The organism is Bittarella massiliensis (ex Durand et al. 2017), from assembly GCF_017566145.1.
In the GTDB taxonomy this organism is placed as follows: domain Bacteria; phylum Bacillota; class Clostridia; order Oscillospirales; family Ruminococcaceae; genus Bittarella; species Bittarella massiliensis_A.
This window is the reverse complement of record NZ_JABFCL010000002.1, coordinates 340,385-398,055: the sequence shown is the minus strand read 5'-3', so window position 1 is coordinate 398,055 and position 57,671 is coordinate 340,385. Positions and strand designations below refer to the sequence as shown.

The 57,671-nt window shown below is 59.6% G+C and carries 43 protein-coding genes, 3 tRNA genes and 1 pseudogene (2 of these 47 running past the window's edge); 6 read left to right on the top strand and 41 right to left on the bottom strand.

Annotated features, from left to right (window positions below; genetic code table 11):
- The 4 genes from HJY11_RS04180 to HJY11_RS04165 all read right to left on the bottom strand — a co-directional run.
- Positions 1-1,135, bottom strand: the 5' portion of a protein-coding gene (locus HJY11_RS04180; protein WP_208074729.1) for an amidohydrolase family protein. The gene continues 212 nt to the left of window position 1, outside the view; 1,135 of the gene's 1,347 nt are visible here — the first part of the coding sequence; its start codon is at positions 1,133-1,135; the stop codon falls past the left edge of the window.
- Between the two features lie 295 nt (positions 1,136-1,430).
- Positions 1,431-4,346 (bottom strand): competence/damage-inducible protein A, encoded by a 2,916-nt coding sequence (locus HJY11_RS04175; RefSeq protein ID WP_208074728.1) that lies wholly within the window; start codon positions 4,344-4,346, stop codon positions 1,431-1,433.
- 32 nt (positions 4,347-4,378) lie between these two features.
- Positions 4,379-5,551, bottom strand: coding sequence for a tRNA uracil 4-sulfurtransferase ThiI (gene thiI, locus HJY11_RS04170; RefSeq protein WP_208074727.1), 1,173 nt, complete (start codon positions 5,549-5,551; stop codon positions 4,379-4,381).
- Between the two features lie 3 nt (positions 5,552-5,554).
- Positions 5,555-6,700, bottom strand: coding sequence for a cysteine desulfurase family protein (locus HJY11_RS04165; protein ID WP_368041535.1), 1,146 nt, complete (start codon positions 6,698-6,700; stop codon positions 5,555-5,557).
- Between the two features lie 341 nt (positions 6,701-7,041).
- Between HJY11_RS04165 and HJY11_RS04160 the strand changes: the two genes are divergently transcribed.
- Entirely contained in the window at positions 7,042-7,362 is a 321-nt protein-coding gene (locus HJY11_RS04160) for a DUF2127 domain-containing protein (protein ID WP_208074725.1), read from the top strand.
- A 435-nt stretch (positions 7,363-7,797) separates the two neighbouring features.
- On the top strand, positions 7,798-8,259 hold the full coding sequence (locus tag HJY11_RS04155) for a GNAT family N-acetyltransferase (protein ID WP_368041534.1): 462 nt from the start codon (positions 7,798-7,800) through the stop codon (positions 8,257-8,259).
- Between the two features lie 313 nt (positions 8,260-8,572).
- Here the strand turns inward: HJY11_RS04155 and hflX are convergent, their stop codons facing one another.
- From hflX to HJY11_RS04080, 15 genes are all read right to left on the bottom strand, one after another.
- Entirely contained in the window at positions 8,573-9,838 is a 1,266-nt protein-coding gene (hflX, locus tag HJY11_RS04150; protein WP_208074723.1) for a GTPase HflX, read from the bottom strand.
- A 28-nt stretch (positions 9,839-9,866) separates the two neighbouring features.
- On the bottom strand, positions 9,867-11,060 hold the full coding sequence (locus HJY11_RS04145; RefSeq protein WP_208074722.1) for a M20 metallopeptidase family protein: 1,194 nt from the start codon (positions 11,058-11,060) through the stop codon (positions 9,867-9,869).
- Positions 11,061-11,112: 52 nt separating this feature from the next.
- A complete protein-coding gene (gene alr, locus HJY11_RS04140; protein WP_208074721.1) occupies positions 11,113-12,273 on the bottom strand; it encodes an alanine racemase in 1,161 nt (386 codons plus the stop codon).
- A gap of 163 nt (positions 12,274-12,436) precedes the next feature.
- The gene (locus HJY11_RS04135) at positions 12,437-13,084 is read right to left on the bottom strand and encodes a hypothetical protein (protein WP_208074720.1); all 648 of its coding nucleotides are present in this window, start codon (positions 13,082-13,084) and stop codon (positions 12,437-12,439) included.
- 155 nt (positions 13,085-13,239) lie between these two features.
- A complete protein-coding gene (locus HJY11_RS04130; protein WP_208074719.1) occupies positions 13,240-13,968 on the bottom strand; it encodes a helix-turn-helix domain-containing protein in 729 nt (242 codons plus the stop codon).
- Positions 13,969-14,124: 156 nt separating this feature from the next.
- Positions 14,125-14,925: an RnfABCDGE type electron transport complex subunit B gene (locus HJY11_RS04125; RefSeq protein ID WP_208074718.1), complete on the bottom strand. Its 801-nt coding sequence runs from the start codon at positions 14,923-14,925 to the stop codon at positions 14,125-14,127.
- Positions 14,926-14,939: 14 nt separating this feature from the next.
- Entirely contained in the window at positions 14,940-15,530 is a 591-nt protein-coding gene (gene rsxA, locus HJY11_RS04120) for an electron transport complex subunit RsxA (RefSeq protein ID WP_208074717.1), read from the bottom strand.
- Positions 15,527-16,243: an electron transport complex subunit RsxE gene (rsxE, locus tag HJY11_RS04115; RefSeq protein WP_208074716.1), complete on the bottom strand. Its 717-nt coding sequence runs from the start codon at positions 16,241-16,243 to the stop codon at positions 15,527-15,529. The genes rsxA and rsxE overlap by 4 nt, the downstream gene beginning before the upstream one ends.
- On the bottom strand, positions 16,243-16,785 hold the full coding sequence (locus HJY11_RS04110) for an FMN-binding protein (protein ID WP_208074715.1): 543 nt from the start codon (positions 16,783-16,785) through the stop codon (positions 16,243-16,245). The genes rsxE and HJY11_RS04110 overlap by 1 nt, the downstream gene beginning before the upstream one ends.
- Before the next feature lie 2 nt (positions 16,786-16,787).
- On the bottom strand, positions 16,788-17,753 hold the full coding sequence (locus HJY11_RS04105) for an RnfABCDGE type electron transport complex subunit D (protein WP_279571018.1): 966 nt from the start codon (positions 17,751-17,753) through the stop codon (positions 16,788-16,790).
- 17 nt (positions 17,754-17,770) lie between these two features.
- Positions 17,771-19,105, bottom strand: coding sequence for an electron transport complex subunit RsxC (gene rsxC, locus HJY11_RS04100; protein WP_208074714.1), 1,335 nt, complete (start codon positions 19,103-19,105; stop codon positions 17,771-17,773).
- 390 nt (positions 19,106-19,495) lie between these two features.
- Positions 19,496-20,959 (bottom strand): amidohydrolase, encoded by a 1,464-nt coding sequence (locus HJY11_RS04095; protein ID WP_208074713.1) that lies wholly within the window; start codon positions 20,957-20,959, stop codon positions 19,496-19,498.
- A gap of 258 nt (positions 20,960-21,217) precedes the next feature.
- Positions 21,218-23,440 (bottom strand): bifunctional metallophosphatase/5'-nucleotidase, encoded by a 2,223-nt coding sequence (locus tag HJY11_RS04090; protein ID WP_208074712.1) that lies wholly within the window; start codon positions 23,438-23,440, stop codon positions 21,218-21,220.
- On the bottom strand, positions 23,437-23,652 hold the full coding sequence (locus tag HJY11_RS04085; RefSeq protein ID WP_208074711.1) for a hypothetical protein: 216 nt from the start codon (positions 23,650-23,652) through the stop codon (positions 23,437-23,439). The genes HJY11_RS04090 and HJY11_RS04085 overlap by 4 nt, the downstream gene beginning before the upstream one ends.
- A 207-nt stretch (positions 23,653-23,859) precedes the next feature.
- Positions 23,860-25,239: a glycine--tRNA ligase gene (locus HJY11_RS04080; protein WP_208074710.1), complete on the bottom strand. Its 1,380-nt coding sequence runs from the start codon at positions 25,237-25,239 to the stop codon at positions 23,860-23,862.
- A gap of 268 nt (positions 25,240-25,507) precedes the next feature.
- Here HJY11_RS04080 and HJY11_RS04075 point away from each other — a divergent pair, with 268 nt between their 5' ends.
- Positions 25,508-26,878 (top strand): hypothetical protein, encoded by a 1,371-nt coding sequence (locus HJY11_RS04075; protein WP_208074709.1) that lies wholly within the window; start codon positions 25,508-25,510, stop codon positions 26,876-26,878.
- Positions 26,879-26,998: 120 nt separating this feature from the next.
- Here the strand turns inward: HJY11_RS04075 and HJY11_RS04070 are convergent, their stop codons facing one another.
- From HJY11_RS04070 to HJY11_RS03990, 17 genes and pseudogenes are all read right to left on the bottom strand, one after another.
- On the bottom strand, positions 26,999-27,772 hold the full coding sequence (locus HJY11_RS04070; protein WP_208074708.1) for a LytR/AlgR family response regulator transcription factor: 774 nt from the start codon (positions 27,770-27,772) through the stop codon (positions 26,999-27,001).
- Between the two features lie 86 nt (positions 27,773-27,858).
- Positions 27,859-29,151, bottom strand: a complete 1,293-nt coding sequence (locus HJY11_RS15625) for an ATP-binding protein (RefSeq protein ID WP_208074707.1) — start codon at positions 29,149-29,151, stop codon at positions 27,859-27,861.
- A gap of 373 nt (positions 29,152-29,524) precedes the next feature.
- Positions 29,525-31,270, bottom strand: a complete 1,746-nt coding sequence (locus HJY11_RS04060; RefSeq protein ID WP_208074706.1) for a hypothetical protein — start codon at positions 31,268-31,270, stop codon at positions 29,525-29,527.
- A 352-nt stretch (positions 31,271-31,622) separates the two neighbouring features.
- Entirely contained in the window at positions 31,623-32,447 is an 825-nt protein-coding gene (locus tag HJY11_RS04055; protein ID WP_208074705.1) for a tyrosine-type recombinase/integrase, read from the bottom strand.
- Positions 32,448-33,038: 591 nt separating this feature from the next.
- Positions 33,039-34,259, bottom strand: coding sequence for a hypothetical protein (locus tag HJY11_RS04050; RefSeq protein ID WP_208074704.1), 1,221 nt, complete (start codon positions 34,257-34,259; stop codon positions 33,039-33,041).
- Between the two features lie 134 nt (positions 34,260-34,393).
- Positions 34,394-34,732 carry a hypothetical protein gene (locus HJY11_RS04045; protein WP_208074703.1) on the bottom strand — a complete coding sequence of 113 codons (339 nt, stop codon included), beginning with the start codon at positions 34,730-34,732 and terminating at the stop codon, positions 34,394-34,396.
- Positions 34,733-34,797: 65 nt separating this feature from the next.
- Entirely contained in the window at positions 34,798-35,178 is a 381-nt protein-coding gene (locus tag HJY11_RS04040) for a hypothetical protein (protein ID WP_208074702.1), read from the bottom strand.
- Positions 35,179-35,800: 622 nt separating this feature from the next.
- Positions 35,801-37,459, bottom strand: coding sequence for a hypothetical protein (locus tag HJY11_RS04035; protein ID WP_208074701.1), 1,659 nt, complete (start codon positions 37,457-37,459; stop codon positions 35,801-35,803).
- An 857-nt stretch (positions 37,460-38,316) separates the two neighbouring features.
- Complete coding sequence (locus tag HJY11_RS04030) at positions 38,317-39,612, bottom strand: anti-sigma-I factor RsgI family protein (RefSeq protein WP_208074700.1); 1,296 nt, start codon at positions 39,610-39,612, stop codon at positions 38,317-38,319.
- 5 nt (positions 39,613-39,617) lie between these two features.
- On the bottom strand, positions 39,618-40,181 hold the full coding sequence (locus HJY11_RS04025) for an RNA polymerase sigma factor (protein ID WP_208074699.1): 564 nt from the start codon (positions 40,179-40,181) through the stop codon (positions 39,618-39,620).
- Between the two features lie 284 nt (positions 40,182-40,465).
- Entirely contained in the window at positions 40,466-41,872 is a 1,407-nt protein-coding gene (cls, locus tag HJY11_RS04020; protein WP_208074698.1) for a cardiolipin synthase, read from the bottom strand.
- A gap of 37 nt (positions 41,873-41,909) precedes the next feature.
- Positions 41,910-42,476, bottom strand: coding sequence for a CDP-alcohol phosphatidyltransferase family protein (locus HJY11_RS04015; RefSeq protein WP_208074697.1), 567 nt, complete (start codon positions 42,474-42,476; stop codon positions 41,910-41,912).
- A 299-nt stretch (positions 42,477-42,775) separates the two neighbouring features.
- A complete protein-coding gene (locus tag HJY11_RS04010; RefSeq protein ID WP_208074696.1) occupies positions 42,776-45,394 on the bottom strand; it encodes a cation-translocating P-type ATPase in 2,619 nt (872 codons plus the stop codon).
- Between the two features lie 150 nt (positions 45,395-45,544).
- Positions 45,545-45,769: pseudogene (locus tag HJY11_RS04005) on the bottom strand (plasmid segregation actin-type ATPase ParM); the annotation flags it as partial.
- A 486-nt stretch (positions 45,770-46,255) separates the two neighbouring features.
- Positions 46,256-46,340 (bottom strand) — tRNA-Tyr (locus HJY11_RS04000).
- Between the two features lie 40 nt (positions 46,341-46,380).
- Positions 46,381-46,456: transfer RNA gene (locus HJY11_RS03995), tRNA-Thr, on the bottom strand.
- Positions 46,457-46,513: 57 nt separating this feature from the next.
- Positions 46,514-46,590, bottom strand: a tRNA-Pro gene (locus tag HJY11_RS03990).
- Between the two features lie 285 nt (positions 46,591-46,875).
- Here HJY11_RS03990 and HJY11_RS03985 point away from each other — a divergent pair.
- The 3 genes from HJY11_RS03985 to HJY11_RS03975 are packed head-to-tail and all read left to right on the top strand — an operon-like array spanning position 46,876 to position 51,778.
- Positions 46,876-47,841, top strand: coding sequence for an AAA family ATPase (locus HJY11_RS03985; protein WP_208074695.1), 966 nt, complete (start codon positions 46,876-46,878; stop codon positions 47,839-47,841).
- A 24-nt stretch (positions 47,842-47,865) separates the two neighbouring features.
- The gene (locus HJY11_RS15620; RefSeq protein ID WP_208074694.1) at positions 47,866-49,056 is read left to right on the top strand and encodes a DUF58 domain-containing protein; all 1,191 of its coding nucleotides are present in this window, start codon (positions 47,866-47,868) and stop codon (positions 49,054-49,056) included.
- Between the two features lie 16 nt (positions 49,057-49,072).
- On the top strand, positions 49,073-51,778 hold the full coding sequence (locus HJY11_RS03975; RefSeq protein WP_208074693.1) for a transglutaminase-like domain-containing protein: 2,706 nt from the start codon (positions 49,073-49,075) through the stop codon (positions 51,776-51,778).
- A 489-nt stretch (positions 51,779-52,267) separates the two neighbouring features.
- On the opposite strand, the gene HJY11_RS03970 is transcribed toward HJY11_RS03975, so the two are convergent.
- The 5 genes from HJY11_RS03970 to HJY11_RS03950 form a co-directional block, all read right to left on the bottom strand.
- Positions 52,268-53,488 (bottom strand): hypothetical protein, encoded by a 1,221-nt coding sequence (locus HJY11_RS03970; RefSeq protein ID WP_208074692.1) that lies wholly within the window; start codon positions 53,486-53,488, stop codon positions 52,268-52,270.
- Between the two features lie 37 nt (positions 53,489-53,525).
- Positions 53,526-54,659, bottom strand: a complete 1,134-nt coding sequence (locus HJY11_RS03965) for a nucleoside hydrolase (protein WP_208074691.1) — start codon at positions 54,657-54,659, stop codon at positions 53,526-53,528.
- A 26-nt stretch (positions 54,660-54,685) separates the two neighbouring features.
- Positions 54,686-55,975 carry a nucleoside hydrolase gene (locus HJY11_RS03960; protein WP_208074690.1) on the bottom strand — a complete coding sequence of 430 codons (1,290 nt, stop codon included), beginning with the start codon at positions 55,973-55,975 and terminating at the stop codon, positions 54,686-54,688.
- A 24-nt stretch (positions 55,976-55,999) separates the two neighbouring features.
- The gene (locus HJY11_RS03955) at positions 56,000-57,226 is read right to left on the bottom strand and encodes a nucleoside hydrolase (protein WP_208074689.1); all 1,227 of its coding nucleotides are present in this window, start codon (positions 57,224-57,226) and stop codon (positions 56,000-56,002) included.
- Positions 57,227-57,302: 76 nt separating this feature from the next.
- On the bottom strand, positions 57,303-57,671 hold the 3' portion of the coding sequence (locus HJY11_RS03950) for a hypothetical protein (protein ID WP_208074688.1). Its footprint extends 192 nt past the window's final position; the window shows 369 of its 561 coding nt (coding positions 193-561); the start codon falls outside the window, past its right edge; the stop codon is at positions 57,303-57,305.

Sequence of the window (57,671 nt, the reverse complement as noted above, 5' to 3'; positions counted from 1 at the left end):
GGTTGGGGCTCTGCAGGTCGACGAGGATGACGTCTGCCTGTTTGCCCGCCTCCAGCGAACCGATCTTGTCGCCCAGGCCCAGGGCCTCTGCCGGCTCGATGGTGGATTTGCGCAGCGCCTTTTTGGCGTTCATGTCGTGCACCGTACAGCCGGCCATCCGGTCCATGGAGATGGCGGCGCGCATGTTGGTCCAGCAGTCCTGGGTGACCCAGTCGGTGCCCAGAATCAGGCGGACGCCCTCGTCAAACATCCGCTTAACCGGGGGCACATGGCCCCGCTTGCCCAGCATCTCGGCGCAGTGGAGCATGGGGGTGCGGCTCTCGGCCAGCATCTTCACATCGTCGTCGTCAATGTAGATGCAGTGGGCGCCCATCAGGTGCTCGCCCAGCAGGCCGCTCTCCTTGAGGTAGCCCAGGCAGCTGAAGCCATAGGTCTCCTGCACGTACTTTGCCTCGCGGGGGGACTGGGAGATGTGGGTGTGAAAGCCCACCCCGTACTTCTCGCCCAACTCGACGATCTGCTTGGCCAGTTCCAGCGAGACGGTGTCGGTGGCGTGGGGGCCGAAGCGGCAGGTGATGCGGCCGTCGTCCTTGCCGTTCCAGTCCTCGATCAGGCGGATGTTCTGCTCCACAAAATCCTGCCCCATCTTGGGGTAGCGGGTGTAGTCGTCGTAGCGCAGGGCGGCAATGTCCACGTCGACGATGTTCTGGCTGACCACCGCCCGCATGCCGATGTCATAAAAGGCCTGGGTGACCCGATCCATGTAGTGGTAGATGTCGTTGGTGCAGGTGATGCCCGCCTTCATCTGCTCCACCGCCCCCAGCAGGGAGAGATGGTAGGTGGTCTCGGGCGTCAGCTGGCCCTCCATGGGGAGGGAGAGGCCGTAAAAGCCGTTTTCCGGGTCCTCGGTGAGGGCTTTGAAGAGGCTGCCCGCCACGTGGGAGTGGGCGTCCACAATGCCGGGGAGAACGGCCTTGCCGGCCGCGTCCACCACGCAGTCGGCCTCGCCCTGGTAGTCCCCTGCGCCGATCTCGGCGATCTTGTTGCCCTCGATGACCAGGTAGCCCCTGTCCAACACCCGGTCATCCCCGTCCACGGTGATGATCATGCCGTTTTTGATGAGTGTTTTGCTCACGATAGAAATCCCCCTTCTGGTGTTCATTCTGACAAATCCTGTTTTAGTATAGCATAAAACGCGCCCCCTGACAAGAGCGGGGGGCGCGTTTTGACAACTGCGACAAAAGGGCAGATTTGTTTATGGACAGAGCGCCCAAAAGGGACTCTAGGGAAAGCGTTGGCACTGGACAAACGCGGCAAAACCGCCGGGGTCTCCCTGGCGAAAGCCGCTCGCCCCAATCGGCGTTCTTCCTTTTTGCATCAGGCGGGGCCGGGCTTTCTGCCCGGTCCCGCCGCACAATTTCTATGCTGTTTTAGTACTGCAGCGCCCGCTGGTAGTGGCTGTTGAGTTTGGAGGCATAACTCCGGTCGGCCGCCCAGGTGCCGGCCAGGTTTTCCCACAGGGGAGCTTTTCCCTTGGGGGAGATGTACTTGTACCGCGGGTCGACGCAGGCCTGATTGAGGGGGGCGGTGGAGCCATACCCCTTCAGGTGCTGAATGTTGGCCCGCGCCCCGATGCGGGGGCTGTCGAAGGAGAGACCCGGCTCGCCGCCCCCGGTGGCCCCCAGGCCGCCGTAGTTGTTTTGGGTCCACTTCACATCGCCGGTGAAGCGAAAGAATCCCGTCTCGTGAATGGCCTGGCAGAAGGCGATGTCCCCCCGCACCCCCTCAGCCCTCCCCTCGCTCAAAAAGTAGCTGGCCAACTCTTTGACCGAACAGTTGAGCTGGGGGGAGGGGTTGTTTGCCAGCACATAGGCCGCCAGCTGATCGGCGGTGAGGGCGCTCTCGCCCATGATGCTCAGGCCGTAGATGCTCTGGGGAATCTGCTGCTCCGGCTCCTCCTCGGGCTGGGAACTGCCGGCGGAGGAAGAGCTGCCGCCCCCGGAAGGGGCGCTGGAGGAGGACGAGCTGCCCCCCGACGAGGCATTGGAAGAGGCGCTGGAAGAACTGCCGTCCGCCGGGACAGCGGGTTCGGCGGAGGCGCTCCCCTGCCCGCCGGAGTGGGCGGGGGCGCTGGAACTGCCGCCGGGGGTGGGCTTGCTCACCTGGGTCTGGGTCAGGTGGGAGAGGTCGGTGTTCAAATCCACCGAGGCCAGGTCCCCATTTTGATAGAGTTTGGGCTGCACCGGGCTGGGGTTTTTCTGGGCCTGTTCCACATCCACTGCGGCGTCCTCCCCCTCCCTGACCTTGCGGCCCACCAGCACCAACCGCTGGCCGTCGTAGTCGTAGAGGCAGGTAGAGAGGGTGACCAGGGTGTCGCCGTACTGGGCATCCACCGGGGTCTCGATCAGGGAGCGGCTGGTGATCTGGTCCACAAACTCGTCAAACCCCTCCTCGGTGAGGAAGCTCAAGGAGTTGTAGTAGTCAAACACCTCGCCCTGGCTGGGCTCGGTGTTGGCGGTGAAGATGGCCAGCACCTTGTACTGGGACTTTTCGTAGACGGTGTCCATCTCAAAGACCGGATTGGCCTTGTAAAACTCCAAATCCCGAAATTTGGTCAGGTCGCCGAACATCTGGCTGTCCTTCATATTGTGGCCGTAGATGACCAGGTTTTCGGCGGGGTTTTTCAGGTCGTTGCGGTAATCGAAAAAGAGGGTGCCGTATTTGGAGTACTCCTTGAAAAAGTCGTTTTTCAAATAGAAGCTGTTGTCGGTGGTCTGGACGATGGGGTAGTCGATCTGGGTGTTGGGCACCTTGATCCAGCCCGCCACCTCCCTGTTTTTCAGGTAGAGGGCCTTGTAGTCGTCGAGATAGCCCTCGGGCAGTTCCACCTCCACGTCGGCGCCGGAGGTATAGAGGCTGGTGAGCTCGCTGTTTTTGCTTTTGTTCTGCCACCCCTCGTAGAGGTACTGCCCCACCAGGGTCAAAGAGCCGATAAAGACACAGAGGGCCAGGTAGAAGGCCAGCACCCGCACCCCGTCCAGGGCCCGCACCGCCCGGTCGCCCCGGGTGTAGCTGGCGATCTTGTAGGTGGTGTAGGCCGACAGGTCCAGCCCCAGGGCCAGACGGCGCACCAGGTCGAGGGCGTGCATGCAGGCCAGGTGGCGAATCTTCTCGCGGGAGGTATTGCCGTTTTTCAGTTCCAGCTTGCGCGCGTAGAGCTGTTTGCCAAAGGCGGCGGCTATGTATACGGTGCCCACCGGGTTGCCCCGGTCATCGCTGTCGGGGCCGGCCACCCCGGTGATCCCCACCCCGATGTCGCTGTGTCCCCGCCGGCGGGCCCCCAGGGCCATGCGGCAGGCCACCTGTTCGCTGACCGCGCCGTACTTTTTGAAGTAGCTGCGGCGGATGCCCAGGGTGTTTTGCTTGGCAAAATCGGCATAGGTGGCGGCGCCAAAGCCGAACACTTCCGAGGCGCCGGGGACCTGGGTGATCCGCTGGCTCATGAGGCCACCGGTGCAGGACTCGGCGGTGGCCAGGGTGAGTTTTTTCTCCTTGAGGGCGGCCACCACCGCCTCCTGCAGGCTCTCCACATCCTGGCCGTAGACCGCGTCGCCCAGGCGGGTCTTCATCTCCTCCGCCACTCCGGCGCAGAGGGACTTCGCCTCCTCTTCACTGGCGGCCTTGGCGGTGATGCGCATCTCCACCTCGCCCTCCTTGGCGTAGACGGCGGCGGTGGGGTTTTGCCCCTGCAGCAGGTCGTCGATCTTGGTCTCCAAAAGGGACTCGCCGATGCCGAACTCCCGCAGGGTGGTGGACCAGATGGTACAGCCGGTGACCGACTGCAGGTAGGGGACCACCCACTCGTCCACCATCGGCTCAAATTCCGAGGGGGGGCCGGGCAGCATCACAATGTACTGGTTCCCCTTGTGGATGGCGCAGCCCGGGGCCGAGCCGTGGTGGTTTTCAAAGACCTCCGCCCCCTTGGGGACCAAGGCCTGTTTGACGTTGTTCTCGGTCATCTGGGCGCAGAGGTGGGCGTAATACTCCTTGATCTTGTCCAGGGAGGGCTGGTGAATCTCCATCTCCAGCCCCAGGGCGCCGCAGACAGTCTCCTTGGTGAGGTCGTCCTTGGTGGGCCCCAGCCCGCCGATGAAGAGGATCAGCTCGCTGCGGGAGAGGGCCTGTTTGAGCGCCTCCAACAGCCGGGCGCTGTTGTCCCCCACCACGCTCTGGTAGTACATGTCAATGCCCAGCTTGGCCAGCTGGCGGGAGAGGTAGCGGGCGTTGGTGTTGACGATGTCGCCCAGCAGCAGCTCGGTGCCGACGCAGATGATTTCTGCTTTCACGTGTGGTTTCCCCCTTTTTCTCTCTCGGTGTCCTACCGCAGGATGGCCACCAGTTTTTCGGTGCCGGAGACGGCCTCTTCGATGAGGGGCTCCAAATCCAGCTTCTCCTCTTCCCGGACGATCTGTTCCAGCACCGGCCGGGTCTTGGGGTGCCGGGGGGTAAAGACGGTGCAGCAGTCCTCATAGGGGAGGATGGAGGTCTCGAAGGTGTCGATTTTGCGGGCGATGTCCACGATCTCCAACTTGTCCATCCCGATGAGGGGGCGCAAAACCGGCAGCTCGCTGGCCGCGTCGGTGCAGCCGATGGCCTGCATGGTCTGGCTGGCCACCTGGGCCAGGCTCTCCCCGGTGATGATGGCCCCGCAGCCCCGGGCCTTTGCCACCCGGTTGGCCACCATCATCATCACCCGCCGCATGATGACGGTGAAGTACTCCTCCTTGCAGCTGCGCTTGATCTCCTCCTGAATGCGGGTGAAGGGGACCACGTGCACCTCGAAGGTGTTGCAGTACTCGGTCATCTTGTCGGCCAGAGTCAGCACCTTCAGCTTGGCCCGCTCGCTGGTGTAGGGAGGGCTCTCGAAGTGGATGCAGCACAGCTGTACCCCCCGCTTGGCCATCATGTAGCCGGCCACCGGGGAGTCGATGCCGCCCGAGAGCATCAGCATCCCCATCCCCGAGGAGCCCACCGGCATCCCCCCGGCGGCTTTGTGGGCCACCCCGTGGACGTAGGCGCCAAAGTCGCGCACCTCCACCACCACCCGGTACTCGGGGTCGTGCAGATCCACCGACAGGTTGTCAAATCGCTCCAGCAGCAGGCCGCCGATCTCCTCGCAGATCTGGGGGGTCTTGAGGGGGAAGGTCTTGTCCGAGCGCTTGGCCTCCACCTTGAAGGTGGAGACCAGGGGCAGGCTGTCGGCCAGGTATTCCAGCGCCACCCGGGCGATGTCCCCCATCTCCTTTTGGGCGACGGCGGCCCGGGTGATGGTGGAGATGCCGAAGACGTGGCTCAACCGCTCCTCCACCAGGTCCAGGTCGCACTCCTCCAGCGGCTCCACCACAATGGTGGATTGGGCGGCCCGGGTCTCAAAGCGCCCCAGCAGCCGCAGCCGGTGGCGGACGTTTTTCAGGAGGACCGACTCAAAGCTCTGCTTGTTGAGGCCCTTGAGGGCGATCTCCCCGTACTTTAACAAAATGATCTCTTTCAAACTCTATTTTCTCCCAACCAGGCTCTGCCGGGCCGCTTCGATCCCGGCGCAGAGCGCGTCGATGTCCTCTTCTGTATTCCCCGCGTCCATGCTCACCCGCAGGGCGCTGTCCCCCCGGGGACCCGAGAGGCCGATGCTCGCCAGCACGTGGCTGGGGCCGCCCTTGGCGCAGGCCGACCCGCTGGAGACATAGACCCCCCGCTCGGCCAGAAAGTGCAGCAACGTCTCGCTGCGAAAGCCCGGCACCGAGAGGTTGACGATGTAGGGCAGGGCGTCCTGGGGGGAGTTGATCTGCACCCCGCCGTCCGCCGCGGCCCAGGCCAGCAGCCGGTCGCGCAGGGCGGTGACCCGCTCCATATTCCGGGCGCGGTCCCTGGCGCAGCGCTTTGCCGCCAGGGCCAGGGCGGCGGCGTAGGCCACGTTCTCGGTCCCCGGGCGCAGCCCCCGCTGCTGTTTGCCGCCCCGAACCAAGGGGGGCAGGTGCACCCCCTTTTTGATGTAGAGGGCGCCCACCCCCTTGGGGGCGTGAATCTTGTGGCCGGTGAAGGTGAAGAGGTCCACCCCCCAGGCCTTTAGGTTGATGGGCAGCTTGCCAAAGGCCTGCACCCCGTCGCAGTGGACCAGGGCCTTGGGGGCCTTCTTTTTGATGGCGGCAGTCAAGGCCTGGATGGGCAGAACGGTGCCGATCTCGTTGTTGACCGCCATCAAGCTGACCAAGGCGGTGTTTTCATCCACCTGTTCCAGCACGTCGGCCGGGCGGATATGCCCCTCGCTGTCGGGGGTGACAAAGACCGCCTGGGCCCCCTGGCGCTCGGCCAGGTACTGCACCGGCTCCAGCACCGAGGAGTGCTCAAAGGCGGTGGTGATGACCCCCGTCGCCCGCCGCCGGCGGCTCTCGTACCCCGAGAGGATAGCCCAGTTGTTGGCCTCGGTGCCACCGGAAGTGAAGTAGAGCTCCTCCGGCGCACAGTTTAAAATGCGGGCCAGGTCGGCGGCCGCCGCCTTCATGAGCAGTTCCGCCTCCAGCCCCTTGGAGTGGAGGGAGGAGGGGTTCCCGTACCGCTCCACCAGCACCTCCCGCACCAGGTCGCCCACCTCGGGCCAAACCTGGGTGGTGGCGCTGTTGTCCAAATAGTGTTCTCTCGGCACAGTCGCATCGCCCTCCTCATGCATCTCTCCTGCCGCCTGTCATCAACAGCCGTCAGATGGTTTTAGTATACTCTATTTTTGCCGGTTTCGCAAACCCCGGCGGGCGGCGCCCCCCTCTGCCAGCAGCTATCGAAAAACGCCGTCCAGCCCGCCAGGCTACCTTGCGGGAAACACTCTTTATATGGTAGTATAAAAACAAGGCGTTTGTGTGACTCCAGTGCAAATGGGGTGCGGGAAAATGCCTATCAGGAGGGGAAAGAAACCCTCTGAAAAAATATAGATTGCATCGCTTTTAATGCTGATCCACTGGTTTTTATGGAAATCGGGGGGGATGTCTCTCCTTGATTCCCATTTTTGTTTTGGGAAATGATCAATTTGATGTCAGTCAACCGTTCTCGTTTGTTGTCCCGCATTTTGAAGACAATATGCATTTGATGCTCGTCATGGGGGCGCTTTACGGGGTGGTGAGGGTCATTGGCACAGTCGGCTTGTGGAAAAGCCGACTGTGGGGACTGATCTTGTCAATCATAAACCGTGCTGTCACAATGGCTTTCATGATGTTTATGTTGCCGGCGGGGATACTGGGCGGAATCCTCTCCTGCAGCGCTTTGCCCTTGATGTTGACACAGTATTTTGGAGACAAAAAAGTGATTGAAGAATAGGCTTTCCGCCCTGTCAGGCCGCCATTCCTTCCTGGCAGAGGACATTTTGCCCCCATCAGGAGGGAGCGCACTGCCGACAAGTGTGTCCCCTGTTGACATCCTTTGGCGAGGAGGCAAAATAAGCTCCCAACGACGGTTATCCGAAAGGGGATCGTTCTTTTCCCCAGAGCATGCAGCCATCTTGCAGAAACAGTCCGGCTGCGATGCCGTCTCCCCCACAGAAAAGAGAGGGAAAGCGGCGCAATTTCCCATTTCGCCGCTGGAAAACGCTCTGCGGGGGACGGCGGAGAAAATAGAAACAGCGAGTTCGGGTGTTCAAGGCGAAAAGCGGGCACCGATTACTTTGAGTGTGCGAGGACAGATGCCATGTGCGCGTTGATGTTGGTCAGACCGTCTGAACAGTATGCAGAACAAGTCATATGTTATAAAGAGGAAATGGAAAAAAGCGGCGACAGCTTTGACGGCTGCGCAGGGCTTGAAGACGTCCATTCCTTTGGAGAGTGGATCGACTTTGAGACAAGGCTAAAGGCAAAATACAAGGGCGAATACGTCCCATCGGAGATATTTTTGGCTGTTCGGCAAAGAGACGACCGGGTTGTCGGGATGATTGATTTTCGCCACCCCTTATCCGGCTTCCTTTTCCAATTCGGCGGAAACATCGGGTATAGTGTCCGCCCATCAGAACGCCGGAAAGGCTATGCCTCTGAAATGCTCAGATTGATTTTGCCGATCTGCCGCGCGTTTGGAGAGAGCAGCGTTTTACTCACCTGTGATAAAAACAATGTGGCGTCGCAGCGAACGATCATCAAAAATGGAGGTGTTTTGGAAAAAGAGATCGCCGACACAGTGGGACTGAGCGAAAGCGGCATCATTCTGCGATACTGGATTTCTGTATAGTGTCTTTCACCCGCTTCAAGTTGCGGAGCCGATGAAACTGGCCCCCCGGCACTGGGCGTTTTCAATCGCTCAGGGGGGCAAGAGCGCCTTGGCAAGAAAAAGTGCGCCCTTCCGCCTGCCCCCTCCCATAATCAGCGGCCAAAACGGCCTTTACGCCTTACAGCGCGTCCGTTTATAGGGGTGTTTCCTCTTCTGCCGGACAGCGCCCCCTGGATGTCAGGGCCGCAGGCCCCACCAATGAATGAAAGGAGAGGGCCCGGCGCAGAGAAAATTCTCTGCGCCGGGCCCTCCTTTTTTTGCACACAGGCAGTCGCTATTCCCCCGTCCCTCCGCACTGATAGGGCGCAAAGAGGTAGAAAATCTCCTGCGGGCAGCTGCCCACCAGGTGGATGCCGTCGGGGGTGTACTCGCTCTGGCGAAGCTGTCCCTTTTCCCGCAGGGTGTTTTCCAGCACCGCCTGGGAGAAGGGGAGCAGGCAGTCCACCGGCAGGTAGTCGGCCAGCAGCAGCTCGGCGATCTTTTGCAGCAACCCGTCCAGGTTGTAGCCGGTTCTGGCGCTGACAAAGACCGCCCCTTCCCGGCTGACTCCGGCCGGGAGAGATTCCATACATTTTGTATTATCACACTTATTAAATACTGTAAGGATTGGTGTTTCGCCGATTTCCAAGTTCTCCAGCGTCTCGCGGGTGGTGGCCAACTGCAATTCCAGGTTGTCCGCCTGCAGGTCGCAGACTTGCAAAATCAAGTCGGCGTAGGTGCTCTCCTTTAAGGTGGAGCGGAAGGCCTGCACCAGGTGGTGGGGCAGCCGGGAGACAAAGCCCACCGTGTCCACCAGCAGGGCGGTGGTCCCGTCGGGGAGGGGCAGTTTGCGGGCGGTGGGGTCCAGGGTGGCAAAGAGCTTGTCTTCCACCAGCACCTGGGCGCCGGTGAGGGCGCCCAGAAGGGTGGACTTGCCCACATTGGTGTATCCCACCAGGGCCACCGTCTTGATCCCGCTCTTCTGGCGGGTGCGGTGGGTGGTCTGGCGCTGGGCCTCGATCTGGCGCAGGTCCTGCTGCAGGTACTTGATCCGCCGCATGATGTGGCGGCGGTCGGTCTCCAGTTTGCTCTCGCCGGGGCCGCGGGTGCCGATGCCGGCCCCCAGCCGGCTCATGGCGGCGCCGGCCCCCGCCAGCCGGGGCAACCGGTAGCGCTGCTGGGCCAGCTCGACCTGCACCGCCCCCTCCCGGGTGCGGGCATTTCGGGCGAAGATGTCCAAAATCAGCATGGTGCGGTCCACCGGGGCCAACCCCACCACCTGTTCGATGTTGCGAATTTGCATGGGGGAGAGCTCGTCGTCAAAGAGGAGGACGTCGATCTCCTCGTCCTGACAGAGCTGGGCGATCTCCCGCAGCTTGCCGGGACCCACAAAGGTGGCGTTGTCGGGGCTGTCCTTCTTCTGCACCGCGGTGCAGGCCACCTCGATGCCGGCGGTGTCGGCCAGCTGGGTCAGTTCATAGAGGGAGGCCTCTGCGTCGTAAGCACCGGTGTCCAGGGCCACGGCCAGGGCGCGGGGGCGGGTTTCTTCGGTCTCGTACATATATTCTCCTCACTGTGGCAGTCGCCGCCTAGCCCCGCAGAAAGTCGAGGGCGTAGCGGCTGGTGGCCTCGACCCCCATGAGCAGGCAGTCGGGGTCCACCTCAAAGCGGGGGTGGTGGTGGTCGGCGGTGTAGCCGGCCTCCTCGTTTTTGCAGCCCAAAAAGGCAAATACCCCGGGGCAGTGGCGGGTGTAGACGGCAAAGGTCTCCGAGGCGTACCAGGGGTCGGTGTCCTGCAGGGCCTCGGCCCCCAGCTGATCGCTCAAGGCCCTGGTCGCCAGGGCCGAACAGGCGGGGTCGGTCTCGGCGATGTTCTCGCCGAAGATGTAGCCAAAGCGCTCCACCTCGCAGCCAAAGACCTTGGCGGTGTCCTCGGTGACCTGCTTGATGATCTCCTGGCAGCGGCGGCCGGTCTCCACCTCAAAGTAGCGGATGCTGCCCCAGAACTCGCAGGTCTCGGGGATGATGTTGGGCTTGGTGCCCGACTGGATGATGCCGATGGACAGGGGCACCACCTTGGTCACATCCCGCATGTTGACCCAGGCGCTCTGCAGATTTTGCAGGATGGCGGAGGTGACGAAGATGGGATTTTTGCAGAGGTCGGGGCGGGAGCTGTGGCCCCCTTTTCCGTGCACCTTGAAGGCGAACTGGCCGAAGCCCGCCATCCGCTGACCGGGGGTGACGCTGATCTTGCCGGTCTCCAGCTTGGCGTAGACGTGGATGGCCCAGGCCCCGTCCAGGTGGATGTCGGCGAAGTAGGCCTCCATCTCATCGCAGACCCCGCCGTTCTCCTCCGCCTCTTCAAAGACAATATAGAGTTTGCCCGACAGCTCCTCCTCCATTCCCTTGAGGACCCGGCAGGCCCCCAACAGCATGGCGGTGTGGGCGTCGTGGCCGCAGGCGTGGCAGACGCCGGGATTCTCCGACACCGCCGCCTTGGGGCGGCGGTCGTTCTGGGGCTCCTCGTCCAGGGGCAGGGCGTCCATGTCGGCCCGCAGCAGCAGGGTCTTTCCCGGGCGACCGGTATCCCAAAAGGCGATGATGGAATGGGTTCCCACCCGCTCCCAGGCAAAGCCCAGCCGCTCCAGTTCAGCCTGGACAAAGCGAGAGGTGCGCTCGGTCTTCATGCTCAACTCCGGGTGGCGGTGCAGGTCCAAAAAGGTCTCTTTGACAAAGGGAAGGGTTTCCTCGGCCAGGGTTTTAACGGCGGTTTTCAGTTCCATGAGTGGCCTCCTTCTATACGATCCGTTATATATAAACTTATTTATACCATTTTTAGCAGATGTAGTCCAACACGTCGACCACCCGGCCCCCCCGCAGGTAGATGCGCTGCACCCGGCGGCCCAGAATGCAGGTCAGCTCGTAGGGGATGGTGCCACAGGTCTCGGCCAGCTGGGCGGCGGTGAGGCCGTCTTCCTCGGCGCCAAACAAGATGGCCTCGTCCCCCCGGCAGACATCGGGGATGTGGGAGACATCGACCATCATCTGGTCCATGCAGACCCGGCCCAACACCGGCGCAACCTGGCCGCGAAGGATCACCGCCCCCTTGGAGGAGAGGGCCCGCTGGTAGCCGTCGGCATATCCCACCGCCAGGGTGGCGACCCGAGTGGGACGCTGGGTCTCATAGGTGTTCCCGTAGCTGACAAACTCCCCCGGGGCCACCGTCTTCACCAGGGTCACCACCGTTTTCAGGCGCATGGCCGGACGCAGAGAGATGCGCTCGTTTTTGCAGGGGGCGATGCCGTAGAGGATGATCCCCGGGCGCACCATATCCAGGTGAAACTCCGGCCAGTTGAGGGTGCCCGCCGAGTTGCAGCAGTGGCGCAGAGGAAAGGTGATCCCCCGCCTCTCCAGGGCCTCGACCACCCCCATAAAGCGGCGGTACTGCAGCCGGGTGTGCTCTTCCGGGGCCGTCCCCTCCTCGTCGGCCACCGAGAAGTGGGTGAAGATCCCCTCCGCCCGCAGGTGGGGCAGGGCGGTCACCTGGGCGATCTCCTCCACCGCCTGGGGGCCAAAAAAGCCCAGGCGGCTCATCCCCGAATCCACCTTGATATGAATGTCCAGCCGCTCCTCCCCGCCGGCCAGGGCCTGCTCCAACTCCCTGGCGTAGTCCAGGGAGAAGACCGTCTGGGCGATGTGGTGGCGCACCAGGTCGCCAGCGCACTCCACCGGGGTGAACCCCAGAATCAGGATGGGGCGGTCGATTCCCCCCTCCCGCAGGGAGATGGCCTCGGTCAGGGTGGAGACGGCAAACCAATCGGCCCCTTGATCCTGCAGGGCGGCGGCTGTCTCCGCGTCGCCGTGGCCGTATGCATCGGCCTTGACCACCGCCATCAGCTTGGTCTGGGGTCCCAACAGGGACCGGATGGCGCGATAGTTTTCCTCGATGGCATCCAGGTCAATTTCGGCCCAGGTGCGCTTGATCTGTCTCTTCACAGCATCTTCTCCCAATCACACAGCGCTCTTACAGGCAAAATGCCCTGCAAGTCGCTTTCATTATATCCCCTTTGCCCCCGTTCGTAAAGGCGAAAAAGCGCGGCAAAAAGGGCCGCCCAGTCCCCGCTGTCACAGGGGCCGGGCGGCCGGAGAAAAGGCGGCGTTATCCCTCCAGCGCGCCTGAGAGGGTGCGGGGATAGATGTCGGGCGAGCCGTCGTAGTAGTGCAGCCCCGCCAGTTCCAGCGGCAGCTGCCGCCGGAAGGCGTGGGCGTTTCGCCCCAGCCCCAGCTGCTCGGCCGCCGCGTCCCGGGCGTCGCGCTGGGCCCGGGTGGAGGATTTTTTGCTGGGGTAGCCGTAGTCCACCTCAACTTGCAATTCGTAAAAGAGCTGCAATCTGCCATTCTTGTTCCAAAAATTAACTATTAAGCCCCCCGTCTCCTCAAAGCGCAACTGCCCCGACAGACGATAGGCGGGCTTTTCCTCGGTCTCAACGAAGTGGTCGCCTGACTGGCAGGAGTGAACCAATACCGGGATCTCCATCTCCACTGCCAGGTAGGTGGGGTCAGCCACATCCCGGGCGGCGATCACCTTCCAGAGAAAGATCCCCTCCTCCTTGCAGGTGGACTGGTGGCGGAAAATAACTTCGGGCGGCAGGGCCATCTCCTGCCCCGGCTCCTCCACCCGCAGATAGGGCGGCGCGGAGGAGACTGGGGTCACCCCTTCCTCTCCCCCTGTGCGCCCGCTGCAGCCAACAAGGGCGGCCGCCACCCCCACTGCCAACAAAAAAACAGGCCAACGTGTCCGTTTCACCGCTGTCTTCCCCCTTTCTGAACAGGGCAGCTATACACTGCTGCGCATTATACCTTTGTATACATAGTATATCGCATTGTGCAGTGCATGCCTAGTGTCAAAATAGGCAAAGAAGGGCGCAAACATCGAGCAGCTTGCACAGAAGGCGTGGCTGTTCAATCGTAGCTGTTTTGGTAGATGTCCCAAAAGCTGGTGAGCAGCCGCCCCTGGGTGGCCACCCGCTCCTCTTCGGTGTCGATCTGCCAGCCGTAGACGCCGTAGCTTTGCAGGGTAAAGCGGGAGAAGGGCAGCAGATGGTGGCGCTTTCGGAGGTAGGCCGTCGCGTCGCTGCAGTCGGAAGAGACCTTTTTCAGGGCGGCGGAGGGGTTTTGAAAGACCGGCCGCCCCCGCTCATCCAGTCCCATGGCGTAGGCGGAGTGGGCGGGAAACCGCTCCTCCCACTGGCCGGTGTCCCCTGCGCTCCAACTGGCCGGCGGGGAGAAGTAGTGGAGCGACTGGGGATAGGGGGCCACGCAGGTGCGGTAAAACAAAACGGCCAGGCAGAGGGAGACGAGCAAGAGCAGACAGCCGGCCAGCAGCAGCGCCCGGCGCTGGCGGCGGCGGCGGTCCAACTCCCGCCGGGAGAGGGAGAGGGCGCTCTCCACCGCCTCCTCCACCTCGGGGGCGGGGGACTCCCGCCGCTTCCCCTGCAACAGTTCGGCCACCGACACCCCCAGCTGTTCAGCCAGGGGTTCCAGCAGGGCCACGTCGGGCAGGCTCAGGCCCCGCTCCCACTTGGAGACCGCCTTGTCGGTGACCCCCACCCGCTCCCCCAGCTGCCGCTGGGTGAGACCCGCCTCCCGGCGGCACCGCGCCACAAACTGTCCAAACCGCACACCGTCCATCTTCTCCGCTCCCCTCTCTTTTCTTCACCATAGCACAGGCGGGGCAAACTGGCAATCGACTGGCAGTCGAGGGGGCGAACAGCCCTTCCCACCGCCCAAAAAGAGGCGTAAAAGAAGCGCCGCCCGGCGGGCAGCGCTTCTCACAGCGATCTAAAATCAGTCGGCCAGGATGCGGGTGATGGCCCCGGTGGGGCACTCGCCGATGCACTTGCCGCAGTCGATGCAGACGGCGGGGTCGACCACCGCCAGGTTCTCTTCCATGTGGATGGCCTCCACCGGGCAGGTGCGGGCGCACTTCTGGCAGCCGATGCAGCCCACGTCGCAGCCCTTGCGGGTGACGCCGCCCTTCTGGTGGTTGCGGCAGAGGACATAGGCCGAGGCCTTGGAGTCGTCCACCAGCTGGATCAGGTGGTTGGGACAGCGCTTGACGCAGGCCCCACAGCCGGTGCAGAGCTCCCGGTCCACCACCGCGACCCCGTCCTCCACCGAGAGGGCGCCGAACATGCAGGCGGAGACACAGTCCCCGTGGCCCAGACAGCCGTCGGGGCAGACCCAGTCGCCGGCGAAGAACCGGTTGGCCGCGTGGCAGGTGGAGATGCCCTGATAGGCCATCTTGGTGCGGGTGTGCTGGGCGTTGCCCCGGCAGGCGACAACCGCCACCCGCTTGGCCACCGCGCCGGAAGCCCGGCCGGTGATCCCGGCGATCTCCTCGGCAGTCTTGGCCCCGCCAGGCACGCAGAGGTTGCCCTCGGCCTGGCCGGCGGCCACCGCCTTGGCGTACTCGTCGCAGCCGGCATAGCCGCAGGCGCCACAGTTGGCCCCCGGCAGGACCTCGCGCACGCGCTCCACCGTCTCGTCGGTCTTGACCTCCATGATCTTGGAAAAGGCCACCAGAATGATGGCGGCGGCCAGCCCCAGGCCGGTGACCACCATGACCCCGTTGAGCAGGATATTCATTCTCTCAGCCCCCCTTACTTAAACATGTTCTCCGCCAGACCGGCGAAGCCCATAAAGGACAGGGAGACCAGCGAAGCGGCCACCAGGGTGATGGGGAGGCCCCGGAAGGCCTTGGGGACGTCGCAGCTCTCCAGTTTGCGGCGAACCCCGGCGAAGAGCACCAGGGCCAGCATAAAGCCGACGCCCGCGCCGATGCCGTTGACCACCGACTCCCAAAAGCCGTACTTGTTGTCCACGTTGAGCATGGTTACCCCCAGCACCGCGCAGTTGGTGGTGATGAGGGGCAGGTAGATGCCCAGGGCCTTGTGCAGGCTGGGGATATAGCGCTTGAGGATGATCTCCACCAGCTGCACCAGGGCGGCGATGACCAGGATGAACACCAGGGTGTTCATGTATTCCAGATTCATCTCCTCCAGCAGGTAGTGCTGAATGGGCCAGGTGGCCGCCGAGGCCAGGGCCATGACGAAGATGACGGCACCGCTCATCCCCAGGGCGGAATCCATCTTTTTGGAGACCCCCAGGAAGGGACAGCAGCCCAGGAATTTGGAGAGGACGAAGTTGTCCACCAGGATGGCGCTGACCAAAATGACAAAAATCTGTTTCATCGGTTCTCGCCCTCCTCTTTTTTCTCGACCTCACCGCAGATTTCCTTGTTGGCACAGCCCGCACAGCCGGCGCAGCCGTCCATCTTGCCCACGGCGGGCTTTCCGGTCTTGCGGGTGGTGATTACATTGGCCAGGGCCATCAGGCAGCCGAAGAGGAAGAACCCGCCCGGGGCCAGCTTCATGATCCCCATGGGGGTGATGAGGTCGGCGGTGAGGGCGATGCCAAACCAGGTGCCGCTGCCGATGATCTCGCGGATGGAGCCCATGATCACCAGCACCACCGTAAAGCCGACGCCCATCCCCAGACCGTCGAGGACTGAGTCCAGCGGCCCGTGTTTCGAGGCGAACATCTCGGCCCGGCCGAGGATGATGCAGTTGACCACGATTAGGGGCAGGAAGATGCCCAACGCCTTGTCCAGATCGGGGGCGAAGGCCTTGACGATCAGCTGCACCATGGTCACAAAGCCGGCGATCACAGTGATGTAGGCGGGGATGCGCACCTGTTTGGGGATGAAGTTTCGCAGCAGGGAGATGACCAGGTTGGAGCCGATGAGGACCACGGTGGCGGCAATGCCCATCCCCAGGCCGTTGGCCGCCATGGTGGTGACGGCCATGGTCGGGCAGGTGCCCAGCACCAGCCGCAGGACCGGATTTTCCTTTAAGAGGCCGTTGGTGAGGTTTTTCAGGTGGCCCCCCTTTTTCTGTTCTGCCATCAGTTTGCCCCTCCTTTCACCATCTCATAGACGCTTAGGGCGTTTTGCACGCTGTCGCGCACCGCGGTGGAAGAGAAGGTGGCTCCGGCGAGGGTGGCCACGTCGGCCACGCTCCCCTGTTTGCCGGAGAACTTGCCCCAGAAGCTCTCCTCCTCGACCCGCTTGCCCAGGCCCGGGGTCTCTTCGTTGTCCATCACCTTGATGCGGGTGATGGCGCCGTCGGCGCCGATGCCCACCATCACCGGCACCTGGCCGGCGTAGCCCTTCTGGGAGGCGGAGATCACAAAGCCCGCGTCGCCGGCGCTGTACACCTCGGTGACGCCCAGGGCCTCCATCTCGGGGGTGAGTTCAATCTTTTCAAAGTCGGCCGCATCGGGCAGGACCTCCCGGCGGCCGGCGTTGGCCACCGCGTCCAGGTTGTCCTGAATCTTCTTTTCCGTCAGCATGTTGACCCCGCCCAGGGCCAGGGAGACCACCAGGCAGATGATGGTCAGGGAGAGAATCGGCCAGACGATCTCCCGAAAGGTGTTTTTCTTCTCCATTCCTACTTGCCACCTCCAAACACTCTGTGCCGGGTCAACCGGTCGATCTGGGGGGAGAGGATGTTCATCAAGATGATGGAGTAGCTGACCCCCTCGGCGCTGGAGCCGAACAGGCGGATGAGCACGGTGATCAGCCCGCAGCCGATGCCGAAGATCAGCTTGCCCCCGTTGGTCATGGGGCTGGTGGAGTAGTCGGTGGCCATAAAGATGGCCCCCAGCATCACCCCGCCGGAGAGAATCTGCTGCAGGGGGTTGGCCCCGGCCACAGCGGTGAGGGCAAAGACGGTGCCGATGAAACTCAAGGGGATGATGGGGTTGATGACCCGGCGAACCACCAGGTAGACCCCGCCGACGATCAGCGCCAGGGCACAGGTCTCACCCAGCACGCCGGGCTGGTTGCCCAAAAAGAGGTTCAGGTTGCTGGGCAGCTTCTCCCAGGTGCCGTTTGCAAACATGTTCTTGATGGACACCAGGGGGGTGGCGCTGGCCATGGTCTGCACCCCGGCCTTAAAGTAGAAGGCGTTGGGGTAGGCGGTCATAGCCGAGGTGAAGGAGAGGGCCAGCACGATCCGTCCGCCGATGGCCGGGTTGACAAAGTTCTGCCCCAGGCCGCCAAAGAGCTGTTTGACCACGACGATGGCCACGAAGCAGCCGATGACCGCCATCCAGATGGGGAGGGTGGCCGGCAGGTTGAAGGCCAGCAGAATGCCGGTGATGACGGCGGTGAAGTCCCCCACCGTCTGCTGTTTTTTCATCAGCAGGTTCCAGAGATACTCAAAGCCCACGCAGGAGACGATGCAGGCCGCGATCAGGATCAGCGCCTTGGTGCCAAAGAGGATGCCGGAGGCGACGATCGCCGGAATCAGGGCGATGACCACGTCCCGCATCACCGAAGAGGTGGTGCGCTTGTCCCGCAGGTGGGGCGATGAGGAAACGATGAGCTTGTTTTCGATTGTTTGGGTGTTCAAGTTGTCCCCTCCCCTCTCTATTTCTTCTTGTCGGCGCGGTAGTCGCGCAGGTTGGCCTTGGCCTCCCGCATGGCCTGGGTCACCGGCCGCTTGGAGGGGCAGACAAAGGCACAGCAGCCGCACTCCATGCAGGCGTCCACCTGCAGCCGGGCCACCTCTTCCATGTCGTTTACCTTGTTGGCCTCGTATATCTGGGGGGGCATCAGTCCCATGGGGCAGGCGTCGGCGCAGCGGCCGCACTTCATGCAGGCCAGGACCGCCTGGCTCTTGACATACTTGTCCCCCAAAAAGAGAAGGCCGTTGGTGTTTTTGGCCACGTTGTAGGCGTCGGTGTAGACGCACATCCCCATCATGGGGCCGCCCAACAGGATCTTCTTGGGCTCCTCGGCGTAGCCGCCGCAGAAGGCCGCCACGTCGGCGATGGAGGCGCCCACCGGCGCCAGCACGTTTTTGGGGGTCTTGATGCAGTCGCCGTCCACGGTGATCCGCTTTTCCACCAGGGGGGTGCCGGTCTTTAAATAGCGGGCGATAAAGGCCACGGTGGAGATGTTGAGCACCACCACCCCCACGTCGGCCGGCAGTTTGCCCTTGGGGATGACCCGGCCGGTGAGCTCGTTGACGATCACCTTTTCCGCCCCCTGGGGGTAGCGGGTGACCAGGGTGCGCACCTGGATGCGCTCGTCCCCCTCGGCCTTCTTGGTCAGGGCGGCGATGGCCTCGGGCTTGTTCCCCTCAATGCCGATGAGGGCGGTGCGGATGCCCAGATACTTCTGCACCAGCCGCACCCCCTCCAGCACATCGTCTCCGTTTTCCAGGCACTCGCGGTAGTCGGCGGTGAGGAAGGGCTCGCACTCGGCCCCGTTGATGATCAGGGTGTCGATGGCCTCGGGGTTTTGCGGGGTGAGCTTGACATAGGTGGGAAAGCCCGCGCCCCCCAGGCCGATGAGGCCCGACTCCCGCACGGCGGCCAAAAAGCTCTCCCGGTCGCACACCTCCGGGGGAGCGATGGCGGGGTCCGGGGTCTGGGCCCCGTCGGCCTGAATGACCACCGCCTTGGTGCGGATGGAGTTGGGCAGAATGAACTCCTCAATGGCGCTCACCTTGCCTGAGACGCTGGCGTGAACGACAGAGGCCAGCCCCCCTTCGGTCCGCCCGATGACGGTGCCCACAAACACCTCTTGCCCCGGCTTGACTGTGGGCTCGCAGGGCTTGCCCACGTGCTGCGCCAGGTGGATGCGGACGGTTTTGGGGATCGGCATTGCCTCGGTGGCGCACCCGCTGGTGTTCTTAAGGTGCCCCGGCAAAACGCCGCCCCTGGTTCTTTTGAACGCGTTCTTACCAAACGAAAACACAGATTGTACCCTCCCGTACTGACCGCGTCGGCGCGCGCAGACCCCGGCGCCAAAAGCGCCGGCGGGCTGTGCGCAAAAAGGGGGCAGGCCCCATTCCCCGCCGGTTTCACGGTTTATTTACAATTGGATATTATAACATCTCCCCGCGCCGCTGTACACCAATTTGCTGTCGAATCGGGAAAACCACGAAAAGCGCAAAGGCTTTCTGTGCAATTTGTAGCAGATGCACAGAACTCTTGTTAAAAATTTGTCGGAGTGCATAATTTTTTCCTATTGATAAAAAACGGATGGACACTCGCTCTGCCCGGGCAAACGGCCCTTGAGGGACAGAGAAAAGTGCCCCCGCCGGCCGGCGGGGGCGCAAAAACACAGTTCTGTGAAACGGGCGGTTTAGAGGCCGGCCTCTTTTGCACGCTGGGCCACCCCTTCGGGGATGGGGGGCAGCACGTCGTCGGGGGCGGGGCAGTCATAGACGCCGCCGGTCTCGGCCAGCAGCTCTTCCCGCGCCTGCTGACACAGTTCGGGTTGATCGATGACCTTGGCCGCCGAGAGGGCCAGCACCTCGCCGGCCTTCAGATAGCACTTCTCCCCGATGGAGGAGCCGATTTGTCCGGTAACCTGCCAGGTGTGCGGGGTGGTTCCGATGCAGAAGCCGGCCAGGGTGGCCTGGGCGGTGGGGGTGACGTAGCTCACGTCCCCCACATCGGTGGAGCCGGGCATGGCGACCTTGGTGAGCACCAGGGGGGAGATGGTCTCCTCCAGAGGGGCGGCGGCGATCTCCCGCGCCCGCTCTTCCCCAAAGCGCCTGGCCAGACCGGCCAGGACCTGCTGCCGGCTCTCCTCCGGCAGGGACTGGAAAAACTGCGTCGCCAGCGCCTGATCCGCCCCGTCAAATTCGGGGGCGCCCAATTCCGTCAGGGACTCCTGAATGACCGCCGACATGGTGGGGTTGGGGATGTAGTCGCTCATCCCCGACTGAATTTCACAGATGCACTCGGTGCCGCAGATGAGGGCGGCGCCCTTGGCGATGTCCTTCACCCGGGCCAGGATTTCCTGCACCTGAGCGCTCTTGGGGGCGCGCAGAAAGTAGTGGACGCAGGCGTGGTCCTGCACCACGTTGGGGGAGGTGCCGCCCACATCCAGGTAGGCGTAGTGCATCCTCGCCTCGGGGATGACGTGCTCGCGCAGATAGTTGACCCCCACATTCATGATCTCGCAGCTGTCCAGGGCGCTTCTCCCCGCATGGGGGGCGGCCGCCGCGTGGGCCGTGCGGCCGGCGAACTTGAACTTCACGCTGACGTTGGCCAGGGAGCTGGTGCTCCAAACGCCGTTGTCGTAGGAGGGGTGCCAGGTGAAGGCACAGTCCAGCTCGTCGAAGAGGCCGGCGCGGGCCATAAAGGTCTTGCCCCAGCCGTTCTCCTCGGCCGGGCAGCCGTAGAGTTTGACGGTGCCGCTCTTCCCGGTCGCCTCCAGGTAGTCCTTGATCGCCACGGCCGCCGCCGCGGAACCGGTGCCCAGGGCGCTGTGGCCGCAGCCGTGGCCGCCCTCCTGCCCGGGGATGGGGTCTTTGGTGGGGCAGCCGGGTTGCTGGCTGAGCTGGGAGAGGGCGTCGTACTCGGCCAGAATGCCGATGATCGGCTTTCCGCTGCCGTAGCTGGCCACAAAGGCGGTGGGGATGCCGGCAACCCCGGTCTCCACCGCAAAGCCCTCGGACGCCATGAAGTCCCGCAGGGCCAGGGCGGACTTGATCTCTTCATAGCCCAGCTCGGCGCTCTCCCAAATCCTCTGGTGCAGTTCTCGCAGGGCCGGCACCCGCTTGGCCACCGCCTCTTTGACAATGCTCTTCGCTTCCATTCTCGCAACCTCCTCGCGTATTCGGCCCCGGCGAGCGGGGCGGATGAATTTCTTGTCTTCATTGTATCACTCGCGGTGCGGGGGAAGAAGGGGGCGGCGGCCCCTCCCCTCCAACTTTGGACGGATGACCAGGAACGGCGCCGTTTTTTGGCGCTTTTCACCAGTCCCTCTCCCGCCTGCAAAGACAGGGGGGCCGGCGCCCCGCCCACTGGCGGAAAGCGCCGGCCCCCTTGACAGGTATACCCGGTCTTTTACAAACTAGCGGCGCTTTTTGCGCAGCAGGAAAGCGGTGAGAGCCGCTCCGGAGAGGGCGACGGCCACAGCCGCCGGGCGGAAGGCGTCGCCGGTGTTGACGCTGGGATCGCCGGCGGGTTTCTCCCCTTCACCCTGATTGTTTCCCTCCCCCTGGTTGTTCTCCTCGCCGGAGGGTTCGGTCTTGTCGGCGGGGATGGCGCTCTCGCTCTCCACCACAGCCGAGAGGATGCCCGCGTAGTTGTCCAGGTAGAAGAGGGTCTCCTCCACCGCGCCCTCCTTAAAGACGGTCACCTCGTGGGGCCCGTTGGAGAGGGTGAGGGCAAACTGGCCCTTGTCGTCGGTCTTGTATGCCTTGGCCTCGCCGCCGTCAACGCGCACCTGGAAGGTGGCGCCGGCCGCCCGTTCCCCCGCCCCGAAGGCGGTGACAGAGGCCTGGTAGCTCTCGGCGGTGTAGCCGCCGCCGATGGCCCGGATCCGGCCACCGTTGACCGGCACCCGGATGCCGTCCTTGTTTTCCGGCTGGGCGCTCAGGTATTCCAGATAGCGCACGAAGATCCCCTTCTCCCCGTCGCCGCTGCCGATCTTGGTGTAGGCGTTGTCCTCGGTGAAACCCCAGAAACCGTCGCCGCCGCCCAGGTTGTAGGTGCCGCTGGTGACCACGATCGACTTCACGTCGTCATTTCGGTCGAGGACGGTGCCGTCCTCCAGCTTGATCTCGGTGACCCGCTCTCCCTCTCGGATCTTGCGGCCGGCCTTGGTGCCGTCGGGTTTTTTGTACTCCTCATAGGCGATGGCGGGCTTGGAGAGATCATAGGTGTAGGTGAAGCCCGAGGGGATCAAAAAGTGGCCGTGGCCGCCGCTGATCTGCCCGGTGACAGCGTCCTGCGAGGTGACGCTGCTGACCCCTACCTCCACCATGTCGTAGAGGGTCTTGGGGCTGATGGCCACATAGATGACCGGCGAGTCGCTCCAGGGGAGAATCTGGTAGACGTTCTCCATGGTGATCTCCCCGGCGGGGATGGTGGCGCGCACGTTGCCGCTGCAGATGTAGCCGATGTAGTCGAAGTTGCTGTATGCGGCGTTGGCCGAGAGGGCCTCCTTGGCCTCCCACCGGCGGCTGTCGGCCACCAGGTCGTAGAGGTTTGCCTCGGTGGTGCCGGAGACGCCGTACTCAACATCCACTACATTGCCCTGATCGTCCAGGGCGCGGGCCTGAATTTTGCTGGCGTAGAGGGCGGACTGGGTGTTGCCCACCTTCTGGGTTTTGCTGGCCTCCTGCATGGCTTTGACCTTGTCGATGGCCGCCTGGCAGGTGGGGTCGGGCTGAATGCCCTCGGCCTCAACGGTGGCCTTGTTGATCCGGCCGCTCTCCACGCCGGTGAGGTCGTGGCCACTAAAGGTCAAGGTCAGCTTGCCCAGATTGGCCAGGGTGCTGCCGGAGGAGACGATAAGGGTGTCGCCGACCTTCTCCGATTTTCCCTCCAGCATGTCCTGGTGGGTGTGGCCGTCGATGATGACGTCGATCCTGCCGGCCCCCGCCTCGGCAATGGCCTTGGAGGAGTATCTCTCCTCGGTGGACCAGCCGCAGTGGGCCAGGCAGATGACGGCGTCGATGCCGGTTTCATTGGCATCAATGAGGTTTAGGATGCGGGTGGTCTCGTCCTTCACGTCGAGGAAGTCCAGCCCCTTGAGTTTGTCGGGGGAGGCCAGGCTAGAGGTCTCGGGGGAGATCATCCCAAAGATGGCGATCTTGTGGCCCCCCACCGTCTTGACAATGTAGTCGCGCTCCAACTCATTTTTGAGTTCCTGGTTGGATCCGTTGCCAAACTGCAGGTTGCCCGCCAGAACGGGGAAATTGGCAGTCCTGACATTTTCCAACAGGGTCTCCTGGGGATAGTCAAACTCGTGGTTGCCCAGCACCATGGCGTCGTACCCGGCGGCGTTCATCAGTTCAAAGACGCTCTTGCCCTTGGTGAGCATGGAGAAGGGCTGCCCCTGGGTGGCGTCGCCCGCATCCAGCAGCAGGCTGTTGGGGGTGCTCTTTTTAATGGTCGTGACATGGGCCAGATTGAAGGCGTCGCTGATCATCGAGGCGTGCATGTCGTTGGTGTGGTAGATGGTGACGGTGTCCGGGTCCGCCGCGAGGGCCGGCGCCCCCACCGCCATGGTCAGCACCAGCGCCCCCGACAGGAGCGAAGCCAGTGCCCGTTTGAGCGTTCTCTTCATTTCTTCCTCCCCTTTTTCGCTGCAAGCAGCAATGGTAAATGATAAATTTTCTTTCGGCAGATGATTTTGTAATTTACGCACAAAAAAGCCGGTCTGCCATTGGCAAACCAGCCCAGTTTTTTTGAGGGAAGAAGATGTTGCATTGCCGAAAGAAAATCTATACGTATTTTATCACAAAAGTGAGATACAGAGCGCTCTTTTGTTGCAATCAAACCGCCAATCTTTTTCTAAAAAAATTATTGATCCTGTATAATTCCCGCCTGTTTGTAGACCTCTTCTCTCATGTATTTGGCAAACTAAACAGAACCTCTCCCTTTTAACACCTCAAAACAATACCCCTTTTCTTCATAAAAAAGAGGCATCCCCTCTCTCAAAAGAGAGGGGATGCCTCTATCCCTTCGCCCGGGGGCGACAGCAGTTTAGAACTGGATCTTCTCCTCGATATAGCGCTCCAGCTGATCGATGGCGATCCGCTCCTGGGCCATGGTGTCCCGGTCGCGGACGGTGACGCAGCCGTCCTGCTCGCTCTCAAAGTCGTAGGTGATGCAGAAGGGGGTGCCGATCTCGTCCTGGCGGCGGTAGCGCTTGCCGATGGAACCGGCGTCGTCGTAGTCCACCATGAACTTTCCAGCCAGCTGCTCGCGCACCTTGCCAGCCTGTTCGCCCAGCTTTTTGGACAGGGGCAGAACGGCCGCCTTGAAGGGAGCCAGGGCGGGGTGGAAGTGCATGACCACCCGGCTGTCTTTCTCCCCCACCTGCTCCTCGTCGTAGGCCTCGCAGAGGAAGGCCAGGGCCACCCGGTCGGCGCCGAGGGAGGGCTCCACCACATAGGGGACGTAGCGCTCGTTTGCCTCCTGATCGAAATAGCTCAAGTCCTTGCCGCTGTGGTTTTGGTGCTGGGTCAGGTCGTAGTCGGTGCGGTCGGCAATCCCCCACAACTCGCCCCAGCCAAAGGGGAAGAGGTACTCGATGTCGGTGGTGGCCTTGGAGTAGAAGGACAGTTCCTCCTTCTCGTGGTCGCGCAGCCGCATGTTCTCCTCTCTCATCCCCAGGTTCAGCAGCCAGTTTTTGCAGTAGTCCTTCCAGTAGTAAAACCAGTCCAGATCGGTGCCGGGTTTACAGAAGAACTCGCACTCCATCTGCTCAAATTCCCGGATGCGGAAGATGAAGTTGCCGGGGGTGATCTCGTTGCGGAAACTCTTGCCCACCTGGCAGACGCCGAAGGGCAGCTTTTTGCGGGTGGTCCTGGCGATGTTGGCAAAGTTGACAAAGATGCCCTGGGCGGTCTCTGGGCGCAGGTAGATCTCGTTTTTCGAGTCCTCGGTGACCCCCTGGTAGGTCTTGTACATCAAGTTGAACTTGCGGATATCGGTGAAGTTCTCCCCCCCGCAGTTGGGGCATTTGATGTGGTTGTCGGCGATGAACTGCAGCATCTTCTCCTCCGACCATCCGTCGGCCGACTCGCCGGTGAAATCCTCGATGAGCTTGTCCGCCCGGTGGCGGCTCTTGCAGTCCTTGCAGTCCATCAGCGGGTCAGAAAAGCCCCCCACATGGCCGGAGGCGACCCAGGTCTCGGGGTTCATGAGGATGGCCGAGTCCAGCCCCACATTGTAGGGGCTCTCCTGCACGAACTTCTTCCACCAGGCCCGCTTGAGGTTGTTTTTGAACTCCACCCCCAGGGGGCCGTAGTCCCAGGCGTTGGCCAAGCCGCCGTAAATCTCCGATCCGGGGTAGACAAAGCCCCTGCTCTTGCAGAGGGAGACCACCTTGTCCATGCTCTTTTCACTGTTTTGCAGCATTGCAAATCCTCCCATTTCCCAGCCCCTGGGGCCAGACTTCTTGTTTCGCCGGCCCTGCGGCCGCGGTCGGTCTCGCAGGCGGCGGTGCGCCCATCCGACAAAGCCCCCGGCGAAGCGGGGGCAGTACGCTTCTTATTGTAAAGTCTGGCCGCGCAGAAGTCAAGGCGGAAAGCCGCTGCCGGGGCCCTTTCCCCAAAGTTTGAAGGTCCCGATTGCGCCGGCGCCGATTCCGTGGTAGAGTGGGGAAAAATCGCAGTGGAAAGGGCAGGTGATCCTCTTGAAAAACAGCGGCATTTACGGTGTCCGGCGACGGATGGGCGACCCCTCCCCCGCCCTGGAGCGCATCTGTGACAGCGCCGGGCTCACGGCGAGGGCGGGCGTGGGCAAACAGCGGGTGCAAAACGACTTTGACCAAATTCTCCCCTGGGGCGGCTTTCGCCGCTGCAACCTGGGGGCCAACGGCCGGGTGCGCGCCTATTTCGGCGAGCCCGGCTACCAAAGCGACGGTGAGGGCGGCCAGGTGATGGTGGAAATTCCCCGCTTCTACCAGCTCCACCTGGAGAGGGAGGGCTGGGAGTACTGGCTGGTCAGCCCCCGCCCACAGGAGGGGTTTCGCCTCTCGCCGGCCTTTCTCGACGCGCGGGGGGAGCTGCTGGACCACATCTACGTCGGCGCCTACCTCTGCGCCCCCGACGGGCGGGGCGGGGTGGTGAGCGCTGCGGGCCGGTACGGCCGCATCCGCACCGACCGCCCCACCTGGCGGGGCCTCTGCCGCGCCGTGGGGCCCCGCTGGGGGATGGTGGACGCGGTCTTTCTCTGCGACGTGCTGCAGCTGCTCTTCACCGTGGAGTTTGCCACCCTCGACTCCCAGTCGGTGATGACCGGACTGACCGACCTTCCATACAGCGCCAGCTTCCCCCTGCTCCTGTCCGAGCAGGGGGCCAACCGCGCCGTGGTGGCGCAGGAGTATGCCCGCCAGTTTCGCCCCGGCCAGGGGATCGCCCTGGGCTGGGAGCTGGGGGACAACCGGGTGGTCCCCCACGCCGCAGTCACCGGCGTCACCCCCCTGGGCGGGGGGCGGGCCGCCGTCTCCTTTGACGGCCCGCCCGCCGACTTGGAGGCGGGGATGCTCCTCTACTCCTCCCTCTGGATAAACGGGGGCGCCGACGGGGTGGCCGCCTCTTCCGGCGCGGCCTTTGCCGACGCCCAGGGGCAGTCCCCCATCCTCTGGCGGGGGATCGAAAACCCCTACGGCAACACTTGGGAGTGGATCGACGGGATCAACATCCTCGATTTGCGCCCCTATGTCTGCACCGACCCGGGTGCTTACAGCGACTGCGCCATCACCGGCGCCTACCGGATGGTGAACTATCTCGACAGCCCCACCGACGAGGCCCCCATCGTTGCCTGGGGGGAGGACCCCCGCCTCCCCTTTGCCCGCTTCCCCACCCGCTCGGGGGAGGACGGCGGTCCGGGCCGCTACTGCGGCGATTTTTACTGGCAGCGCCCGGGGCTGCGGGGGGTCATCTTCGGCGGCAGCTGGTACAACGGCAGCCGGGCGGGGATTTACTGCTTCAGCGGTTGGAGCGCGCCGGAGATGATCCACGTCAACACCGGCGCCCGTCTCCTCTACCGGTGAGGCCCACCCCCGCCAAACCGGCAGGCGGGACGGAGAATCGTCCCTGCCCGCCCCTCTCTTTTACCTCCGGCAGAAAAACAGGCCCGCGGGCGCAGTGCGCCCGCGGGCCTGTTTTGTCTCTCACACCAGTGCGTCGCCGGGCAGCCCTGCAAAGGGCCCCCGCCGCCGGCTTTTGCGGGCGAGGAAGCGGATATAACTGCTCTTGACCGCGCTGAAATTCTTCCTGGGAATGGGGATGAGCGAGCCCTCGGACATCACGAAAGCATCGGACGTGAGCTGGCGCACCCAGCCCATATTCACCACGTAAGACTTGTGGGGGTGCAAGAAGTCCTCGTTTTCCAAGAGGGCGGCCACCGCCTGTTCAAAGGGGACACGGATGTGCAGGGAGGGCGCCACCTGGCCGTTTTCCAGGTGAAAATAGAGGATGTGGCTGCGGTACTCCACATAGAGGATCTCGCTCTGATAGACCGCCGTGATCCCCGCCTTGCCCTTAAAGGCAAAGCGGGGGGCGCTGCCGGTCTGCCGCCAGGTGCGAATGGCGTCCAGCAGGGCAAAGAGGGTCTGCCGCTTTACCGGTTTGAGCAGGTACTGAAAGGCGCTCACCCCGTAGGCCTCCAACGCAAAGTCGCGGGAGGAGGTCAGATAGACCAGTGCCGCCTCCCAATCGGTCCGGCGAATCTCCTCTCCCAGGCGGATGCCGTCTACCTCCGGCATCAGCACATCCAAAAGATAGATGTCGTAGCGCGCCCCGGCCTGGATCTCCTCCAGCAGTTGGGCGGAGGAGTCGTACTGCTGCCACTGGATTTCACAGCCGCGCTCCCCACGGTACTGGATAAGGCATTCTTCCAGCGTCTCCAGCTGCGCCCTGTCGTCGTCACAGATGGCGATTTTCATCCCATCACCCCCTCTTTTCTCCCGCGTCAGCGCGGGTATTCGCAGCCATTGTACCACAAAGCTTTCCCCCGGCACAAATGCGCCCGTTAGCGCTCCCCCATCTGAAAGAGCAACCGCAGTACAAACCAGCCCCCCTCGGCGCTGCAGTCGATCAGGATGCCGTACTTGCGGGCAAAGGCCAGCATGCTCTTGGTGCCGATGCCGTGTTCCTCCTCCTCGGCGAAGGGCAGTTCGCTCTTGGGGTCAATCGCAATCTGGCCCTGGTAGGTATTGGCGACCTCCAGCAGAAAGCTGTCCCCCACCACCTGGCCGCTGAGCACAATGCTCCGCTGGGCGGACACCGGCATCTTTTGGCAGGCGTGCAGGGCGTTCTCCGCCGCGTTGGCCAGCACCACCGCCAATTCCAACTCCTCGGCGGGGAGGGGATCGGGGAACTCCAGCGCCGAGTGGACGGCAATCCCCTCCTCTTCCGCCTGGCGCAGATAGACCGAGAGGGCGGCGTTGACGGTGAGGTTTTTGCAGTAGCAACGCACGGCTGCGCTCTTCGACGCCTGCTCGTCCAGGTCGTTCACGATCTGCCGCGCCTCCTGATAGCGCCCGCCGCGCAGGTGCTCGTCGGCGATCTGCAGGTAGTGGCGCAAGTCGTGCCGATAGATGCGGATGCGGGCTTCACTGCTCAAGATGGCCTGCTCCTGTGCCTTCATCATCTCGACCTGGGTCATCAGAACCTGGTTGGCCCGCTCCTGCTCCAGCTGTATCCGCAGCTGGTGAAAGAGGAGCAACAGCAGTACATAGGTGGCCATCATGGCGCAGATCACCAGCAGCAGGGCGACAGCGCCCTCTCCCCAATAGGGAGAAAAACCCGGCGACTCCACCAGCAGATCAAAAATTTTGCAGTAGAGCAGGGGAACGGCAGTGAGGAGGAGCCAAGGGCGGCGAAACCGCTCCAGAATCGAGAAGAACTGTTCCCGAAACACCCGTGCAATGGCCGTCAGCAGAGCCAGGTGCAGGGCCAGTTCAAGCGGCACCTCCCACCAGGGGCTTAAAATATTCTTCAAAATCTCCCCGACGATGCCCACCCCCATCATGATCGAACAGGCAGCCACCACCGAAAAGGCCGTTCGCGCGTCCCGGTACTTGGCAAAGGTGAGGGACAGCAAAACCATCGGCAGCACGATGGTCAGCACGTTGAAAGTCGCGTCAAGAGCCTGCCCCCTGCGGAGAAACAGAAGGCAATTGAGCAGGAAAATCGCCGAACTCCCCGCTGCCAGCACCGCCGCCGTCTTTTTCCTGGAAACGCGGCTGGGCACAAGGAGGTAGATGTAACAGGCAATCACCAGGTAGTTCAGCCAGTTGGAGAACTGTTCCGCTTGGTTCACTAAAGACCTCCTCCTCCCCCCTTTGTCCACTGCTTGGAGGGCTTTCATTTCCGTCAGAGCAAGTATACCACATTTCCCGCCAACCGGCGCATCTTTCCCCGCGCCATTGGACCGCTTTGTGAAAAACAGCCCCCCACAGGCGAATGCAGACCGGTTGCGCCCGCCCTTCTCGGTCCGGCTGCCCGCTGCCAAGGGGGTGCGCAGCCGATTCCGCCCCGCGCTATGGCCGCCTCCAAGGCCCCGGCATGATCGCCGCTCCCGCCCGCCCCAGCGCCTGCGGCGCTGGGGAAGCGTCCGCCACAAAGGCTTTGCCGGCAAGAAAGGAGCGCTCTGCGATCGACTCACAGAGCGCTCCTTCTATCTATGGATAGCGCTATTTGTTGTGCTTTCTCCTTTGGCCGTAGACAGCTGCACCAGCCAGTCCTGCGGCGGAAACCAGCAGGAGGGCGACCCACAGTTGGACATCGCCAAAGTCGCCGGTCTGCGCCGTATCCGATCCCTCGTTGCCGGCGCCATTTTCACCGGTGGCCGGGATCTCCACAGCCGCCTTCTTGTAACCGCAGACGGTGCACGCCTCGCACTTACTCCCTTTCTCGGTGGCAGTGGCTTCCTTCTCGACCACCCAGTTGAAGGTGTGCTCGGCCGCCTCGACCTTGTCGCCGCAGACGGTGCACAGGTGCCAGTGCTGGGCGCCGTCGGAGACCCACTCAGCGCCGGCAGAATGGCCGGTGGCTTTCACCACGGTGTCGCCCTGGGCGATCTCCCTGGTCAGCTCTTTGTCGCTAAAGTACTTTCCGCAGTCGGCGCAATACCAGTAGGCAATGTTGCCGTCCTCGGTGCAAGTGGGCTCTTTTTCCGCGACAGCGGTGACGTTGCCGTGGGTGGTAACAGGGGTGTCTGCAACCGGCACATCGTTGACGGTGACATTGCCGCTGCCGGTGTTGATGACAGCGACCTGATCCAGGCCGGTCAGGTCCACATCGCCGCACAGCACAGTTACCTGATCGCCTTTAGAAGCCTTTTCGTTGAGGGTGTTGTTGACCGCGGCAGCGGTGCCGATATAGGTCTTGCCGGTGGCGTTCAGAGAGGCCGCAACGGCGCCCTGCACGGCGTAGTCGGCCGCGTCGGGAGAGGTGAAGGTCCCGGCGGAAATGCTGGTGTCGTAGTAGGCGTCCATAAGGGAGCTGTCGAACTCGCCGGTGTAATCGCCGCCCTTGATGGCGACCGTTCCGCCCGCTCCGGAGCCCTGTCCGTTGGAGAACAGCTTCGCATCGGTGGCCTCATCCTCCACCACAAAGGTGCCGCCCTCAATCACCAGCTGCCCCTTGGCATGCTCGCCCCAAGTGCCGTTGGATATGACGCAGGCGACATTGCCGCTGGCGGTGAAGGTGCCGCCATAAATGTTGGCGACATTCCAGTTTTGCACCACAGCGCCCTGGTAAGTCGGGCAGCTGAAATCGCCGTCGTAGATGTTCAAAACGCCGCCCTCGTCATTTTTGACGGGGTTGTAGCCGGCGCTGGCAAAGGAGCCGCCGTTGATGGTCAGCGTCGGGCTGGCGCTGTTGGCGCCCGCCACATAGTTGTTGCGCTCGTTGGGTCTGTTCGCCGTGTAGGCGGAGTAACCATTTTCAACCAAACTGGAGACGGTATCGACAGTGGTCTTTACGGTGACGCCCCCATTGATGGCCATCTCGCCGTGGTTGCAGATGGTGTACCACTGGTTGGCACTGCGGGTATAGTAGCCGCCGGACAGGGTGGCCTTGCCGCTGTTGAACACTGCGGCATAACCGCTCGCTGCAGCCTGCACCTTGCCGCCGCCCACAGAGTCGATCACCTCGAGGGTGGCGCCGGCGCTCACATAGATGGCATCCTTGTTTGTGCCAGTCAGCGTCTTGCCATTCAGGTCCAGGGTGGCGGTGACCCCCGCTGGAATCACGATACTCTGCTCGATGTTTGCGCCGAGTTTGATCGCCCCGCCAGTTTGAACGGCGCTGGCCAACTCCTCCGCCGTGGAAACCGTCGCCTCCGCTGCGAAGGCGGTGACGCTGCCCAGGGACAGGATCAGCGCCGCGCACAGCACCAGGGACAAGAACTTCTTCGGCCTCTTTACTTTGCCCATATAGATTGCCTCCTTTTTATTCTTCAGGGGAGCGCGCGAGCGGCTCTCCTTGAATTTTCCACCCAATGACACATAATCTGCATTATGTGTGTTCCAACAGAGTACAGGCAGGGAAACAGGCTTTTTCATCCTAAAAAAGAACCGTCTTGAGGCTGGAGAGACAAGCAGATGCGCGCAGTTCACCAGGCCCTCTGAAAACAGAGCTCAGAAGGCTTCCTTTTTGTGCGCAAATCTGAAAAACACCCTAAGAGGCCTTGACTATGGCAGGAAGAGAATGGTAATATAAATAAAAAGTTAAAGAAAATTGGTTTGCCATTTACTACATAATGCAGATTATGTAGTTTTTTTGTTTCTATAACACCAACCGCAGGGCGTCCATCCGCTGGCGGTGTTCTCTGCCGGAAGAGATGATGTAGATGCGGGTGGTGTTGATGTTGGAGTGTCCCAAAATATCGGCCAGCTTTGCCAGATCCCGGTCGATGGCGTAAAAGCAGCGCGCAAAGAGGTGCCGCAGGTTGTGCGGAAAGACCTTGCTGCTCTCCACCCCGGCCTCTGCGCAGAGCGATTTCATCATCCGCCAGATGCTCGAGCGATCCAGCGGCCGCCCCGTGCGGGTGACAAACGCCGGACCGCTTTTGACCCCGCGCCGGTGCAGATAGCGCTGCAGCTTTTTCCGCAGTTTTCCCGACAGCAAGATCACCCGGGTCTTCCCCTTGAGCTGGATCACCGCCTCCCCCCTCTCCACCGCCTCGGCGGTGATGCTGTGCAGTTCTGACACGCGGATACCCGTGGCGCAGATCGTCTGGATCATCAGTGAGAGCCTGTCGCTGTGCCGGGCCTCCGCGGTGCGAACCAGGCGCAGGTATTCCGTTTTTGACAGTTCCCTTTCTCTGGAACAAAATGCCTGTCTCTGAATCTTCAGCTGCTTTACCCGCAGATCATGTCTACCCAAAAAGGCAAAAAAGCCGTTGATGGCTGCCAGCTTTGCGTTGACACTGGCTGGCTGATACACCTCCCGCAGATGTCCCTTGTAGTCGATCACCTGCTCTTTGGTGACCTCCCCTCCCGGCGTCCAGCGAAAAAACGCCTCTATATCCCGGCGGTACTGGCTGCGGGTGGCCGGGCTCTTTTCCTCCCATTCCAGGTGCGTCATATACTCCTCGATCTCTCTCTGCATATCAGTAGTCTCTCCCTCTCTACAAATCCATTCTCTCCCCATTCTGCCCATCCTCTATTCGTCCGTTTTATTTTAGGGGATTTTGTCGAATTCGCGCACATGTAAATGATGGAAAATCTGCCATGGGAAGTTGTTTTGAGCCCATCCCCGGGAGAAGCGCCCGTCCCGGCAGGGCAAAAGCCAGGCGGTCTCCCTCGCCCAGCCAGACGAACTCCCCTTTTTCTACCTATATATAAAAAAGACGACCGGTTCCAAGAAACCGGCCGTCTCTTCGGCCCAAAAACGCGCAGAGCAAAATGCCTCGCATGTCAAAAGAGAGAGACGAGCTGTTTAGAGGCCGCCCAGGTGCAGACTTCACACCACAAAAAAGAAAACCCTGCGGCGCGCACATTGCCCACCGCAGGGTTGAAAGAGAGAAAACAGCTTGAATGCCACCTCTAAGGGGCTGCCAAACGCCCAAAAGCCAACAATTCATGGTCTTCTCTACAAAAAAATTCGCAGAGGGTCGCGAAACAGTTGACTCCTATTTTTGCGTGGCCCCCACTCAAACGCTTTATTGCCGGTCTCAAGGGCGACACAAGTTGGCCCAGCCTAATACACCGGTCTATTGTCGACTGGACGCCAACCGCAGGAACAGGCTTTGGTGGCTTCATACCGTGTCACACTGGTTTTGACGGTCTGATAGCTGTCATGCTCTTCTCTTGGCGCCCCATTGCTCGTATAGATTTCCACATGGGTATTCCATGATTCCAGCGCAGTATAATCTTTGCCAGCGCTGAAGGACATCCCGCATTCGCACACCACTTTTTCAAAGTAAACTTCTTTTGCGATTGTGCCAAAGTCATGAACATGTCCTGTGACCACTTCTTCTCCACACCCCGAGCAATACCGATATGCCAAGCCTTTAAAGCCAGTCCCCCAGCTGGAGGTGCACCCATCCGCCGCATGGTGGAGAAACAGGTCATTTTGGGAACGAAAGAACATTGGCTCTTCCCCATTGTATCCATGCATGCGGCACTCCGCTCCATACTCCATGTGCCAACTGTTCTCAGGGCTTACATACACCCATGTATGGACATGTGGTGTTGCCCCATTTCCCGTTTGGCTCGACGGGCCCTGTGAACCGTTGCCAGTTTCAGGTGTCCCTTGGCCAATATTCCCGCCATTCCCGGCAGCTTCTGAACTTGTTGTGGAATTTTGACTCGAACCAGGAGTTGGTGCATGCCCCGACGTAGTGGTTTCATCATTGGGGATTGCTCCTGCGGCTTCCGTACCGCGGTAAACAGCGGCGCCAGCATCTTCCAAACTCTGGGCAGTAGACGGATCTACCACTATAATCTTTTTGGAAGCAACGATCACACTTTCTGCCATACCGTTTTCCGGAAACTCTCTCCCAAGAAGTGCACACAGTGCTTTTGCGTTTACAGTAAAGGTATACTTTGCCTCCAAATTGGCAGCGACAGATAAGTCCAGTTCATCAGCAGTTGCCTTTATCACAATAGCGTCATCATAAGACAGAAGGGATAGTAGATCCAATGTGCTTCCGGCCAATACATATGTCTCTTCCTCTAGTCCCGTGACAATGCCGGCTAAATCCTCAACAGAAAAATCAATTTCCACCTGGCCCTTTTCAGGTCCACGCACTCCATCCCTGCCGCCGAGCATGAAAGCCACAGCAATTCCCACACAGAGAATAACCGCCAAAATAACCCCGCTGGTTATGACTTGTTTTTTGCGCTTGTGAAGCCAATTTTTCAGTCCATTCATTCCTATTTTCCATATCCTTTCTTCATTTTTTGCCGGTAGATGCAAAAAGGCGACCCGCCCTATAACGAATCGGACAAATCCACCTTGATCCCTGTATAAACACGCAAAAATGCGACCGACAATAAAATCGGTCACATTTTTTGGAAGGGGCGAACGGGTTAGATGCCCTTTCCAGTCAATTAATTTGACACTTCCTTCGAGCCCATTTTTTCAAATCGTTTAAATGCTTTATCTGCAATCTCCAGCTTATGATATTTATCGGTATCTAACCCATCAATAATATGGATAAGCTCGCGACTATTAAGTGTTATAGCCATAATTATCTGGCTTTGGGGACTAACTTCAGATACTGACTGAATGAAGCTGTTCACATCTTCTGAAACTATACAAAATTCGGCAATTTCATTTATAGAGCGAACTTTGACGAGGCGAAATGTTAAATAGGTCTTGGTAACGATTACCTCTCGATGAAATAAAAATAATCTATCTCCTATTCGTGGGGGAGGCTGAGCTTTCATGCTTCCCCCCTTTCTTTACAAATCTTTTATTTCATCTCTTTCAAAGAACACCCTGCAACATACATTTACTTGTTTTTATCATAACAGAAGCACTGTAATTTTGAAAGTGACTTTTCTCGATATAGCATCTCTATATTAAAAGTTATCCACAAAAGTACCAATGTCCTCAATCCGAAGGCATCGGTGCTTTTTTGCAGGTAATCTATTTTTTCAGTGGTGGGATTTGCGTCCTGCTCGTACCCGCCGACAAATCGCATTTTGATCTGGGTGGTGGAAAGGACGGTCACCTGTTCAATAATCCTTCTGATAAAGTCATCACTAAATTTGGTGAGGTTCAAATTTTCCCCGTTATTGATATAAAGCAGGGCTTGTTGATATTGGTGCTCCTGTGCCTGATCCGCTATCTTCTTTTTCTGTATTTTCTGCAGTTGATTGGTCAGGGCCATTCTGATTACAACCCAAGGTCGGCCAACCCATCTGACGTGTGGGCAAAACGATAGCGCGTATCATAACCCTCCGCCCAAGGTCGTGGCACCCCCCCTCTTTCCGATAAAAATGCATCGCTCGAAACCAAAAGCAACAGCTGCCATCCCATAAAGGGAAGGCGGCTCTTGCTTTGGTTCGTCATGGCGTTTTTCCGAAATTCGCAGCAAATTTGCACTGCGAACTTTTAGCCGCTCGCCCAGGCGGGGACGCACCCGCATGGCTGGTATTCATTTTTCAAGCTACAAGGCGAACGTTTTTTCCCCGTTCGCCCTATAGCCCAGGAAAAAGGCCGGATCGTGACATGAAATGAAAAAAATATATAGGAATCCACCCCATATATCATGTAATAGAAAAACTTAAGCTGATCATCTGGACTTAGGCGATACCTGCATATCTACGGAATTAAAGTTTGCTCTTCAACTGGCTAATGGGGTAGAAAAAACAATTTTGAGTTTCAGATAGCTGCCAGACCTGAATCCGATTTTTCATGCAGATCTTTTAAAAGAGTATCAAGAAAAAGAGCAAGTCTGTAAAAGCTAAGGGGCGGCCTTAAAACAGGCCGCCCCTTAGCTTTCTTTCAAACTATTTGATTTCGTTTAACTTGCGTTTTTTTAAGAAAATAAAGCTCAGCAAGGCTGCACCAGAAAGTGCCGCTACTACTGTCCACAAAGCGGATTGATTGTTTTCTCCAGTAGTAGGGTTGTCAATATTGGGCTTTTCGGTATTCGCTGTATCTGTAATAGCGATTTCCTCAATCACCTTGTTTCCACAGACAGAACAGACTTTTTCACGGCTACCGGTCTCAGTTGCTGTCGCCTCTTTGATTACCGTCCATTCGCCGTAAGCATGCTTTGCTATATCTGCCTTTTCTCCGCAGGCGCATTCATGCCAGTGGTTATTTTTGTCAAGTTTCCACTCCTCATTGAAAACATGGGTATGAGGAATAACCGGGATCTCTGCAATTTCTTCATAGCCACATACAGTGCAGGTGCGTTTTTTCGTCCCTTTTTCTGTCTCTGTTGCTTCCTTAGTCACAGACCAGCCACTCCAGCTATGCCCTGCAATATCAACTTTTTCTCCACAGGCACATTCATGCCAGTGGTTGTCTTTATCAAATTTCCAGGTTAGAGTATCAAATTTGTGAGCAGTGGTAACAGAGTCATTCTCTACCGTCTGGCCATTTACTACCATGTCTTTGCCTGTTTGGTTTTCGACCTTAACTTGATCTGGCACCGCGATTGAATCACCGTTGAGAACAGTGATCGTATCTCCCGGCTTCGCTGTATTGGCCATTTCCTGCACATCGTTGCCAACAGCATACTGGGTATCGCCTTCGCTGGTGTGTTTGATCAACGCAGTTTCATCAGTGACATACTTAGAAGGATCAGCGGTATAGCTACCTCCAGCAATCGCAAGATTAGCATTGGGATCTGCCGAGCCCAATTTACCCGCAATACCAGGTGCATTAAAAATACCGCCTTTGACATCGATGGTTCCATTTTCTGTGCCATTTCCGTGCACCACAAAAGCTATCTTCTCTGCGTTCACCACTGCAGTCGAATTCTCTGGGAAAGTGATGCTACCGACACCGGAGCTTCCCTGTTTTGACACAACTCCATAAGCACCATTAAAGGTTCCGCCCTTGATGGTGACATCCCCATATGTAATCAGCGCACCAGCTCCATTGCCAATAAAGGTTCCGCCTTCAATCACTGTTTCTGTAGATGACGCTGAACTAATTGCGGAATTATAGGTCGCACTATTTGCGCCAGCGCATTCAAAGGTCCCACCTTTAACGGTCATCGAATAACCGACATTCTGAACTGCCACCATATATTGGCCACCATCATACAAAACTTTTCCGTTCCCTTTGCTATCCTGAATCACCAGATTTCCCATATTGCTGATTACAATGGTTTTTCCCGATACGGTGCAGCCATTGAGATCAAGAATCATAGTAGGCTGGGCGTCTCCATCCTGATAATTACCGAACGTAATGGGAGACGTTGCGCCCTTCTTCAAGGTGATATTTTTTTGTAGGGTTACAGTAAATGATCCATCCTCATTGGCCGAAATTGTCGCTGCACCTTCCGACCACTTGTCGATAGCCTCTTGTGTGGTACCACTTTGAAATACCATTCCATTGCTTACTTCTACCGTTTCTTCCGCCGCAAAAGCCGTTGTAGGTATCATGACTACCGCCATGAGTACACACAGCACCAAACTGAGTAGCTTTTTCATTGTACAACCTCCATTTCTTGCTTCTGAAACCTTTATTTAATTCTTTCCATGAGCTGTTTGCGGTCAGCCCATAGCCAAAAAACGGCCACACTATATCTGCCCGGAGCTATTTATTGTATCACCTCTTTCTGCTGAAAGGCACTGTATCTGTTCTTCCCTTCTTTTTTATCTGAACTTCTTTTATACACGCAAAAAAGACATAGCCCGTCTATTTTCTACAGACAGCTTATGTCTTAAAAGTCAGTTTTGTTTTGAAGGAAAAGCAGACAGAACTAACCCTTGCTTGCTTGCTTGCTTGCTTGCTTGCTTGCTTGCTTGCTTGCTTGCTTGCTTGCTAAGAGCTTACCGCCCATTAACACGCCTGTCAATCCCCTTTGTATGTATTTCTTCTAAATATAAGTATATACAAAGTATTTCTTTCTGTCAATATAGATTGTTACAAAGAAGATCCTTTTGCTGCAGTAGTTGGTTCAACATTAGGGGGGATAGCTCTATTTTTTGGCTTGTTAGCCGGATACCTCGTATGGTTTGTCTAGACAAGCCATATGAGAGCCCGACAAATAAACCGCAAAATACAAACCTGTCCCCCAGTCCCAAGCTGCCCACTGCAGCAAAAGAGCCCTCTTTCCGGCCTCAATCCAAAAATCGTTGCCATGAGTAGGTGTCTCAATTCTGAACATCGGCTTTAAAAATGTCAATATATCATTTGACCAATGGGGAGGAGTAGAAAGCCCTACGCACCACAATGGACGACCGTTTGAATGAATAAAAAACTCTTCGCAATCCAAAAGGCAGGCGAATCGAAGAAAGTAAGTTCGACTCGCCTGCCTTTATAACAACTTTATAGGAAGTGCCTGTCAGTCGTCTACCGGCTCCCGTTTCACTTTGTAGACGGTTCCATTTGCCGCATCCACCTCCACTTCGAATTCCTCCGCTTCGGTTGCAAACGACACCTCGTAAATCCGCCTGCCTTCCTCCCGATCCAGCTTAGCATCCAGCTCCCTGACCCCTGCAGCTGCTTGCCCCGCCTTTTCCAGCGCTATGGTCTTTGCCCTCTCTGCGCCAATGTCAGTAGCCGACGGCTTGACCGGTTCATCCTGATCGTCGTCAATGTCGCCATGGTCATCATCGCGATCGCCATCATTGTCATCGTGGTCAATATCTTCGTCAGGCGTATCCTCCTCGTTCCTTTCCACCTTTAAGGCGGTGCCGGTCTCGGCATCCACATCCACCTCGACCTCTTGGGCACCCTGCGTCCATTCCACCTCATAGACGAGGCGGCCATCCTCAACGTCCAGCTCGCAGTGAAGGCCCTTCACCGCACTTTCCGAAGTGCCCAAATGCGCCAAAGCGCTCTTGATTGCCGCAGCATCGCCGATATATTTGCCGTCACTGGCCGTACCAGTTTGCACTGCATCCCCGGGCTTTAGCTGTTTTGATGCCGCCAAAAGGTTGAGATCGTTGATGGTGAGCTTTGCCAGGTCTTCAAAGTGGAAAAGCGGATTTTGCTCACAAAGCGACTGGATAATGCGGGCCTTCCCCAAAGAAATTTGCAAGCTTTCCGCCTTCTGGGCAAGGGATTCATCCGCCTTTACAGTCTGGGCCAAGATAGAGCCGTCAACGGCATTTTTCTTCAATACGGCGTCGATCTCCTCCATGAGCTCCTTCTCCAAACCATCTGCGCCGGTCCCTTGGACCGAGAGGAGCACGGAATTCGACTGGGTGCTCAGGTACCCATTTTTCACCATGGAGCCGATAATTGCATTCATAGCCACCTTTAGGTCGGCGTTTTTCAAATCCATCCCATCCAGCACCTTAGCAGCATCTGCATTGAGGGCTTTCGCCTCCAACACCCGTTCTCTTTGGTCTATTCGCAATGTGAGGCTGGGATTCACATCCAGAGAAACCGTGGCCATCTCGCTCTTCCCATTCCAATAGGAGAAGATGCCAAATGCGGTCCCTACCACCAGTGCAAAAGCCGCTACCATGGCCCCTAGCCTTCTCCAAGCCTTTCTGTTTGATGCCTTCTTCGGCAGTTCTAACACATTTTTTTCGCCTGGTTGCTGGCAGCTTTCCAGTATGGGGGACAATACATCTGGGGTGGCATGTTCCACTGCTCTTTTGATTGCGTCCTTCGCCTTTTTATCGTTCATTACCTTCACCCTCCCATAAGTTGATTGCATTTCTTTATAGCGCGGCGGTATTTGGATAGGACTGTTGGTAGCGCCAGGTCCATAAGCGCGGCGATTTCCCTGTGCTTGAGCCCTGCCACTGCATGCAGCAAAACGATCTGCCGTTCTTCCTCCCCCAGTTTTTCTATAAGGGCGCGCAGCAGAAGCCGCTCGTCCGACGTGGTACTGCCCACAGAGCCCAGCTGGCGTTCCAACTCCTCCGGATCCAAAGGACTCAACTTGGCAGCCTCTCGCAGCTTCATTCGTGCTAAGTTTTTTGCCACAGTGAGAATAAAAGCCATGGGCTTTCCCCTGGACTGGTAACTCTTCGCTCCGCGGTATAGATTGAGGTAGGTCTCCTGCAAAACGTCCTCTGCATCCGCCGGCCGTTTTAAAATCGAAAGGGCAAACCCATATACAGCTGCGCTAGTCAGGTCATAGAGTGTGGAAAGGGCGTCTTTTTCCCCTTCCCCAAGGCGCTCAAGGCAGTTTTCCAGCAGCGCCGTATCTGGTTCCCCCTGCCGCGAGTTTGACGTCAAATTTTCTGGCATGGTCTTTTCCCCCTTCACTCCACTAATGCATGAGTGGGCTTTTTTATTGCAGCAGATAGAAACTTTCGCATTTTTTGACTTTTGATACGCAAACCCTGCCACCCTGCATGAATACTAAAAATGGGGTGACATCTTTTTTGTCACCCCAATGCTTCTAGACAAGCCATACGAGATACCCGGCAAACAAACCACAAAATACAACCTGTCCCCCAGTCCCAAACTGCCCACTGCAGCAAAAGAGCCCTCTTTCCGTTCTCATTGAAGTAGCGTTTATAACACATGGCTCACATCAGCGGCGCAAATAGAACAAAAAAACTTTCAAGCGCTTTTTCTTTCCGGCCTCGATCCAAAAATCGTTGCCATGAATAGGCATCGCAATTCTGAATGTCGGCTTTAAAAATGTCAATATATTGTTTGACCAATGGGGAGGAGTAGAAAACCCCACACACCTCATCATCTACCATAAGGCTGCGCATATCCATATTGACGGAGCCGATGCAGCAAATCTCATCATCGACCACCATGGTTTTGGCATGCACATAACCCCTATATTTATATACCTTTGCTCCATACTCCAATAATTGCCCGCAATAATAAGTGGTTACAGGATCTAAAAAGAAACTGGCTTTAATGCCGGGAATCATCAATTCAATCTCAACGCCACTAGCCGCTGCAGCCTTCAGCGCATCCAAAATAGATGCGTCCGGAATAAAGTAAGGGGTCTGAATGCGGATGCTCTTTTTGGCGCTGGAGATCATGCTGAGATAACACATTTTAACAGCTTCTTTATTGGTGTCAGCGCCCCCCACAATAAACTGGCAAAGCTTATCCGTGGCCTCAAATGTTTTGGCAGTAATAGATGAGACGTATGACACAGCCTGTTCCCAATGGATTTGTCTCACAGCACAAAGCCAATCTGTCAGGAAATACTCATCAAGCACATTTACACATTCGCCATCCAGACGGATCTGTGTGTCGCGCCAAGGATTTTTGACTTTTGCCATATTGGCATATTGCCTGCCAATGTTCATACCGCCGATATAACCTATCTGGTGGTCGATAGCGACGATTTTGCGGTGACTGCGGTAATGGGTAAAATAGGGCTTTACCCGAACCAATTTACCACCGGCATCGAGCAGTGGCTGGAACATTTTTTGCGGGGTGGAGAGATTGGCTATAAAATCACACAATACCAAAACTTCTATTCCCGCGGAAGCTTTTTCGGCAAGTACAGATACCAAAGCCTCCCCTATTTCGTCATGGTGAATGGTATAGAACTCTATGTAAATACACTGTTTCGCACTTCTGATATCCGCAAAAAGTTGCCGGTAATGCTCCTTACCATTGGTATATAGATCTGCGCGGTTATAGCTGGTGAGCCTACTTTGATTGTAGTTGCAGTTAAAACGGGCAACTCGCGACCCGACTGGGGACAAATTAGAGGGATCAACTATATTTGTTTGGGGAGGGCAGAGATTAGGCCGTTGTTTTTTTAAGCGCCTTTTGCGCGCAAAAGCAGTTATTTTAATTGACATCGTACTGCCGAATATCAAATACAAAATCGCACCGAAATATGGAAGGCACAGCAAAACAAAAACCCAAAGCAATGCTTCTGTAGGGGATTTACGCTCTAGGAATATCACAGCAATGAGCATGAAAATGTAGATAAAGAACAAAATCAGTTTTAACACAAACAAGCACCTTCTCTTTTATAGATGCAATTAAACACTACTTTTCTTCTTGACCCGTCTCTTTTCTCATATGGTTAAATACTGGAATATACATGAGCAAGGCGAAAACCATAACGGCCATCATCAGCAAGATAAGGCCATTCACAAGCGAAGGCGACAGGTGGGGAAAAACAAAAAGCAGCAGTAGGCCAACAAACAGTACGGCGGTGCATACTTTGCCAAACCACATTGCGCCATCCAGCATCTTGCCTTTTTTCAGGAAAAGCAACCCCATAATCCCCATGTAACCCTCTTTAATGGCCATAAGGCCGATCAAAGCCCACATCAGAGGGTATCGGATCGCCAGACAGATCGCCAACGCCGCATGTGTCAATTTATCCGCAATGGGATCGAGCACCTTACCCAACTCTGTAACCATGTCGAACTTTCTTGCCACCAATCCATCAAATAGATCCGTGAGACTGGAAAGCAAAACGATTCCAGCCGCCAATAAATAGTTTTCTTTTGCCGCATAAACATAGCAAAACACAGGGATGAGAAGGATGCGGAAATACCCCATCAAATTCGGAATCGAAAAAATTTCTTTTGCTTTAAGGCGTTTCATTGCAATCATCCTTTCCGGCTAAATACCGCTAATTCTATACCAAAATCCGCACCGCAGATTTCCTGCAGCGCTTATATGGAAAAACTCCCTGCTGAACACCGGCAGGGAGCTTTCCGTTTATCGATCGCATTTTCTTTTCTGCTGTCAAGAGCAGTGCCGGTTGGGACTGCACCAACAGCCAGCATAACCGCAATCCAAAAAGCGATATTACTTGTTCTCTCCGGTCCGCAGGTCGCCCTTGCCTTCGTTCGGCTGGAAAGGCGTTGTTAGATCCACTATACCACCCACGACATATCAAGTCATTTATGGTGTTTGATCAGCCCAAAAGCTTTGACGATTTCCAGCAGGATCACCGGGACAATGGCCAAACCGAAGCCCAGAACATACAGGTTAAGGGGCAGACGGATCAGGCCGAACACAGTGGCTACTGGGGGAATAAAGAGCACCAAGCACATCAAGGCCACAGAGACCAGGCTGGCCAGATTCAAATATTTGTTGGTAAAGAACCCGGTCTTAAAGAGAGATTTATGGGAACGCATGTTGTATGCGTGAAAGATCTGGGTGAAAGCCAGCACAAGGAAAGCCATGGTGCGACCGCCCTCGATTGTGCCGGTTACCTGGCCGCCAACACGGAAGCCGATGAGAGACAAAACGGCGAACATAATGCCCTGCAAAACGACCTGGACACCCAGCCCCTTGGCAAAGATGCCTTCCTTCTTCGGCTTGGGCCTGCGGTCCATTACATTGGGATCGATGGCCTCCATCCCCAGAGCGATGGCGGGAAGGGAGTCTGTGACCAGGTTGATCCACAGCAGCTGCATGGACAGGAAAGGAGCCTGGTTCCACAGAAGCATGGCAATGAAGGTAACGAGAACCTCGCCGATATTTGTACCCAGCAGGAATGCGACTGCCTTTTTGATGTTGTCGTAAATGCCCCGGCCTTCCTGTACTGCGGACACGATGGTGGCGAAATTGTCATCCATCAGCGTCATATCAGAGGCGCCCTTTGCAACATCGGTGCCGGTGATACCCATGGCACAGCCGATATCCGCTGCCTTCAGGGCGGGTGCGTCGTTGACGCCATCTCCGGTCATCGCCACGATGGCGTCTTTCCTCTGCCATGCCTTAACGATACGGATTTTATCCTCGGGGGAGACACGGGCATAGACTGCAATCCCCTCGACCTGCTTATCCAGTTCTTCCTCACTGATTTTGGAAAGGTCGCTGCCGGTAATTGCCCGATCACCGGTTTCCATAATGCCCAGCTGCTGGGCAATGGCGGAAGCGGTCAGCACATGGTCGCCAGTGATCATCACCGGCTTGATTCCGGCCTGTCGGCAGGTCGCAACAGCCAGTTTTGCCTCCTCACGAGGCGGATCGATCATGCCTACCAAACCAACCAGGGTCAAGTCATGCTCCAAGCTTTCCGATGTAACCTCTTCGGGCAGCTTGTCGATCACTTTACAGGCCACAGCCAGCACCCGCAGGGCCTGACGGCTCATCTCTTCCACTACACCCGCGACCTTGTCACTCACGCCGGAGGTGCAGCGGGAAGCCAGTGTATCGAAGCCACCTTTGGCAATAACTACCAGCTTGCCGCTGATCTGGCATACCACACTCATTAGCTTGCGGTCAGAATCGAACGGAACTTCAGCTACGCGGGGGTACGCTTTATTTAAGGCATCTTTGGTAAAGCCGTTCTTTAAAGCGGCGGAAACGATGCAGGTTTCAGTGGGATCGCCAATGTCCACTTCTTTTCCGTCCTGAACAGAGACGGTGCCATCGCAGCACAGGGTCCCCAGCTTTAGCAGAGTTTGGATCTCCGGCGCGTTGGACTGGGAGATGTTTTCGCTGCGGTCGCCTTGGACACAATAACCTCGAATAAGGGTCATGCGGTTTTGTGTCAACGTGCCCGTTTTATCCGAGCATATCACCGACGCGCCGCCCAAAGTCTCCACGGCAGGCAGCTTGCGAATGATGGCGTTCCGCTTGGCTAGCCGGGTCACACCGATAGACAAAACAATGGTGACAATTGCGGGAAGCCCTTCGGGAATCGCCGAAACAGCCAGGGAGATGGACACCATAAAGATCTCCATCAACTCCATGCCGCTGGCAAGGCCAATGGCGAAGATCACACCACAGATGGCAATGGCCAGCACCCCGAGCATCCGGCCCAATTGAGCGAGTTTCTTCTGCAACGGGGTCTGCGTCTGTTTCTCGTTGTTCAGAATACTGGCGATGTGCCCCATTTCAGTATCCATACCGGTAGCAGTGATGACCATTTCGCCGTGTCCATATGTAACACTGCAGCCGGAATAGACCATATTTAGCCGGTCGCCCAATGGGGAGTCTGCGGCGACCTGTACCTGTGCGTCTTTCTCTACAGGAACAGATTCACCGGTAAGGGCAGATTCCTCCACTTTTAGGTTGGATGCAGAGATCAGCCGACCATCAGCGGGGATGTAGTCGCCCGCTTCGATTAAAACGATGTCTCCGGGAACCAATTTGGCTGCATCGACAATGGACTCCTGTCCATCCCGCCGTACTCGCGCATGGGGAGCAGACATATTCTGAAGTGCCTCTAAAGATTTTTCCGCCTTGCTCTCTTGGACTGTACCCATAATGGCGTTCAGAACCACAATGAGCAAGATCAGAGCGGGCTCAAAAAACTCCGTTGGATCGTTGCCCTGAAGTGCCACGTAGAAAGAGATGGCAGCCGCAGCCAACAAAATCAAAATCATGGCATCTTTGAACTGACTGAAGAACCGCCCTGCGAGGGTTTGCTTTCGCTTTGCCTTCAATCGATTCTCGCCCACCCGAGTTAGGACCTCTTCAGCCTGAGCGGAAGTAAGACCACGTTCGGGATCGGTGTTCAGCGCTTGGCATATATCTTGTACTGGTCGATCATGCGCTTCCATAACAAAAAAATCCCCTTGTCTGTAATCTTAATTAGTTTATTTTTAAACTATCCGCAGGATAGAATATTGCGAAATGCGAGATCTGTCAACTGATAGCGGTTCGCTTTTGCAATTCATTTACAATTATGACGCGGTTCATTTACAAATGCCCATATCCTTGGCGATGGCGGCAAGGGTAAGCAGGTAGTAATTGTCGTTTTCCATTTTTTTGCGCAGGATCGGCTGTCTGCCGGTTCCGCAGACATAAAACTTCCCGCCGTACTCCAGCGTGTTCTGCAGGGTGTAGGGTTCATGGGAATATTCTGAGATACCGGCTGGGAAAGAAAAATGCCGGGTTTTGATGGCGTAGTGGCCGTGGTCGATACCGATGTTCATGGTTTTAATCATCCTTTCTTGACGATTGTTGAAAACTTGGAAGGTTTACTGGTTTGGAGTAAGCTTGCTGGAGAGAATCTTGTTCTTTCCCAGCCAAGTAAGCAATTTAGGGGGTAAGGGTCTGGGAGAGGGGGAAAGCGGAAAACCTCCCCGGCCGGCCTGCCGGAGAGGTTCTAAAAAAGGGCGCACTACCCCCTTGTGTCTTGAGGGTTTGAAATGGTCCAGACTCCCGGTTTCGTCAATCTATCTATGAAACTGCCGGAAACTTCTACACTTCCGACAGTGGAAAAAAAGAGTGGTAAACGCAAAAAAGCGGGGCCTCCGGCCTGAAAAATCAGGCAGAAACTCCGCTTATCTTTGCAAATATCTCTTAAAACAGGGATGACAGTAACGGGACGCCAATCCTTTTTTGGAACGAAAAAAAGCCCGCAAACCCGCATGAATACTAAGAAAAATGTGCCTGACAGTAAAATCAGGCACATAATCTGGTGGTGGAGGATGGATTCGAACCATCGAAGCGAAACGCAACAGATTTACAGTCTGCCCCCTTTGGCCACTCGGGAACTCCACCATATTTTATTTTAGTAGCCACATTGGCCGGCTCTTTTCAATGGAGCTGGTGGACGGACTTGAACCCCCGACCTGCTGATTACAAATCAGCTGCTCTACCAACTGAGCTACACCAGCAAATGTGACAACGGTATGGATTATACCATCTTCCTTTTGCGTTGTCAACAAAAAAATTGGTCGAGGCGACAGGACTTGAACCTGCGGCATCCTGGTCCCAAACCAGGCACTCTACCAAACTGAGCTACGCCTCGTCAGCCTTTGTGTTACAGCGCAGCACACCAAAAATTGCTGGATATTCGTAACACAGCTATTATATTTTAGCCCATTTAGGCCTGTTTGTCAACCAAATCTGCCCCTCTCTTTTCTATCCTTCCCCTTTGCTGTAACCCAACTGTAACACTTTGTAACCTTCGTCAGGTTGTATGAAAAAATATGCTCATATATACTGTTATTATAGCAAACAGACGCCATGCCGCCCCATCTCGCGGGAAGGCAGACAGGCGGCCGCACGGACAGATCAAAAAGGGAGTGAAAGCATGGAGCACACATACAATCCCAAGGCGCAAAGCATCCTTTCTGAAATCAAAAAGGCGGTGGTCGGCAAGGACGACATCGCCGCCAAAATTCTCATGGCCCTGTTGGCCCAAGGCCACGTCCTTCTCGACGACATCCCCGGCGTGGGCAAGACCACCCTGGCCATGGCCTTCTCCAAGGCCCTCTCGCTGGACTACCACCGCATGCAGTTCACCCCCGACGTCATGCCCTCGGACATCACCGGCTTCACCATCTACAACAAGCAGCTGGGCGATTTTGAGTACAAGCCCGGTGCGGCAGTCTGCAACCTCTTTTTGGCCGACGAGATCAACCGCACCTCCTCCAAGACCCAGTCGGCCCTGCTGGAGGTGATGGAAGAGGGCCGCATCACCGTCGATGGGGTCACCCGCGAGACCCCCAAGCCCTTCATCGTCATCGCCACCGAGAACCCGGTGGGCTCGGCAGGCACCCAGATCCTGCCCGAATCGCAGCTGGACCGGTTTCTCATCTGCCTCTCCATGGGCTACCCCGATGTGGAGAGCACCATCACCATCATGGAGCGCCGCCACGACAGCAACCCGCTGGACCAGGTCATTCCCCAGGCCAGCCGGGAGGAGATTTTGCAGATGCAGCGGGAGACCCAGCTGGTCACCGTGCACAAGGCCATCTACGAATATGTGGCCCAGCTGACCGAGGCCACCCGCAACCACGCCATGATCACCCTGGGGATGAGTCCCCGCGGCGCCCTGGCCCACATTCGGATGGCCAAGGCCATGGCCTACCTCTACGGCCGCGACTTTGTGGTGCCCGACGACGTGCAGGATACCTTCTTCGACGTGGGTGCACACCGGTTGGTGCTGGGTTCCAAGGCGCGGGTCGGCGGGGTCACCGCCAAGACCCTGCTGCAGGAGATTCTCAACGACACCCCAGCCCCACAGATCACCGAGAGCCTGCTGGATCAGCAGTAGAAGACGCCGAAAGGGGATGTTCCCGTGAAAAAAGCGCGCATCATCTACGGGGCGTTCTGTGTCGCCATGGCTGTGTTCGCCTTCTCCTACCGGGAGTACCTGTCCATGTTGGCCTTTGTCATGGCGCTGCTGCTCCCCCTGGGGCTCTACCTGCTGTTGCGCCACTGCGCCAAAAAAATCGAGGTGGAGCTGCTGCCCGGCCCCCACTCCCTGGGGCGGGGCGAGGCGTTTTCCCTGCAGCTGCAGATCAAAAACCGGGGGCGCTTTCCCGTCGCCCGCTGCCAGGCGGAGCTGCTGGCCCGCCACCAGTTCTACGGCGACCCCAACAAAACGGTGGTAGAGACCCCCATCTTCTCCAAAAACACCCAGACCATCTCCTATTCGGTGGCCCCCCGCCACACCGGTAAAATCACCTTTGCCCTGGGCGAGGTGCGGCTGTACGACTTTTTGGGGATCACCTGCATCCAACTGGATCCCGGCAGCCGCTTTGTGCTGCCGGTGTTGCCCGCCTTTGTGGACTCGGCCGCCCGCATTGGGATGGACTTTTTCCGCCACGTGCCCGACAGCAACACCTTCTCCCGCCACCGGCGGGGGGACGATTCCTCCGAGACCTTCAAGCTGCGGGAATACCAACCCGGCGACCGGATCAACCACATTCACTGGAAGCTCACCGCCAAGGCCGGGGAGATGATTGTCAAGGAGTCGAGCTTCCCCCTGCAGGACACCACCTGCATCTTTTTGGAGCTCTACCGGGTCTCCGGCTCGCGGGAGGACAAAAACTACCTAGACGCCATCCTGGAGACCCTCTGCGTCCTCTCCCCCCTCTTTTTGCAGGAGGGGATCGAACACACCGTCTACTGGTACGACCTGCAAAACGGGGGCCTCGCCTCCCACCGGATCACCGACGAGGCCGACTTATTTGGCTGCCTGGACGACCTCTTCGACGCCGCCAGCTACACCGAGCAGATCTACGCCCTGCAGGCCTACTGCCAAAACTTCACTGTGGCCCAAAACGCCCAGGTGCTCTACCTGTCCCCCATCATCGAGACCGGCCCCATTGAGCAGATGGGGATGGAGCACCGGGAGCCCTTCACCTTTTTCTACATCCACGACTTCGACCACTGCGACATGCCGGTGCTGGACCGGTACGGCATCCGCTGCGTCTGCGTGGACTCCGACCACCCGGAAGGGGCCCTGCAGGCCCTGATTCTGTGAGAGGGGGGACTGGAATTTGAAAGCGAAGAAAAAGCGCGGCAAGAAACCCTCCCTCCTGTACAGGCTGCGCCATCCGGCGCCTCTCCCCCCGCTGGAGGGGGACGACATCGCCCTTTTGCGGGACACCTCCCTCGCCCTGGAGCGGCGGGCCCCTCAAGCCCGGTGGTATGTGCGGCTGTTTTTGCTGGGGCTCTGCTCCCTCTCCTTTTTGGCCAGCTTCCTCACCCTCTACCAGCTGCCGGTGGGCCTTGTCTCCCCGGTGGCGCTGGGGCTCTGCCTGGTGGGGGTCTGCCTGCTCTACACCCTCTTTAAATACCCCCTGGCGGGGACAGGGGCGATCCTCTTTGCCGCCGTCTCCTTTGGCCTCTTTAAAAGCGACGCCCTCTTTTTCGGCTTTGAGATGTTTTACAACCGGGTCATCGAGCTGCTCAACTGGCACACCTTTGAATTTTTGATCCCCTACCGGATCCCACCCCTCTGCGAACTGCCCTCCAGCGAGCGCTTCTTTGTAACCTTTGCCCTCTGCTGCGTCCTCTTTGTCATCGGGGTGGCCATCCTCTACCGGCCCAACATCTTTCTCTACCTGGCGGCCACCTTTCTGCCGCTGCTCCCGGGGCTTTTCTACGGCCTCACCCCCTCCTACCTCCCCTTCCTGCTGCTGGCCGCCTCCTACGCGCTGGTGCTCTCTCTGCACCTGGCCACCCGGCACCCCCGCGCAAAGAGGGACTTCTCCGAAAAAATCGAGAAAAAATCACGCATCTTCCGGGTTGACTACCGAAATTACGGCTACCGCTATGCCACCGCCCTCAAGAGCGGCTGTATCCTCATCGGCCTCTGCCTCTGCTGCCTGGCGGCAGGCGGGCTCATCATCTCGCCGCCACTGTACAACAGCCAGGCCTTTACGGCCTTTCGCAACGGCACCGGGCGCAAGCTCTCTGAGGTGTCGATGGAGAAACAGCCCAGCCGCATCCTCAACCTCTACCACGGGCAGTTGGGCCGCCTGGGCATCTGGCGCAACTACGACGCCGCCAACGACCTGATGATCCGCACCCCCACCCTGGGCCAGTCCATCTACCTCAAGGGGTATGTGGGCGGGGTCTACCGGGGGGACCGGTGGGACACCCTGGACGAGGAGGCCGAGCGGGCGGGCCAGCAGGATTTCGGGTCCCTCTTCGCCGAGGCCGAGACCTCCCCCCAAAACCTTCCCAGCGACTACATCGCCCTCTGCGATACCATCGACAACCCGGTGCTCAAGGGGGTCTACCTCTCCCACGCCACCATCTCGGTGGAGGGGCTCAAGGACACCGCCCTCAAGCAGTTCACCTACGTGCCCTACGGCGCGGTCTACCCCTGGTACATCGGGGAAGAGATCGATCCCTCCCTCCTCTCCGAGGGGGAGGAGATACCCCCGCGGGAGACCGCCCAGACCGACCTGGACAGCACCATCTGGACCGACAACAACCGCTGGGCCGGCTCCTACGACTTTGACTTTTACACCGCTCCCAACCTGCTGGGGGCAGACATGGACACCCCCCTGCAGGAGGCGGCGCAGCGCGACCGCGACGCGGCGGCTTACGCCCGGCGGGAGGCGGCTTACCGCCGCTTTGTCTACCAGACCTACACCCAGGTGCCCGACAACATTCAGGAGGCGCTCACCGACGAGCTCTTCACCCCCCAGGCCCTGGCAGAGGCGGGCGACCTGGCCACCTACACCGACTTGGTCCGCAGCTATTTGAGCGAGCACTACCACTACAACCCCGCCCCCGGTTCCACCCCCGACGGGCAGGACTTCATCGAGCACTTCCTCACCCAGCAAGACAGCGGCTTTGCCACCCACTTCGCCTCGGCCGGCGCCATGATGCTGCGCGTGGCCGGCGTGCCCGCCCGCTATGTGGAGGGCTATGCCCTCACCCCCCAGGCCTTGAGCGGCCGCGGGCTGGAGGACGAAAAGGTCCCCATCGAGCAGCCCCTGTTGGGGGTCACCGCCCTGGTGGAGCGGCGGGGCACCATGGTCAACGGCAGCGCCATGCACGCCTGGGTGGAGATCTACCTGGACGGCTTTGGCTGGGTGCCGGTGGAGATGACCCCCGACCGCTCCATCGAGTACGACACCCTGCCCGTGGTGGACGGCGAGGTGGCGCCGCCCATCGTCTCCAGCGGGGGCGGCGCCGGCAGCGGCGACCCCAGCGACAGCATCGGCGGGGGCAGCGTCACCTTTGGCGGGGTGGACGATCCCCTCTCCGCCTTTGACAACTGGCGGCGGCCCTTTAAAAACGCCCCCTGGACCACCATCGTCTGGACCGGCATCGCCTGGCTGGGCGGCCTGGCCGCCGTCGCCGCCGTCTTTCTGGCCCTGCGCCGGTTTGTGCGAATTCACCGCTTCAAGCGCTCCCTGGAGACCGACGAGCCCCGCCGCAACATCATCCGCCTCTACCGCTATCTGCTGCAGGCGTTGGACTTCTTCTCCTTCGGCTACACCCACGCCCACTCCTACTACGGGATGGCCAGCAGCATCGAGGTGGCCTTTGGCGATCACCTGGCGCACGGCGAGGCCCTGCCCATCATCGAGCTGGTGCTGGAGGCCGGCTTCAGCCAGCACCAGATGACGCCGGAGCAGTTTCGCGAATTCCTGGTCTTTGTCGACCGATTCATCCGCTCGGTGTCCAAAGACCAAAATATCTTTAAAAAGCTCTCCTTCCGCTTCCTCCACGCCCTCTGGTGAGAGACCTCTCTTTTCACCTGCCTTTCCTTCTCCTTTCCCTTTGAAACAGCGGGCCCGGCCCCTGCCCCACGGCAGGTAGCCGGGCCCGCTGTCGCTTTCCCCCTTCCCCCGCAGACAGCCGGGCTGTCCTGTTGAGAGAGGTCCCCGGCGAGGGGCCCTTCCCCTCCTCGCCGGGGTCTCGCCCGCCGTCAAAAGCAAAAAACCTTTCGGCCGGACGGAGTCCCCACATGCCACCGGCCAAAGGGAGGGAGGCGCGCCGGTTGAAAAAGGAGGTCTCCGCCAGAGCCGCGGGAGAATCCCTCCTCTGCCGTTTTTTGCCATCGCCGCTGCGGGGCCGGCCCCGTCCACCGGAAACGGGGCCTCTTCTCCCCTCTGCCCAAGGGAGCAGCCCTCCTTCGCCGCATCCCTCTCCCACCGCTTCTGGGCGCAAACGACAGCGGCCCGCCGCCCCGAAATGTGGGGCGGCGGGCCGCTGCTCTTTGCAGGCGTTTACTTTTCCGGAGGGAGGACGATGCCGGGCCACCCCCACTTGACTCGCGCCTGGTAGGGCATAAACTCCAGGGCGATCCCCTCCGGCTGGGAGGTGAGAACTTCCAACTGTTGGCTGGAGGTGCCTTTTGCCGCTGCCCCCCGCAGCTCGTAGGTGATGGCGGGCTGTTGGTACTCCGCCCATTTCCCGGCGGGGCCCACATTTGCCTTGAGGGTGACGATGGACGAGGTCTCGCCATAGGTCTCCACCGTGGTGAAGAGCGTCCCACCTGATCGCTTGACGGCGCTCAGGCGGTACTGCTGCCCGCCCACGGTAAAGGGGGTGTTCAGCTCGATGGTCTCCCCCTCCGCCGGGTTGGGGATGGCCACCGCCTCGTCGGCAGTGGCGTAGACGGTCTCCGCCAGGTTGTCAAAGGTCATGTACCAGACCTTGGGGGTGCGGTAGAAGAGCTCGTAGATGGAGGGGACCCGCTTGAGGGTGTAGAGGGAGAGGCTCCTCTCCTCGCCCTGTTCCAGCACGCTCTCCACCGTCTCCTGGGCCCGCCAGTTGGTGCCGGCCATCCCCAGGTCGGCCAGGGCGGGGTAGACCATCTGGGTCTCGCCGTCGGACAGGCACTCCACCAGCAGGTTGCGGCCGTCCGCACTGGCCGACTGGACCCGAATCTCCACCGAGCGGCCGCCCTCCAGCTGCACCGTCTGCACTGCCTCCGGCTGGTCGGAGAGGTCGATGACCGGCCGCTCCTTCTGCCCGCTGTCGTTTAAGGTGAGGTAGGCGCTCCCGGCCTCTCCGATCGGCCCCACCGGCACCGTGTAGTAGGCGAAGAACCGATCGGCCACCCAGTTGTAGTGGACGTCCACCTGCTCCGGGTCGCTCTCGACGCGCTGACCGCCCACCTCCAGCGCCACCTGGGGGATGTTTCGCTGCAGGTCAATGAGCAGGTAGCTGATCTCCTCATCGCTCAGGTTGTAGGCCTGTCCCGGGCCCTTGGGATTGGGGCAGCGAAACACCCGGGTCAGCAGGACATACCCCTCGCCGTTTTGCCGGCGAAAGACCGACTCGATGTGGGTCAGGCCGTTTCGCCCCGCCACCTCGGGGATGTCCTGAATCTTTTTGGCGGCCACCTTGCCGGTCAGCGCCAGCGCTGCGGCCGCACAGGCCACCGTGGCCGCGCAGATCGCCAGCACCTGTTTTTTGCTTTTTCCCTTCTTGAGCAGGTTCACACAAACACCCCGTCTCTCTTCTATCTTCTATTCACTGTCACAGCGCCGCTGCGCTGCCCAAAAGGTTGCGGCACTGATAGAGCAAAACCACCGGCGCCGGGGCGGTCGTGCCCTGCCAGTCCCACATGGCGCAGGTCACAGCCACCCGGTGGGGGCTCTCCCCCTCGACTGTGAATCTGACTGTCACCCGCCCCTGCCCGTCCAGGGGTGCGCCGTCGGGCCCTGTCACCGGCCCCTCACAGTAGCCCAGGTCGGCCGGTTTGAGAAGCAGGGTGGTCTCGTCGATGAGCAGGGAGACCGCCGCAATGCCGTCCAGCGGGAGGGTGCCGGCGTCAAAGTTGCGCTTTCCTCTTTCATCCCAGTAACTCCAAAGGGCGTCAAAGAACTTGGGCTGGCTGGCAAAGAGGGTCCACAGGTCCTTCTGGCTGCCGTGATCGCTCAAAAAGACAGACGCATCGATCATCACCAGGGGGATGCCACTGGCGAGCACCTTCTGCAGGGCAGCTGGGTCGGCCGGGCCGTTGGCGTCCCTCCCCGCCCCGGCCATCGCCCCATTTTCCGTCAGGGAGACACTGCCCGCCGAAAAGACGACCCGCTGGATGTACCGCGGCAGGTCGGGGTGCTCTTCCAGCGCCCGGGCCAGATTGGTCAGGGGGCCCAGGCAGAGGACCTGCAGCGCGCCCCCCTCCTGGACAGCGGTCTCGTACATCAGCTCCCAGGCGGGGCGGGGGTCATAATGCGTCTCTCCCCCAAAGGGGAGAACCAGGTTTCCAGCGCCGGTGGGGCCGGTGTCCTCCCCCCAGATGACGGCCTCCCCCGCCGAGTTGCGGGTGGAGCCCAGGGCCACCGGGCAGCAAAGGGCAAAGTAGGCCGCTGCCGTCAAGCCGCTGCGGCCGGTCTGGGCCAGGGTCCCCGCGCCGCTGCAGAGGGTGATCCCCCGCACGTCCAGAAGGTCCGCCCCGGCAGCCAGGCCGAGGGCCAGAATGTCGTCTCCCCCCGGGTCGCAGTCGATGAGCACCGGGGTGCGCTCTTTCAGGGTGGTGGGGATATTTTTCTGGGGCGAAAAGGCCATCACCCCCACCCAGAGGGCGAGGGCCCCGCAAAAAATGCGCCTCGACCCCGCCCGCGCCGCCTGCGCCAGGCGGTGTCCTCTCTCCCCAAACCGCCGCATCTCCCTCTCCCCCTTTTTCCGGCAAATCAGCTCTTTTTCCCCAGTTGGTTTCGGCAGTCAAAGATGGGGCCCAACACCTCGCAGTCTCCGGTACCCGACGTTCCCACCCGCTGCTCCACCGCCAGGTAGCAGTTGGCCTCTTCCTCCCCTGTGAGCCGAACCAGGGTTCGCCCCTCCAAGTCGGCGGGGGTCAGGTAGTCCGCCTCCTCCCAGAAAAACATCCCGCCGGGGAGGTTTGGCTCGATCGGTTCCCTGGTCTCCCGCTCCTTGGTGGGGTCCATCATCTGCATCTGTCCCGCGGGGTCGTAGATCACCACGCTTCTCTCCGGCACCGTCTGCCCCAGCAGCCCTTCCGCCAGGCGAATCTCGGCCGGCGCAAAGCGGTAGGCGTTCTCGTCGAGCACCGCGTAGAGGGCGGCCAGGCCGTACAGGGCCACCCCGTTGTCCTCTCCCCCGCTCTTGTAGACGTTCATGGGATAGGTCCAGATGGCCCCGTAGAGCTGCGGTTCGCTGGCCAAGGTGGTCCAGTCGTCTTTACACACCGCCCTGCTCTCCACCGTATACTGGTCGTTTCCCACAAGGTAGAGGGGAAGGCCGCTTTCCAACACCGCCCGCAGGGCGCCGGGGTCCGCCTGGCCGTTGGGGTCGGGGGCGGTCAAGTTCAGGCTGCTCCCCGCACCGCCCGCCGTGTACTCCCCGGCAGCCTCTGCCGCCCGCAGATCGACGCTGCCGGCCGAGACCACCACCCGCTTTAAATAGCGGGGCAGGTCGGGGTGGGCCTCCAGCGCCCGGGCCAGGTTGGTCAAAGGCCCGGTGCAGACCAGCTGCAGCTCTCCCCCCTCCTCCACCGCCAGGTCGTAGAGCAGATCCCAGGCGGGGCGGGGGTCAAAGGAGCGCCCGCCCTTCCAGGGGAGGGTCAGGTTGTTGGCGCCGTTGGCCCCGCCGTCCCGCGGCCAGCGAAGGGGGACGCCCCGCACTGTCTGCGCGGCCCCCAGGGCCACCGGGCAGTCAAGGCCAAAATGGGCCGCCGCCGTGAGGGCGTTGCGCCCGGCCTGGGCCAGGGTGCCCGTCCCCCCCACCACCGTGATTCCCCGCACGTCCAGAAGGTCCGCCCCGGCGGCATAGCCCAACATCAACACGTCGTCGCTGCCCGGGTCGCAGTCGATGACCACCGGGGTGCGCTCGCTCAGCCCGGTGGGGATGCCCCACTGGGGAGAAAAGAGCAAAATCGCCGTGTAGAGCACCGCCAGCCCCTCGATCAGGTGCCGGCGCAGGGGCCCTCGCGCCCCCTGCCGAGCGGTCTGCCTGCCCGCCATCCCACTCCCCCCTTTGCGTTTGGCCTACCAGTGCCGGAAGGCCTTCTCCATCACCAAAAAGAGTTTGGGGATGGGGATGCGCTGGGTCTGCACCGCCCCTGTTCCCGTATTCCCCCCGGTGGCCTTGGCCCATTTGTAGTCCTCATCTGTCACCATTTCCAGTTCGCTTGCCACCCGGCAGTGAATCCCCTCGCCGCCCGGGTTCACCACCGGCCCGTACCGCGCCCAGGCAATGCCCCCCTCCGCCATCTTCAGGGCGCTCTCGTCCACCAGGGCGGCCAGCACCGCCACGGCCGAAAAGTCCATCGCAATGCTCGGGCTGCCCTTGCGGTACTCCTCGTTCAAATACTCCTTGGCGCCCGCGTAGAGGGGGGCAGCCTTGCCGGTGTCCTCCAGCAGGGGGGCCAGGGTGTCCCAGCGGTCTTTTTTCACCGCGTCCATCCCCTCCAGGGCCTCCACCGGCACCACCGTCAGGGGGACACCGCTCTCCACCACCGCGCTCAGGGCGGCTTTGTCGGCCTCCCACAGCAAATCGGGGTGGGCCCCCACCTCCTCCTGCTCCTTTTTCAATTGGGCCTCTTCCCAGCGCTTGCGCCAGGCCTCCTCGCTCTCGCCCTTGAGCCGCTCCACCTCCACCTCGGGGATGGGGGCGCGGGCAGCCCCCAGGGTGACCCCCGCCAGCAGGCCAGGCAGGTCGGGGTGCTCCTCGATCGCCTGGGCCAGGTTGGTTGCCGGCCCCAGGCAGATCACCTGCAGCGCGCCCCCCTCCTCCACCGCCAGGTCGTAGAGGAAGTCGCTGGCGGTGCGGGGATCAGCCTGCCGGGTGGCCGGCGGCAGCACCGCGCCGTAGAGCCCATTTTCCCCCATGGTGCGGACCTCGGCGGGCAGGGAGCCGTCCAGGGCGCTCTTGGCCCCCAGGGCCACCGGCCAGTCCTCCCCCATCCACCCGGCCGCCGCCAACAGGTTGCGCCCGGCCTGGGGCAGAGAGACCGCGCCGTAGGAGGCGGTGATCCCCCGCACATCCAGGCAGTCGACCTGCCGGGCCAACAGCAGGGCCGTCAGGTCGTCAAGCCCCCCGTCGCTGTCGATGACCACCGGCACCCGTTCGGTGAGGGTGGTGTCGATGGGGGCGCCGGGGACGGCGCGGGCCGCACCCCACAAAAGCCCCAGGCAGACCAAGGCGGCCACCGCCGCCAACAGCCCTCGCCGAACCGCCTTTTTGCGCCAGAGCGCCCTGCCTCTCTCCCGCACAGCCGCCGCCCCCCTCTGCCGCCTGTCGGCGGCCCAACTCGCATTTCCTCTAAAATCATTTTAACATGATTGCTTTTCAGTGGCAATTTTCCGGCAAACTTGTAACCAATTGTAATTCTTTTTTAAACTTTGCTTGTTGCTGTCTTTTGCCGGTTTTCCCCTTTCGCCCCGCCGCCAGCACGTCCCCCGCCCGGGCCAGGTCGCAGTACTTGTTGATCAGCCCCACGTCGAGCCCCGCCGGACAGGGCTGGCAGTGGTTGCAGCAGACGCAGACCCCTTCGGCGTTCGGGGGGGCAAAGGCGCTGATGGCCAAGTAATCCCGCTCCCCCTCACCGGCCTCCAGGTAGCCGAGTACCGCCTGTAGATCCTCCTCCCCCCGCACCCCGGGGAGGACGGTGAGCACCCCCGGCCGGTCCAGGTCGTACTGGATGCACTGGGTCTTGCT

Coding starts and splice junctions, on each gene's coding strand:
- HJY11_RS04155 (WP_368041534.1), top strand. CDS start 7,798: ATGGAAAAAAGCGGCGACAGCTTTGACGGCTGCGCAGGGCTTGAAGAC.
- HJY11_RS04055 (WP_208074705.1), bottom strand. CDS start 32,447: ATGCAGAGAGAGATCGAGGAGTATATGACGCACCTGGAATGGGAGGAA.
- HJY11_RS04110 (WP_208074715.1), bottom strand. CDS start 16,785: ATGGAGAAGAAAAACACCTTTCGGGAGATCGTCTGGCCGATTCTCTCC.
- rsxA (WP_208074717.1), bottom strand. CDS start 15,530: ATGAAACAGATTTTTGTCATTTTGGTCAGCGCCATCCTGGTGGACAAC.
- HJY11_RS04125 (WP_208074718.1), bottom strand. CDS start 14,925: ATGAATATCCTGCTCAACGGGGTCATGGTGGTCACCGGCCTGGGGCTG.
- hflX (WP_208074723.1), bottom strand. CDS start 9,838: ATGTACGAGACCGAAGAAACCCGCCCCCGCGCCCTGGCCGTGGCCCTG.
- HJY11_RS04130 (WP_208074719.1), bottom strand. CDS start 13,968: ATGGACGGTGTGCGGTTTGGACAGTTTGTGGCGCGGTGCCGCCGGGAG.
- HJY11_RS04060 (WP_208074706.1), bottom strand. CDS start 31,270: ATGGGCAAAGTAAAGAGGCCGAAGAAGTTCTTGTCCCTGGTGCTGTGC.
- HJY11_RS04030 (WP_208074700.1), bottom strand. CDS start 39,612: ATGAACGATAAAAAGGCGAAGGACGCAATCAAAAGAGCAGTGGAACAT.
- HJY11_RS04090 (WP_208074712.1), bottom strand. CDS start 23,440: ATGAAGAGAACGCTCAAACGGGCACTGGCTTCGCTCCTGTCGGGGGCG.
- HJY11_RS04080 (WP_208074710.1), bottom strand. CDS start 25,239: ATGCTGCAAAACAGTGAAAAGAGCATGGACAAGGTGGTCTCCCTCTGC.
- HJY11_RS04045 (WP_208074703.1), bottom strand. CDS start 34,732: ATGAAAGCTCAGCCTCCCCCACGAATAGGAGATAGATTATTTTTATTT.
- rsxE (WP_208074716.1), bottom strand. CDS start 16,243: ATGGCAGAACAGAAAAAGGGGGGCCACCTGAAAAACCTCACCAACGGC.
- HJY11_RS04025 (WP_208074699.1), bottom strand. CDS start 40,181: ATGCCAGAAAATTTGACGTCAAACTCGCGGCAGGGGGAACCAGATACG.
- HJY11_RS03985 (WP_208074695.1), top strand. CDS start 46,876: ATGGAGCACACATACAATCCCAAGGCGCAAAGCATCCTTTCTGAAATC.
- HJY11_RS04035 (WP_208074701.1), bottom strand. CDS start 37,459: ATGAAAAAGCTACTCAGTTTGGTGCTGTGTGTACTCATGGCGGTAGTC.
- HJY11_RS04040 (WP_208074702.1), bottom strand. CDS start 35,178: ATGGCCCTGACCAATCAACTGCAGAAAATACAGAAAAAGAAGATAGCG.
- HJY11_RS03960 (WP_208074690.1), bottom strand. CDS start 55,975: ATGGCGGGCAGGCAGACCGCTCGGCAGGGGGCGCGAGGGCCCCTGCGC.
- HJY11_RS04145 (WP_208074722.1), bottom strand. CDS start 11,060: ATGGAACTGAAAACCGCCGTTAAAACCCTGGCCGAGGAAACCCTTCCC.
- HJY11_RS04015 (WP_208074697.1), bottom strand. CDS start 42,476: ATGAAACGCCTTAAAGCAAAAGAAATTTTTTCGATTCCGAATTTGATG.
- HJY11_RS04095 (WP_208074713.1), bottom strand. CDS start 20,959: ATGGAAGCGAAGAGCATTGTCAAAGAGGCGGTGGCCAAGCGGGTGCCG.
- HJY11_RS04070 (WP_208074708.1), bottom strand. CDS start 27,772: ATGAAAATCGCCATCTGTGACGACGACAGGGCGCAGCTGGAGACGCTG.
- HJY11_RS03965 (WP_208074691.1), bottom strand. CDS start 54,659: ATGCGGCGGTTTGGGGAGAGAGGACACCGCCTGGCGCAGGCGGCGCGG.
- HJY11_RS04010 (WP_208074696.1), bottom strand. CDS start 45,394: ATGGAAGCGCATGATCGACCAGTACAAGATATATGCCAAGCGCTGAAC.